The sequence below is a fragment of the Paraburkholderia sediminicola genome (assembly GCF_046026895.1).
Taxonomy (GTDB): Bacteria; Pseudomonadota; Gammaproteobacteria; order Burkholderiales; family Burkholderiaceae; genus Paraburkholderia; species Paraburkholderia sediminicola_C.
The window spans coordinates 1-57671 of the sequence record NZ_JAQQEU010000037.1; the positions used below are offsets into that span (position 1 = coordinate 1).

The following is a 57671-nucleotide window of genomic DNA, read 5'->3' on the forward strand; positions in this document are numbered from 1 at the left end:
TTTCCTCGCCTGATCTCCTGGGATTGAAACGCGCAGATGGCTCTTTCGCTCGTCGACAAACTGGTGGTGGCAATCTCGTCGCGCGCGCTGTTCGACTTCGAGGAAGAGAACCGCGTGTACGAGGAAGGCGACCTGCACGCCTATGAAGCCTTGCAGCGCGACCGGCTGAACGTGCCGGCCAAACCGGGCGTCGCGTTTCCGCTGATCCGCAAGCTGCTGGCATTGAACGCCGGCGGCCATCGCGTCGAAGTGGTGATCCTGTCGCGCAGCGATCCGATCAGCGGATTGCGCGCGTTTCATTCGTGCCGTGAACATGGGCTGGCGATCGAGCGCGGTGTCTTCACACGGGGACGCGCGCCATTCGGTTATCTGAAGCCGTTGAACGCATCGCTGTTTCTGTCCGCGAATCAGCAGGACGTGCGCGACGCGCTGGCCGCCGGATTTCCCGCCGCGCGCGTGTTGCCCGAATCGGCGAAAATGGCGAGCAAGTATCCGGACGAAATCCGCATTGCCTTCGACGGCGACGCCGTGCTGTTTTCCGACGAAGCCGAGCGCGTGTTCCAGAAGGACGGTCTGCGCGCCTTCGTCGGCCACGAGACTCATAACAAGGACCTGCCGCTCGCGGACGGTCCGTTGAAGCCGCTGCTCGAAGCGCTGCACCGGCTGCAAAAACTCGCGGACCAAGCCGCGCCGATGCATATTCGTACGGCATTGGTGACGGCGCGCTCGGCGCCCGCGCACGAGCGCGCGATCCGCACCCTGATGGCGTGGAACATCGAAATCGACGAAGCGATGTTCCTCGGCGGCCTCGACAAGAGCGCATTCCTGCGAGAGTTCGAGCCGGACTTTTTCTTCGACGACCAAATTGGCCATTGCGAATCGGCCCGCGTCGTGACGGCGACCGGGCACGTGCTGAGTGGCATCGTGAATGCATCATGACACCCGAACAATCTCCGCTGGGTAAAGCCTCCACTTACACCGAACAGTACGACGCGTCGCTGCTGTTTCCGATTGCGCGCAAAAGCGCGCGCGAGGCGATCGGGATCGGCGCGCAATTGCCGTTTTTCGGCACGGACATCTGGAATGCGTATGAGTTGTCGTGGCTGAACAAGCGCGGCAAGCCGCAGATCGCGGTGGCGACTTTCTTCGTGTCGGCCGACTCGCCGAACATCGTCGAGTCGAAGTCGTTCAAGCTCTATCTGGGCTCGTTCGCGCAGACGGCCTTTGAATCGATCGAGGTGGTGCGCGACACGCTCAAACGCGCTGTGTCCGCGGCTTGCGGCTCAACTGTGTCGGTTCATCTGGCGACGCCGCACGAGTTCGGCAAGCTGCAAATGGAAGAGTTCGAAGGCCTGTCGCTGGATCGGCTGGATCTGGACGCCGAGGTTTATCAGCCGGACGCTTCACTGCTGAGCGCGGCGCACGATGAAGCGCCGGTAGAGGAAACGCTGTTCTCCAACCTGCTGAAGTCGAACTGCCCGGTGACCGGACAGCCCGATTGGGGCAGCGTGCAGATTCATTACGTCGGGCCGCAGATCAATCAGGCGGGACTGCTGCGCTACATCATCTCTTACCGCAATCACACCGGCTTTCACGAGCAGTGTGTCGAGCGGATTTTTATCGACGTGATGAAAGCCTGCAAGCCGGTCAAGCTGGCGGTGTACGCGCGCTATACGCGGCGCGGCGGGCTGGACATCAACCCGTTCCGCACCAACTACAATTTGCCGATGCCCGACAACATGCGTCTGGCCCGGCAATAAAAAACCATCGGGAAGTCGCTAAGGGCCTTCCCCCTCGGCGACTGAAACCCATCAAGCCGTCGGCTTCTTATAAGCGACGCAATCCACTTCCACCCTGCAGTCGATCACCATCGACGAAACCACACAGGCGCGCGCCGGCGGATTGTCACCGAAGTACTCGCGGAACACCTTGTTGAACGACGCGAAGTCACGCGGATCGTCGAGCCACACGCCGCAGCGCACGACATGCTCCGCGCCATAGCCTGCTTCCTTCAGAATGGCGAACACGTTCTGAATCGCCTTATGCGATTGCTCGACGATCCCGCCATTGATCACTTCGCCGTTTTCCATCGGCGTCTGACCCGACACGAACAGCCAGCCGTCCGCTTCGACTGCTCGTGCAAACGGCATATGCTGACCGCCCGTTCCCTTTCCGCCTTCAACGCCATAACGCTTCATCATCACACTCCTCATAAAGTCCGGCGCGGGCTCGGCACCAGCGCCGCGCCCGCCACGATCAATCGATTAAAAAATCAGAACGCGCCGTGCGCGTCGCTCTTCGACGCCGCGCCGCGCGCGACGAAGTGACCGGCCCGCTCGCCCGTGACCGCGCCATCGCGATACGTCAGCACGCCGTTCACCCACACCGCGTCGATGCCGTCCGCTGCCTGCTGCGGGTTCTCGAATGTCGCGGCGTCGCGCACTTTGTCCGGGCTGAACAGCACCAGGTCGGCGTGATAGCCGATGTGCACCTCGCCGCGCTGCGTGAGGCCGAAGCGACGCGCCGACAGGCTGGTCATCTTGCGCACGGCCTCTTCGAGCGGCAGCAGACCGGCGTCGCGCGCGTAATGGCCGAGCACGCGCGGAAACGCACCCCACAAGCGTGGATGCGGCAGCGGATCGTTCGGCAAACCGTCCGAGCCGACCATCGTCGCGGGATGCGACAGGATGCGTCGCACGTCCTCTTCCGACATGTTGTGATACACCGCGCCCGCCGGTAGCAGGCGCTTGCCCGCTTCCTGCTGCGTGACGCCCCACTGCGCGGCGATCTCCGTCAGGAGCTTGCCGGCCATCTCCGGATGCGGCTCGGACCACGTGATCGTGATGTCGATATCGCCCGTGATCTGCTTCAGAGCCAGCGTCGACGAACTGCGGTTGTACGGATAGCAATCGCAGCCGATCGGCTGCATGCTCCGCGCGCCTTCGAGCGACTGCAGCACTTCTTCGCTGCGTCCCCAGTTCGACGGGCCCGCGCACTTCAGATGCGAGATCACGACCGGCACATGCGCATGACGGCCGATGCGGTACGCCTCGTCCATCGCGTCGAGAATCGCGTCGAACTCGGTGCGCATGTGCGTCGTGTACAGCGCACCGGCGGCGGCGAGCGGCTCGGCCAACGCCATCACTTCTTCGGTCGGCGCGGCGAACGCCGAACCGTACGCGAGCCCCGAGCTCAGACCCAGCGCGCCGTTGGCCAGCGCCTCTTCGAGCTGCGCGCGCATGCCGTCGATTTCCTGCGGCGTCGCCGCGCGATCGAGCCGGTCCATCTGATTGCTGCGCAACGCCGTGTGCCCGATCAAGGCGCCGACATTCACCGCCGGACGCGCGGCGTTGACCGCCTTCACGTACTCGGCGAAGGTCGGGTACTGGAACGCGCCGCGCTCACCGAGCAGGTTCATCGGATCGGGCGGATCGCCCTTCAGCGTAACTGGCGACGCGCTGATCCCGCAATTGCCGACGATCACCGTCGTCACGCCCTGCGTGATCTTCGGCAGCATTTGCGGCGAGCGGATCACGTGCGTGTCGTCGTGCGTGTGCACGTCGATGAAGCCCGGCGCCAGCGCGCGGCCCTCGGCCTCGATCACTTCTTCGGCGAGCCAGTTCGACAGATTGCCGATCGCGACGATACGGCCGTCGCGGACCGCCACGTCGCGCTCGACGGGCGGCGCGCCGGTGCCGTCATAGAGTTGCCCGCCGACGATCAGCGTATCGGCGGCTTCGGGATGCGAATGCATGAATCAGTCTCCTAACGGTTGTCGATCGCCGCCGCCGCGGTGCGCGTCGAGCGCGTGCTTCATGCGGCGCAGCAATTCACGGCTCTCGTCACCCTGGCTGACGGCAAGTTCGGTGACGAGCACATCGAGCGCCATCATCATCGCGTAGCGCGACGACGACGGCTTGTAAATGAAATCCGTCTCGAACGCGACGATCGGGATCACCCAATCAGCGAGTTGCGCCAGCGGCGAGGTGGGCGCGGTCAGCGCGATCACCGTCGCGCCGTAGCTGCGCGCGATCTTGCAGTTCTCGACCATCTCGGGCACCCGCCCGGTAGTGGACAACGCGATCACCACGCACTCGCGCGACACGGTGCTCGCCACCATGCGCTGCAACAAGCCGTCCTGATAGGTCGCGACCGGCCGGCCGAGACGCACGAGCCGAAACCGCATCTCGTCGGCGAGCGCGGTCGAGCCGCCGCCCATGCCGAACACGTAGATCATGCGCGCCGCGCGCAGCGCGGCCGCCGCGTCGCTCAAAGGCGCCTGGCGCAGCAGCCGATGGTTGTGCGCCAGCGCAGTTTGCAGTTCATCGAACACGCGGGTCGCGATCGGCTCGGGCGCGTCGCCGGGGCGGCCCGGCTGCAGGAAGCGCTGACCGACCGCGGCCGCTTGCGCGAGTCGCAGCTTCAGCTCGCGCACGTCACGGCAACCCACCGCCTTTGCAAAGCGCGTGACGGTCGCGACGCTCACCTCGGCCTGCTGCGCGAGCGCGCCGATGCTGGCACGCGAAGCGCCCGTCAGATCGTCGAGGATCAGCGCGGCGACCTTGCGCTCGGCCGAACGCAGTTCGGGCGCGCATTCGGCGATGCGCGCGACGATGTCGAAGGTCAGCGGTTCGGCGGTCAGGTTCATTGCGGACTGTGGGGGAATCGCGCGGAGGCCTGCGCCGACTTGCAACGCGCCTTCGGCCAACTTGGTACTAAATAACATTTCTCCGACCATCGTACTTTCGGTAACATGGTAAAGTCAAATCCGATTCAATTTAACTGGTCGATGGAGCAAGGAGACATGAAAGTTACAAACTATCAAGGCGCAACGATTGATCCTTATAGCAAGGGCTTGGGCATGGTTCCGGGCGCCAGCATCCAGCTCACGGACACCGCGCGTCTCGAATGGAATCTGCTCAATGAAGACGTGAGCCTGCCCGCCGCCGTGCTGTACGCGGATCGCGTGGAGCACAACCTGAAGTGGATGCAGGCATTCGTCGCGGAATATGGCGTGAAGCTCGCGCCGCACGGTAAGACCACCATGGCGCCGCAACTGTTCCGCCGTCAGCTCGAAACCGGCGCGTGGGGCATCACGCTCGCCACCGCGCATCAGGTGCGCGCGGCGTATCACGGCGGGGTCTCGCGAATCCTGATGGCCAACCAGTTAGTCGGCCGCCGCAACATGATGATGATCGCCGAATTACTGAGCGATCCGGACTTCGAATTCTTCTGCCTCGTCGATTCGGTCGAAGGCGTCGAGCAGTTGGGCGAGTTCTTCACTTCGGTGAAAAAGCCGCTGCAAGTGCTGCTCGAACTCGGCGTGGCGGGTGGCCGCACGGGTGTGCGCGATGCAGCGCAGCGCAACGCCGTGCTCGACTCGATCGCTCGCTATCCCGACGTGCTGAAGCTCGCGGGCGTCGAGTTGTACGAGGGCGTGCTGAAGGAAGAGCACGAAGTGCGCGAGTTCCTGCAAAGCGCGGTTGCGGTCACGCGTGCGCTCGTCGAAGAGGGGCGTTTCGCGCGCACGCCGGCGGTGCTGTCGGGCGCGGGTTCGGCGTGGTACGACGTGGTCGCGGAAGAATTCGTGAAGGCGTCGGAGACCGGCAAGGTCGAGATCGTGCTGCGCCCCGGCTGCTATCTGACCCATGACGTCGGTATCTATCGGAAGGCGCAGACGGATATCTTCGCCCGCAATCCGGTGGCGAAGAAGATGGGCGAGGGTTTGCTGCCGGCGCTGCAATTGTGGGCCTATGTGCAGTCGATTCCCGAGCCGGATCGCGCGATCATCGGTCTGGGCAAGCGCGACTCCGCTTTCGACGCGGGCCTGCCGGAACCGGCGCGCCATTATCGTCCGGGGAGCGTTGCGCCGCGCGATATCGCGGCAAGCGAAGGCTGGGAGGTTTTCGGCTTGATGGATCAGCACGCGTATTTGCGGATTCCCGCCGGCGCCGATCTGAAAGTGGGCGACATGATCGCGTTCGACATCTCGCACCCGTGCCTGACGTTCGACAAGTGGCGTCAGGTGCTGGTGCTCGATCCGGCGTATCGCGTCACCGAGGTGATCGAAACTTTCTTTTGATGGTTCCGCGAACGGCGCGCTGGGCGGTGATGCGGCGCGCCGTTTGCGGCAGGGCTTGCCGTGTCAGACAAATGAGCTTTGACGGGGCCGGCGATTCAGCGAGCGTTCCGCCCACGCTCAGGCGCCTTGAACGCGGCGCGCCCGATGTGTCATCGGGCGCGTGAATCACGACTGACGCGGCGCGCCATTACCCGCAGCGTCAGCCGCCTGCCCGACAACCGCAACCGCCTCAGCAGCGGCGTTCGCCGCAGCCGCCACTTCGCCGATCCTCGCCTCGAGCATTTTTAACGCACCCGACAGCGCGCTCAACGCTTCATCCGGCAGCGCGGCCATAGTGTCGTGCAAGAACGCATTGCGACGCGGCAAGCTCGCCTCAGTCGCGGACTGCCCGGCTTCCGTCAGGCGCACATTGGTCACGCGGTTATCGCGCGTATCCATGCTACGTGCGATCCAGCCCAGTCCTTCCAGCGTCTTCAACTGCCGCGTGAGCGCGCCCGGATCGACTCGCAGGCGCTCGACCAGGCGCTTCTGCGACGACTCGCCCGCCTGATCGTGCAAGGCGAGCAGAATGCGCCAGCGCGGCAACGGGTGGCCCACTTGCGTCTCGAATGCCGACATGAACGCCCGATAAGTACGGCCAAATTGCTGCATGACGGCGACGCGGTCCTGTTCTTCCATGATGTGCTCAGTAAAACGATGAATCTGACAATCAGTCCGCGTGAATCACGGGCTCGAGCTTGCGCTGCAGTTTGATCAGCGGCACACGGCGGCTTTGCCATACCGACACCACCGCGATGATCGCCGCCATCGCGAGACCCAGATGAATCGCCCCGACGAGTGCTTCGCGCGCGCTTTCCAGCAGCATGGCGCCGTTGTGGCCCGCATGCGTCAACTGTTCGACCAGGGTGGTTTGCGCGTCCCGGTTGATCAGGATTTGTGGATCGGCGAGCTCGGCGAACCAGTGCGATGCGTTCGCGCTCTCGAGCGCGCTGCGCACACCGCTCGCGTACATATGGCTGATCAGCGTGCCGGTCAGCGCCGTGCCGATCATCCCGCCGATCATCCGCAACGATTGCAGAAGCGCCGTCGCGATGCCCAGGTGTTCGCGGCCGGCGGTCTGCTGCGCGAAGATCGTCAGGTTCGGCATCACGAAGCCGAGCCCGAGGCCGCCCACCACCATGAACGCCATCAGCACCCACTGCTGCATGGAACGCGTCGCGACGACCACGCCGAGACACGACAGTGCAACCAGCGCAAAGCCGATGTACAGCATCAGATTCGGATTGCTCACGCGCGACACGATGCGCCCGTTGGCGATACTGCCGATCGTGATGAACACGACCAGCGGCGTGATGACGAGCCCCGCATCTTTCGGCGACATACCGAAGCCGCCCTGGAACAGCAGCGGCGCGTAGAACAGCAGCGAGAACATGGTGAAGCCGCCCAGCACGGCCAGCGTGAAGAGCGCGGCCAGGCTGCGGTTGCGGAACATGTCGACCGGCAGGATCGCCGTCGGGCAGCGCTTTTCCCACTGCCACAGCGCGTAAGCCGACGCGATGCTCAACGCGAGCAGCGCGAGCGCGCTCAAGGTCACGCCATGTTTCGGCAGCAACTCGACGAACAATTGCAGCGAGCCTAGCGCCACAGCGATCAGCGCGGCGCCGGGCCAGTCGAGCCGCATCTTGCCCGTATGCTCGACGTGCCGCAGATGCGGCAGGAAACGCCAGACGAAAAACAGCGACAGCAGGCCGACCGGCAGATTCACATAGAACACCGAGCGCCAGCCGTAGTACTGCGTGAGAAAGCCGCCCAGCGACGGCCCAACGGCATTCGCAATGCCGAACGCCGAACTCATCAGCACCTGCCAGCGCAAACGCACGACCGAGTCGGGGAACAGATCGGGAATGCAAGCGAACGCGGTGCCGACCAGCATGCCGCCGCCGATGCCCTGCAAGCCGCGCGCGAGCACCAGAAACAGCATGTTGTTGGCCGCACCGCACAGCACCGACGCCGCGGTGAATACGACGATCGACGCGATCACGAACGGCTTGCGTCCGTAGTAATCGCCGAGGCGGCCGAAGATCGGCACGGTGATGACCGAGGTCAGCAGATACGACGTGGCAACCCACGCGTACAACTCGAAGCCTCTGAGTTCCGACACGATGGTGGGCAATGCGGTGCCGACCACGGTCTGGTCGAGCGCGACCAGCATCGTGACGAACGAAATGCCGAGCATCGCCAGCAAGGATTCACGGAAGGGTAAAACTTGCCCACTCGAGTGGTGAGCCGCGGTATGAACAGCCATTTTTGATGGAGCAACAGTTGACTCGTCAAAAGATTGGGAATCATACCACGGTGCGACGCTCTAAGCGGAACGTGCCGTCGCGAGTCATCGTGCCGGCAATTAACCGAAGAATGCCCACGATATGACGCCAGGGAGGCACATGCAGCCGAGTTCGCTCGCATTAACGTTATCGGAACAGGACCTGAATGCACTGCGGCGCGCGAAACACCAACTGGAGAGCCCCGCGCTGGCGATGAAGCTGGCGAGCATCGTCGGCGCGCCGCTGGAGAAGCTGTTGGGGCGGCTGCCGGCGTACGCCAACGCAAAAGTCACGGACGCGACCGAGCTGGCGTTGCGCAAGTGCCTGTCGATCGCGCTGCGCACGCTGGGCCGGCGCGACGCCGGCCCGTTGATCGCGCCCGACAAACCGAGCAACCTGCTGCACAAGTTCGCGGTGGCGACCACCGGTGCGGCCGGCGGCGCCTTCGGCGTGTTCGCGCTGCCGGTCGAATTGCCGGTCACGACCACGCTGATGTTCCGCTCGATCTGCGACATCGGGCGCAGCGAGGGCGAGGATTTGTCGTCGATCGAAACGCAACTGCAATGTTTGACGGTGCTCGGCATGGGCGGCACGTCGAGCGAGGACGACGACGCCGAGCTCGGCTACTTCTTCATGCGCGGCGCGCTCGCGCAGGCGGTGTCGAAGGCGTCGTCCGAAATCGCGACCAAAGGGTTCAGCTCGCATGGCTCGGCGGCGCTGCTGCGGCTGCTCAACGCGATCGCCGCGCGCTTTTCGGTGCAGGTGAGCGAACAGATCGCCGCCAAATCCATTCCGGCGATCGGCGCGGTGCTGGGGGCGATGGTCAATACGGTGTTCATCGACCACTTCCAGCAGGTCGCGCACGGGCACTTCACGGTGCGGCGGCTGGAGCGGCAGTACGGCAACGAAACGATCGAGGCCGTGTATCAGACTCTCGATATCACGCTCGACGTCTGAGCGGCCGCTTGCGCGGTGTTCGCGGGGCGGCTCGTCGTGCGTCGCACGAAGGCCGCCGCGTGCGCGAGCGCACGGCTTGCTTCCGGGATGAACGGCGCGAGAATCGGCCATACGTGCGGCATCTCCTTCCACACTTCGAATTCGCAGTCGACCCCCGCCGCGCGCGCGTTGTCGGCGACACGTTGCGAATCGTCGAGCAACACTTCCGTGCTGCCGGCCATCATGAATAGCGGCGGCAAGCCGTGCAGGTCGGCGTAGACCGGCGACGCGTAAGGAGCGGTGGCCGGGCTGCCGCCGAGATAGACCTGCGCAGCCCGCGCGATCGCGGCGCCGCAGAACATCGGATCGACGCCGTCGTTGCCGCGGATGCTCGCGCCGGTCGCGGCCAGATCGGTCCATGGCGAGAACAGCAGGCCGCCTGCCGGCAGTGGATCGCCGGCGTCGCGCAGCGCCACCAGCGTGGCGAGTGCAAGACCGCCGCCGGCTGAATCGCCGGCTATCACGATCGACTCGGGCGCGGTATCCACCGCGATCAAGCGTCGATACGTCGCGAGCGCGTCATCGAGCGCCGCCGGGTAGCGATGTTCGGGCGCGAGACGGTAATCAAGCGAAAAGACCCGCGCACCAGCGCGTGTCGCCAGTCCGAACACGATCGAGCGATGGGTGCGCGGTGAGCAGAAGTAGTAGCCGCCGCCGTGGCAATACAGCACGGTGGCTGCCGGCGCATGAGCAGCCGGCGCGCCTTCGCGCTCCAGCCATTCGCCGCGCAGAGGCGCGTCGTGCGCGCCGTACGTTTCACGCAAACGCCAGCCGTGCGGCACACGCGGCGACCAGACGCGCTTCGCGGTCAGTGCACGCGCTCTCTCGACATCGAAACGCGGCTTGAGTGTCTCCGGTCGAAACTGCCTGCGCAGATACCAGCATGCGAGTGCACTTTGCCAACTCATCGGGACGCGCTCCTTCGTAACACTGTCCCGTCATGGTACGTGCGTTAAGCGCTGCGCTTGTGGACAGTGGCTTCTAATGCCGGGCGAAGGCCTCGCCACCCGGGCGTCGCGAGCGTGCCGCCTAGTTCGCCGGCAAAACCTGTCCGCGAATCTCGCCCATCGGGTTCTGCGCGGTGTGCACGTTGAAGTACCACTGCCCGGCCATCAGATCCGTGACCTGCTGCTCGGTGAGCTTGGCCGCTCCTTTGACCGGGCTCTCGAGCGCGCCCTTGTCGATCGGCACCTGGATCTTCGCGTTCTGACCGACCGGCGCGGGCCCGTGGAAATGCGCTGCGGTGGCCGGGCCGCTCAGACCTTCGTAAGTGATGGTCCATTGCAGCGATTGGGTCGACGTATCGAAGGTGGCGTTCAACATGCCATGTCCGTGGCTCACCCGGGGCGGCACTTCGCTCGAAGGTTCGAGGTCCGCCTTCAGATCGACCGTGTCCGCGAACGCGACACCCGATGCCAGCGCCCACAACACCACAGCCAGATTCAGTTTTCGTAGCGTAATCATGGTCTTCTCCGGACGTTGATGCACCGCCGCACCGATCGGTCGGTCACGCGCGGCGCTACGCCATACTAGTGCAAATCGTTGGTGCATGTTGGTGTGCGGGAACTGGCTTGACCGGCGCCAGTGTTGAGGCGTGTTCGCGGCGGCCGCTGGCTGGGTGCGGGTTGGGTAGTTGTCCGTAGTGGTTCGCGCAGGTGATCGTGGGACAAGGCGCTCGGGAACGTGTGTGCGAAGCGGGCGGTTTGAGCGCGCCTGTGCGTTAAATTCACGATCACCCGAGCGGCCTCGCCAGACGATTTCATCGCCTTATTCGAACAGTTAATTGCAAATTTTGAACTGAATCAATCGCGGCATCTCGGCTATGCTTTCGCTTGCGAGAAGTGACTCCTTCATCGAAGGATGTCTCCAAATCTTTTAACGCGGCTTCGGCCGCGTTTTTTTTGCCTTCCCGCTATTCGGCCTGATTTTCACGCGTCCGCCGCAAGCTCTCCAACAGCAACGCTCTACGCGAGCAAAGCAGCCTGCTGCTCGATGCCGTCGAGCATGGCGCTGCATTTGCCGATCAATGCGAGCCCTTCGCTACGCAAACGCTCCGGTGTTTTCTCGGCGATATCGCGGCGATATTCGCCGAGCGCTTGGGCCAGCGGCGGATATTGCAGCACGCTTGCGGCTCCTTCCAGTCGATGCAGCCACTCGCGTAGGGGCGCAATTTCGAAGCGTTCGAGCAACGGCGACAACGCCTGGACATCTTCGCGCACGGACGCGACGAACGCGTCGAGCAAGGCCTTGACGGTCGATTCGCTGCCCCACAGCTGCGTCATATGGGTCAGGTCGATCGGGACGAACGGCTGCTCCGCGTCGCGCACAACGGGCCCGACGATCGCCGGCACGCTCTGCGGTTCCACGGGCGCGGCCTGCGACGCGCCCTGCGACGCGGCATCGGAGCCGAACCAGCGGCTCAGGTAGTCGCGCAAGGTCGCGAGCCGGGTCGGCTTCACGAGGCTGTCGTCCATCCCCGCGTCCCGGCATTGCCGCAGATCGTCAGGCGCGGTGTTCGCCGTGATGCCGAGGATCGGCAACCGGGACGCGCCGCCCTGTTCGCTCTCGCGCACGCGCCGCGTGAGTTCGTAGCCGGACACGTTCGGCATATGGCAATCCGTGATCAGGCAGCCATAACTCGTGCGCTCCAGCGCGCTCAGCGCCTCCGCGCCGTCGTTCACCACGTCGCACGCGAAACCGAGCAAAGCCAGTTGATGACGAATCAGCTCCAGATTGACCGGATGATCTTCCGCGACAAGAATCAGCCGGCCGCTGGTGATGGCCCGTTCGCGATCCGGCGCCGTCGCGACGCCTTCGGCCGCACGCGGCATACCGGCCGCGGGCCGCGCGACCGACGGCAGCCCCGTCATCGCCGCGGCGCACGCCGCGCCAAGGCCGCGCCACGAGATTGGATTGACGCTCAAGCGCACCTCGTTGTCGAGAATGCGGTAGCCCGTCGGCTTCGGCTTCTCGGTCAGGCTGATGATGCGGGTGGCCGGACCGATGTTCGCGGCCAACTGTACCAGCAGGTCTTCGCTGACGAACAGCAGATCCGTTCCGGTCAGCGCGGTGCGATCGCGTAGTTCGGCGGCGTCCGCTTCGAGGCTGCGCAAGTGGAGCCCAAGCGCCTCGCCGAAGTGAATCAGCGCGCGGCCAACCCGCCTGTCAGCGGTCATCACGATGGCGCGCTTGCCGCGCAAGCCGCTGACATGCGAGCGCTGCGCCACGACCGGCATGGTGAGCCGCAAGATCATGCACGTGCCGCGGCCAGGTTCGCTGCGCAACGCGAGCGTGCCGTCCATCAGATCAATCAGCTTGCGGCAGATCGTCAGCCCGAGGCCCGTACCGCCGAAACGCCGCGTGGTCGACGACTCCGCCTGCACGAACGGCTCGAACAGACTTGCCTGCACGTCGGGCGCGATGCCGATGCCGGTGTCCTCCACGGTCATTTCGAGCGTTTGGCCGGCGTCGCTCTGCTCGACGATCACCACGCCCACGTCGACCTCGCCCTTCGGCGTGAACTTGATTGCATTGCCGACCAGGTTGAACAGGATCTGCCGCAATCGCACGCTGTCGCCGCGCAGCGTGGCCGCGACTTCCGCCGCGATATCCACGCGCACCTTCAGCCCCTTTTCGTGCGCGCGGCCCGCCAGCAGGCCCACGGCGTTGTCGACCAGTTCGCGTATGTCGATGGGCTCGGCTTCGAGCGTCAGCCGCCCCGCTTCGATCTTCGAGTAGTCGAGCAGATCGTCGAGGATCTGCAGCAGCGCGCCCGCGGACTCGTGAATCAGGCTCAGCATCTCGCCTTGATCCGTATTGAGCGGCGTGCGCTCCAGTACCTCGACGAGACCCAGCACGCCGTTCATCGGTGTGCGGATTTCGTGGCTCATCATCGCGAAGAAGTTGTCTTTCGCACGCGACGCGGCTTCGGCCATGTCGCGCGCACGCGCGAGTTCCTCGGAGCGGGCGCGCTCCACGCTGGCGTCCACCCAGAAGCCGCTCCACACGACGCTGCCATCCGCCTCGCGGCGCGGCACCAGTTCGGCGCGCACCCACGTGATCTGCTGCTCGCTCCTGAGGCGAAACTCCATATGCACCGGCGTTGCGCAGCGCGCGGAGCGCTCCAGTTCAGCCACCACGAACTCGCGGTCCTCGTGCGCTACCCGGTTGAAGTCGACCAGGGCGTGATGATTCGGCGACCCGTCGTAATCGCCCAGCAAATGCCGCGCGCCGCCGCCGATATACGGAAATGAATACGCGCCGCTCGCGCTGCGGCGCAGCTGAAATACCACCGCCGGCAACGAGCGCGTCACGTCGAACAGAAGCCGTTCGGTTTCGCGCGCGAGCATTTCGGCGCGCCGGATATTGGTGATGTCGACCATCGTGCCGACGAGGCACACGGGTTGTGCGTCGCTGCCGTAGCACACGCTGCTCCAGAACAGACCGTGGCGCGCGTCGCCGGCGCTGTTTTCGAACTGCAATTCCACCTCGGCGGTGCCGCCTTTGAGCACTTCGTGCGTCATGTCGTCGAGGATCCGGCTGTTCACTTCGCCCCATGTGCGCACGTCCATCGTCGTGCGTCCGAGGACGGCCTCGCGACGCTTGCCGCACGCTTCTTCATAGGCCCGGTTGACCGCCAGATACCGGCCCTTCAGGTCCTTGGCGACGAACGCGTAGGGCACCGTCTCCATCATGGCTTCCTGGAAATTGACCTGCAGCGCGAGTTGGCATTCGGTTTCCTTGCGCAGTCTGACCTCGCGTTGCAGCAGCAGATAGGCGCGCAACGTGACCAGCAACACCACGCCGATGCCGATCAACACCGGCAGCAGACGCACTGCGGTCACACTCCATACGCCTTTGTCCGGTCCGGCGCCGGTCACCCATTTCTGGCGGATACGCTGCTTCTCCGCCGTCGGCATGGCCTGCAACGCGCGGTCGATCATCCCGGCGAGCGGCCGCAGGTCCGAACGGACCGCGAAGTTGAGCGAGTCGGATTCGCCTAGCGTGCCGAGAATCTTCAGAACGCCGGCATAGCGGCGCTTCATCTGGAAATCGACGGCTGCCGCGTTGTCCACCGTTACGTCCGCCTCGCCGTGCGCGACCATGCGCAGCGCGTCGTCCAGACTGGGCGCGACGACGATATGGTCGGGCGCGATGGCGTCGAACGCATCCGGATTCGAACCCGCCACGTGCGCCGAAATCACGGCGCGCCGCCACACGACATCGTCGAGCGGGCGCGCGCGCGGATCGCCCGCGCGCCCGACGATCACCAGCGGGTCGCTTTCGTAAGCGCGGCTATAGCTTGCATCGTTCAATGGCGGCCCATGACTGGACGCCGTGGCGAGCATCGCCAGTTCGCCGCGCTGGAAAGCTTCCACGATGGCGGGCCAGTCGGACAGGCGGGCGCGGTTGAACACGATGCCAAGCGTGCTGCTCAAATAGGCCAGATACTCCGCGGTGATGCCGGCGGGACGGCCGGAGTCGTCGACCAGGCTGAAAGGCGGCCAATTGCTGTCGAAGCCGATCTGCAACGGCGGCAATGAACGAAGCCACGCCTTCTCTTGCGCCGTCAGCACGAGTTGACGCGCCGCGCCGGCCGGTTCCGCGTTGAAGTTGCCGGACAGCCAGCGCACACGAATCGCCGCGCCTTCGGCCGGGTTCATCGACGCGAGCGCGCGATTGAGCTGATCCCGCAGCGCGGTCCTCGCGCGGGGCACGCCAAAGCGTAACTCTGCAATCGCGCCGGCTTCTTCGAACGCGACATGCAGACTGCGAAATTCCTCGGTGGCCAAACCGTACTGGACGACCGGGGTGAAACCGAAATAGGCATCGGCTTCGCCGCGGACAACTGCGGCGAGCGCCGCGCGCGTGGTCGCGTAGGCATTGATCTCGGCGCGCGGAAAGCTGTCGCGGACGGGTCGCTCGAGCGCAAAGCCCCGCTCGATTGCAACGCGCGCGCCGGCGAGTTCGCGGCGGCTCGAATAGCGGTCGCCGTCGCGGCGAACCACGGCCGAGATGGAAGAGCGGAAGTACGGCGCCGTGAAAATGATGCACTGTTCGCGCTCGGGCGTGCGCGCGACGCTCATCAGCAAGTCGATGTTGCCCGCGCAGGCGGCGGCGAGCAGTTGCGGCATGTCGGGAAACACCTGCGCTTCGATCGCGACGTTCGGACCCACCAGCGCGCGCAGATAGTCGCCGCTGACGCCAGTCAGCCTGCCGTCCTGCAACATGTCGAACGGCGCCCAGCCACCCGCGAGCACGCCGACGATCAATTTAGCGGGAAACGCGCGCGCGGCGGGGATACGTGCGCCACCCCCGGACGGTTCGGCGACGGACGAGATCACGGCCGCCGATAAAAACAAGGCGAGCAGAAACCACGACCCGCGCCGCAGCATGCGCTTCACGGCGATGCGCTGGAGAGGACGCACGATGAACAGGATGAACGGTGCGCGGGCGTGTTCACGCCGCGTCGCGCTGGCCGCCCGTTAGCGCCGCTGCGGACGGATCGGCGTTGCCGTGCAGAAACGAAAACAGAACGCCGGCCGCGATGCCACCCGACAACGGCGCGGCCCAGAACACCCACAGCTGATCCAACGCCCAATTGCCGACGAACAGCGCCTGAGCAGTGGAACGGGCGGGATTGACCGAGCCGTTGGTGATCGGAATGGACACCAGATAGACGAGCGTCAGACAGGCGCCGATCACCAATGGCGCGATCGACACCATGTTTTTCCGAGCGGCGATCAACAGGCACACCATCACGAACGCGAAGGACAGGATGAATTCGATCGTCAGCGCCGAATGCAGTTGATAGTCGGCCGGCGAGTGGGCGCCGAAACCATTCGCGGCGAATTCGCTCGCGCTCAGCGTGAAGCCCGGACGGCCGCTCGCCACATAGGAGAGGAGCGCCGCAGCAGTGATGGCGCCGAGCGTTTGCGCGGCGATGTACGGCAACAGGTCGCGTACCGGAAAGCGCTGCGCGACCGCGAAGCCGACAGTGACCGCGGGATTGAAATGCCCGCCGGAATCGGCCCCGAGCGCATAGCTTGCCGTGGCGAACGCAAGACCGAACGCCAACGACACTTCAAGCCCGCCATACCCGTGCAACGCCATACCGGACTCCAGCACGGTACTGCCACATCCCGCGAACACCAGCCACGCTGTTCCCACGCCCTCGACCCACAACCGTTTACCTAGCGCGATCATTCCCTCTCCTGTTTTTCTACGTACGAGGCAGACGGCACCGCGCGATTGCAACCAGATCGCTGCCCTGAAAGTTTTCGGCCGGTCCCTCTGAGGATGACGGAATTGCCCGACGCCTTCGGGCAAACATCTGGCACACAGGTAATACGGCCTATTAATTTGCAATTATTGAACGGCGCCCTCTTCAGACGAATCAGAAAAGTCTTAAATCATTGATTTTCTGAGAAATTAAATAACCACCATGACTCAACCCCAAGTTAAACATTGTTAAACCAATCCGATTTTCCTTGCGTAATTGATTAAATCAATTTCTGTTTCAAGTCCGAGTTTGCGCATTGCGCTGCGCTTTTGCGTGCTAATCGTCTTGCCGCTGCGTTGAAGGCGTTGCGCAATCTCATGCACCGCCACGCCCTGCACGGAAAGCTGGAAAACTTCCCATTCACGCGGACTCAGCGCGCCGGTGTGAAGCTGCGGCGCGAGTTCCGCTGCGTCCAAAGCGGCGCGCACCTGCGGGGATAGATGAACACCGCCGACGACGACCGCGGTAATTGCCTGGATCAAGGTTTCGGCTGTGTCGCGTTTGTCGACGATTCCGGTCACGCCGATCTTGCACAGGCCCGCCAGCAAGTGGCCGTGGCAGATCATCGTGAGCACCACGACGTACGGATGCGGCTCGCGACGCAACAGACGGCGCAGAAACGGCACCGCGTTGCTGCCGCCGTCGAGCCCCGGCATGTCGATATCCGAAATGACGACGTCGCACGCGTGGGCGTCGAGCAGCACGGCCAGGCCATGGGTGTCGGCCGCCTCGCCGACCAGTTCGAGGTACGGTCTGGACTGCAGCAGGTATCGGATGCCGGCGCGCACGCATTCATGATCGTCGGCCACGATGACGCGGATCTTGTGTGTCATGTGTTGTTGTGTAGTCGACCGGCACGCTCCGCACGCAGGGTGCTTCCCCGGAGTCACGCCGATACTTCTGCGGGTTCGTCGCGCGGCGGCGCGACAGGCGGCGGGCTTGTCAGCGGCTTTGAACGCATCCTTCAGTCAGCACGCCGTGTTCGGCGGCGAAGCGAAACAGCTCCGCGTCGGTTTGCAGCGAGAGCTTGCGCATTGCCGTGCATTTCTGAGCGCTGACTGTCTTGACGCTGCGCCCGAGGCGCGTGGCGATCTCGCTGACGCCGAAGCCGGACGCGTACTGCGTGAACACTTCGAGTTCGCGGCGCGACAGTGTGCCGCGAACGAAATCGAGGCGCTGAGCCAAGGTTGCGTCGGCAATCAGCGCGCGCACCGCCGGCCCGACATAGCACTCGCGCGCGAGCGCCATGACGACCGCCACGTGAATCAGATCGATCCGGTCGCGCTTGCTCACCAGCCCGTCCACACCGAGCGAAATGACCTGCTGCAGCGCGGCCACTTCGGTTTCCATGGTCAGCACGATGAGCGCGACGTGCGGATAGCGCGACTTGAATTGCTTGACGACCTCCAGCCCGCAGCCGTCGACACCGACCGGCATGTTGAGATCCATCAGCACCAGATCGCAGGGACTGCGATCGACTTCCACGAAGAGTTCGGTGGCATCAGCGGCGCACCCGACAATCTGCATGTTCGTATAGCTTCTCATCAGATTTTCGATCGCCAGCAGAACCAGTGGATGGTCGTCCGCGATGATGGCTCGAACAGGTGTCCTTATCCCAGCGGTGTCGTTCATCGTCTCCAGCTCCTTGATGGCCTGATTTTCCGTCGCCCTTTTCGGCGCAAACGGCTCTGCAAAGATAGTTGAATATCCCTTCGCAGATAAAAATCAGATCGCTCTGAAATAACTGAAAGCAATTGCATCCATCAAATAACTTAGACATCCGATTCAAATTCAGGAATGCCGGGGCGTGCGTGTTGCTGGCATCGCGCGCAAGCCGGGCAGAATGAATGCGGGCAGTTCGCCGGGATAATTCGAAGCTGAGTTGCGATTTATCGCATTCGTTGTAGGAATGACTGCGCATGCGCTGGAATAAGCGAAGCCATGCGGTACGCTTTAACGTGCCGCGTGACAACGTACCAAGCTGCCAGAGCGGCGATAAAATCACCCTCCGGCGATAACCTGATAGCTGATTTCAGCAATAAAAGAGACAAAATTATTATCCCGACGAGTTATGTTCGACTTTCTCACGTCGCCCATTTCCGGTTAAGAGACCCCGACTCCGCGCGACTAGCGCCGCGGCTGCGCCCGCGTCAGGTGGCGTCGCAGGCTCCTGCCGTTTGCGCGGCGCCCTTGGGCCCCGCGCGCGGAAACACCGGCAACGCGATCAGCGCGCACGCGCTGGCCACCGCCCACACGATCGGCCACGAACCGACGGACAGCAGCGGCGGAATCGCAAGCGGCGTCAGGAACAGCATAAGAAACACACAGGTATTGCCGATTGCGAGCGCCGTGCCCGCGCGACTCGTCCCCGCCAACGTGGCGAGTTCCGTGAAGGCGACGCCGTGCCATGCCGACGCGCTCACGCCGCCCAGCACGATCATCAGCGCGGACATCATGGTCATCGCCGCGTGTTGCAAACCGGCCAGTCCGGTCAGCAGCGCCAGCAACGCGAACAACCCGGCGGTCATCAGACTGCAGGTGCGCATGCACCCCCGGCGATTGCCCCGCCGATCGGTCCAGCTGCCGCTCCAGACCCGCGCGATCGCGGCGCCCGTCTGCACCGCGGCCATCGTCACGTTGATCGCCAGCACGCCGGCTCGGCTGAAGTCATGCAGGAACACCGTGCCGAACGTGACGACGGCGATTTGCGGCACGCACAGCGCCCCAGCGCCGAGCGCCACGCGCCAGATCCGCGTGTCGCGCAACGGAGATATCCTGGCGGGCGCGGTGGCTGGCACGCTGGCGACACGCAGCGCCGTGCTGGCTGCAGCGTTTGAGCCGTGCAGCGCCGCGCCGGTGGCCGCGTTCGACCCATGCGCGTGCCGGACTGTCCGCGCGGCGCCCTCCCCATCGGCGCCAACGTGCGACGGTTCATGCAACCACCGCCACGCGAACAGCGCCGTGATCGCGCACGCGAGCGCCAGTACCGCATAAGCGCTCGCAAATCCGCAACCTGATGCGAGCGCCGGCAATATCAACGCGCCGAGCCCGCCGCCCGCGGGCACCGCAGTCTGCCGGATGCTCATCGCCAGCCCGCGCTCGCCGTCACGAAACCACGCCATCACCGCACGGCCGCTCGATCCGTTGACGCTGCCGCCGAGCAGCCCGACCAGCAGCAGGCCGAGCGCAAGCGTCGTCACGCTGGGCACACGAGCGCCGCTCGGCGCAACGAACAACGCGAGGCCGGCAAGCGCGGCGGCAGTCGAAAGCAGGCCGAGCAGCAACACCCGGCGATCGCCCCAGCGGTCGGTCAGCAAGCCCCACGGCAACTCGCTGACCGCAATGCCGAGCCCGAGCATGCCGAGCACCAGCCCCAAGCCGTGATTGTTCAGGTGATAGCCCGAACGCAAAAACACCGCCGTGGTCGGAATACCGGAAAAAGCGGCGGAAAAACTGGCGTTCGCCGCGAATCCCAACCCCCAGCACCTTCCAACGATGGCTCGCATGGCCAGAACCGATCTGTTACCCATGACACCCCCTTGCAAAGAATTCTGGGGGTATCCTACGGGTGGGCTTTCCATCGGAAAAGCCGGAAATTCAGATGACTTCCATCGAATATACCGAATCATGCGCCAGCGTGGATTCGACCTCGCGCAGTTGCGCACCTTCGTCGCGGTCGCCGAATCGGGCAGCGTGTCTGCGGGCGCGCAGCGCGTGTTCCTCTCGCAGTCGTCGGTGAGCGAGCAGTTGAAGAAACGCGAGGAGCGCGCCGGCCAGCCGCTCTTCGTGCGCAGCAAGCAGGGTGTGAACGCCACGGCCGCCGGCAGCCGTCTGCTCGACCACGCGCGGCGCATCATCGCAATGAGCGACGCGGCGTTCGAAGACCTGCAAGGCCGTTCGCTCGATGGCGAACTGCGCATCGCGATCACCGACTATTACCGCCCGCACGACATCGCGCGCATTCTCAAAGCGTTCTCCGAACAGCACCCGCGCCTGAAGCTGCATGTCACCGTGCTGCCGAGCGCCGTGATCGACAGCAACGCCGATGACGATGCGTCGTTCGACCTCGGCCTCTCGTTGCGGCTCGTCACCGGCAAGCCGCACTCGAGCGGCCGGCGCGGCGGCGCGGCGAGCACCGTGGTGCGGCGCGAAAAGCTGCTGTGGGTGAGCGCCGCCGACGCCGCGCCGCGACCGGCCATGCCGTATCAACTGGTGTTGCTACCGTCGAGCTGTCAGTTGCAGCGGTTCGTGGTCAAGCTGCTCGACGAGCACGACGTGCCATATCTGGTCTCGCATTCCGCGTCGGGCGTGGCGGGGTTGCAACTGGCGTTGAAGGCCGGGCTCGGCATTTCCTGCCTGAACGAATCGTCGATCGGCGGCGGGGTGGTGGCCTGTGCGGCGAACATCGGGTTGCCCGCATTGCCCGCGGTGGAATTTCATCTGCTGCCGGCACGTCCCGGCGAAAGCGAACGCGTGAGCAACGCGCGGATGGCCTTGATGCGCCTCTTCGCGTGACGGGTATTTGATCAACATCAAACAATCACGTTCGCGCGATAGCAGTTGCGCAGACGGAGGCCGCAAAATAGGACGTTGAAAGCGCTCTGACTGCCGCCTATGATGAACAGACGCACGATTTGCCGATCTTTGTCTGCTATTGACGCTGCGGATAGATTGCTGCAACCTGCAACACACTGCCGCACGTTTCAGGTGCCATTCCCGCAGCCCGAAAGTCGCCATCCACCGGCGCATTCAGGCGGATCATTGTTTGAGTCAAGCAATTGCATCGCGCATCGAATATTGTTTCGCCATCCAAATTAAATCCGTTCCGATTTGCAGTAACGCAGTCGTCATAAGAAAAAAACTGGCAGACCCGCGATGCGTCGTCCGTCGGATTCGCGAATGGATCCGCGAGCGCACGCATGAGAACCAAATCGAGAAAAGAGAACGTTCCCCAACGAGGCTTGGCGTGCATCGTAGAACTATCGGATCTTCGGTACTGTTCGCGTTTTACGTGCTGTGGAGCGGCGCGGCGCTGGCGGCCGGCGACGCGCCCGGCGCGATGCCCTCGGGCATGGACGAGCGCGTGCGCGCCTGCACCTCCTGTCACGGCGTGCAGGGCCAGGGCCGCAATAACGATTACTTTCCGCGCATCGCCGGCAAGCCAGCGGACTATCTGTTCAATCAACTGACCGCCTTCCGCGACGGCGGCCGCACCTATCCGCCGATGGGCTACCTGCTCGCGTTTCTGCCCGACGACTATCTGCGTCAGATCAGCGAGTACTTCGCCGCTCTGCAACCGCCCTATCCTGACGCCGATCACACCGAGGTCTCGCCCAAGGTGCTCGCCGCCGGCCAGCAGCTAGTGATGCACGGCGACCCGGCGCGCAAGATACCCGCGTGCATCGCGTGCCACGGCGCGCGCATGACCGGCACGCAGCCTGGGATTCCCGGCCTGCTCGGGCTGCATGCGAGCTACATCGCCGGACAGATGGGCACATGGCGCTCGGGCACGCGTCGCGCGCTCGAACCGGACTGCATGCATACGATCGCGGTCAAGCTGAGCGACCGCGACATCACCGCGGTATCGAGCTGGCTCGCGCGCCAACCGCGTCCGGCCGATCCACGGCCCGCACCGGCGGCCGCTGAGCGGCTGCCTCTTGCATGCGGGAGCCAACCACAATGAAGCCGATACTTTGCTTGCTGGGGTTGGGTCGGGCCACGATCGGCGGTGGCGGCGCCTGGATGCGCTCTGGCTCGCGGTTTGTTTCGTGGTGCTTCCTGAGCGTCGTCTCGTGCTGCTTCGCAGGTGGCTTGTCGAAGCGTTGCACGTGGTTCATGTCGAATCGTTTTGCGCGTCGTTTTACGAGCCGTTTTTCGCGCGCCTCGTCGTTGCGCGCTTCGCGCTGCGTTGCACGCGCTACGGCGGCACCACGCCGTCGCGTGGCGGCATCGCTCGTTTCCGGCTCGCTGAGCGCGTGCCTCATCGCAACCGGTGGCGCTGCGCTGCTTCGTGCGCTGCATACGCCACTGATCGCCGAAGCCCGCGCCGCCGACACCGCGACGCCAGCCACATCACAAGCCCCGCCCAGCCCCTTCACTACCATCACCCCCGCCCATAGCGACCCCAACGACACGCGACCCGACATCGTCAAACGCGGCGAATATCTGGCGCGCGCCGGCGACTGCATCGCCTGCCACACCGCGCCGCGCGGCAAGCTGTTTGCCGGCGGCCTCGCGATGGAAACGCCGTTCGGCACGCTGTATTCGCCGAACATCACACCGGATGCGCAATACGGCATCGGCACGTGGAGCGAGCAAGCGTTCTTCAAGATGATGCGCACCGGCCGCAAACCGGACGGCACGCTGATCTATCCCGCGATGCCGATCGCCCAGTACACCAAGGTCACCCGCGAGGATTCGAATGCGATCTTCGCTTTTCTGCGCACCGTCGAGCCGGTGCGCCAGCCCAATCGCAAGCACACGCTGCGCTTCCCGTTCAACCAGCGCGATCTGCTATACGGATGGCGCACGCTGTATTTCCGCGAAGGCGAGTTCCAGCCCGACCCGACCAAGTCGGTCGAATGGAATCGCGGCGCGTATCTGGTCGAAGGGCTCGGACACTGCGCGATGTGCCACACCAGGATCAACATGCTCGGCGGCTCGTCGCCACGCGAGCAGTTCGCCGGCGGTCTGATCCCGGTGCAGAACTGGTACGCGCCGTCGCTGACATCCGACAAGGACGGCGGCCTCGGCGACTGGAGCATCCAGGACATCGTGGACCTGTTGCAGACGGGCATCTCCGCGCGCGGCGCCGTGTATGGCCCGATGGCCGAAGTCACCTATCACAGCCTGCAGCACATGAGCGACGACGACATCCGCGCGATGGCCGTCTATCTGAAGTCGCTGCCGGACAATCAAGGCCGCAAGACCGGACCGTCCGCGAAAGTCGATCCCAAGACTTTCGCGCTCGGCAAACAGATCTATGCCGACAAATGCGCGCTGTGCCACGGCGCCAACGGCGAAGGCCAGTTGCCGCATTACCCGCCGCTCGCGGGCAATCAGTCGATCGAAATGGACTCGGCGGTGAATCCGATCCGCATCGTGCTCAACGGCGGCTTCCCGCCTGGCACGAAACGCAACCCGCAGCCGTATGGGATGCCGCCGTTCGCGCAGGAACTGAACGACGCCGAGGCGGCTGCCGTGGTCACCTATATCCGCACGGCCTGGGGCAACCACGGCCAGCCGGTGATGGCCCGCGAGGTCAGCGAGTTGCGCAAGGCGCCGCTACATTGAACCGCCGCACTGGAGAACTCCCGAGATGGATGCGAACGACACCCGCAACGCGCCACCGCCCACCGACGACGAAGTGGAACGCGTCGTCGCGGCCGGTCCGCATGGCGCCATCGCGCTGGCCGGCATCGCCACCGTGATCGTCATGGCGATCTGGTTCGGCTTCTACTTTTTCGCGTTCCTGCCGCGCGGCGTCGTTCACTGACCATGTCGACCAATCCCAATCATCAACCGGATAGCGGCCACGCGGTCGCGATGCGCGCCGAGCGCCGCTGGGCGATCTTCGCGGTCGGGCTGATCGTGCTGATGCTGGCCGTGATCGTCTTCTCCGGCCTGCATTGGGCGATGATGCCGCCGTCGCGCGTCGAAACGATCGACCCGGCGCGCCTGCAACTGTCGGGCGAATTCGTCGAGGACAATCTCGGCAGCGCGGTGCAGCCGGACGGCTCGGTGATCGTGCGCTTCATCGCGCAGCAGTATTCGTTCACGCCGCAATGCCTGCTGGTGCCCGCCGGCACGCCGATCACGATCCGCACCACCAGTGCCGACGTGGTGCACGGCCTGCTCGTCACCGACACCAACATCAACACGATGGTCGTGCCCGGCTACGTCGCCACGCTGAACACGCAGTTCGACCACCCCGCCGATCACACCATGCCGTGCCACGAATTCTGCGGCTTCGGCCATCAGACCATGTGGGCGCATGTGAAAGTGATCGACAAAGCCACCTTCTTCGAGCAGACCCGACAATCACGGAGGCTGAGCTGTGTTTCACGCTAAGCGACTCGTTCTCGCGCATTTCTGGCTTGCCTTCATCACGTTTCTGATCGCGCTCTTTCTCGGCGCCTGGCAGATGCTGGTGCGCAGTCCGCTGGTGCCGTGGATCGGCGACCCCGAGCTGTACTATCGCTCGGTGACCGCGCACGGTTCGGTGATGGCCTACGTGATGCCGACGCTGGTGTCGATGGGCTTCGGCTACGCGATCGTCGAACTCGCGCTCGCGCAGCGCCTCGCCGGCCTCAAGTGGGCATGGGCCGCGTTCATCGTGCTAGCGGTCGGCGCGGTGATGGCGATGGTGCCGGTCGCGCTCGGCTCGGCCTCGGTGCTCTACACCTTCTATCCGCCGATGATCGGCAGCCCGTTCTATTACCTCGGCGTGGTGCTGGTGGTAGTCGGCTCGTGGATCTGGGTCGCGCTGATGCACGTGAACCTGCGCATCTGGAAGCGCGCGAACCCGGGCAAGGCGGTGCCGCTCGCGATGTTCGCCAATGTGGCGGGCGCGTATCTGTGGGCGTGGACCGCCGTCGGCGCGGCGCTCGAAATCCTGTTCCAGATCCTGCCGGTCGCCTTCGGCCTGACCCGCACGATCGACGCCGGCCTCTCGCGCATCCTGTTCTCGTGGACGCTGCATGCAATCGTCTACTTCTGGCTGATCCCGGCGTACATCGCTTACTACACGCTGGTGCCGCGCGCGATCGGCGGACGGCTCTACAGCGATGCGATGGCGCGCGTGTCGTTCGTCCTGTTCCTCGTGTTCGCGATGCCGATCGGCATCCACCATCTGTTCGTCGATCCGCAGGTCGGCTCCGGCTTCAAGTTTTTGCACGCGGTGTTCACCGGCATGGTGTCGGTGCCGACGCTGCTGACCGTGTTCACGATTTGCGCGTCGGTGGAAATCGCCGGCCGGCTGCGCGGCGGCACGGGCGCGTTCGGCTGGCTCACCGCGCTTCCGTGGCAAAACCCGATGATGCTGGTGATCGCCTTCTCGTTCGTGATGCTCGGGCTCGGCGGCGCGGGCGGCCTGATCAACATGAGCTATCAGCTGAACGCGACGGTGCATAACACGCAGTGGGTGACCGGCCACTTCCATCTGATTTTCGCCGGCGCGATCGTCATCATGTACTTTGCGATCGCGTATGAACTGTGGCCGCAATTGACCGGCCGCGCGATCTGCTCCGAAAGACTGGTGCGCACGCAATTGTGGCTGTGGTTCATCGGCATGATGACGGTAACGCTGCCGTGGCATTACGTTGGCCTGCTCGGCGCGCCGCGCCGCATGGCCTTTTACGACTACTCCATGTCGGGGATGCAGGACCAGGCGTTCTGGGTCGGCATGTCGGCGGTGGGCGGCCTGGTTCTGGTGGTGTCGGGCGTGCTGTTCGTCTACATCCTCGCGAAGTCTCAATTCGGGCCGGCGGTGCAGCCGCAGGCGTTCCGTTTCGCGAGCGCGGTGCATCCGGCCGAACGGGTGCCCGCCGCGCTCAATAGCTTCGGCCTATGGGTGGCGCTGATGATCGGGCTCACCGTCGTCAACTACAGCGTGCCGATCGTGCAGTTGCTCAGACTGCCGCAGACCTCGGTGCCGGCGGTCGTCATCGGAGCGCAGCGATGAGTGAGGAACGCGTCTTCAGCTTGCGCAACCCGTGGTTCACCTGGAGCGTGGGCGGCACGCTTGCGATTGCGGTCGTGGGGATTCTGATCGGCTTCATCTGGCTGCCCTCGGCGAGCAGCGCATTCGGCGACCGCGGCTTATGGGCGACGATCTGCGGCGCCGCCGGCGCGCCGTCGAACTGGTATAGCGGCGCCAGCGCAGGCGGCCCGGTGCCGAGCGAGGTGGTCGTGCTGCCGCCCGGGCACCCGACGCGCTCCAGCGCGGATTCGATCGGCCGCGGCGCGACGATCGCGACGCAAAACTGCTCGATGTGCCACGGCGTGGTCGGCACGCCGCCGGTCACGGCGCCGGCGCTGGCCGGACAGTACCCCGACGCGGTCTACAAGGAATTGCGCGACTATCAGAGCGGAATGCGGCAGAGCGCGGTGATGCAGGCGATCATCGCGGCGCGCAGCGATCAGGATCTGCAGGATCTCGCGGCTTACTATACGTCGCTGGCGCGAGGCCCCGCGGCCGAGACGCCGCGCGTCGGCGAAGAACCCGACTCGAACGCGGTGCGGCTGGCGATGCAGGGCGATCCGCAGCGCAATATCGCGCCTTGTGCGGCTTGTCATGGCGAGCTGGATCGCAAAGGCGCGGCGCCGTGGCTGGGCGGACAGTCGTCGACTTATCTCGCGGGGCAGATGCGCGCGTTTGCTTCCGGCGCAAGGCACAACGACATCAATGAACAGATGCGCAACGTGGCGCGGCAGTTGACGTCGGCGGAAATAGATAGTTTGGCTAAGTATTACGCGGCCATGCCGTAACGGCGCGCCCACGTGCGCGGCGCCTGTCGTCCCCGCAGACGTCAAGCGCCGCCGTGCGAAACGGGCATTCACGTCAAGCCGTGGCGAACTCGCTTGCGTCGTTCGACTTCGGCGCAACGGCGGCAGTTGCATGCCGCCCCGCGAAAGAAGCAGCGGAATCGCTGCCCGTCTGGAACACCGCCACCGCCGCGGACAAACGCCGCGCTTGGTCTTCCAGCGAACTCGCCGCCGCGGCAGCCTGCTCGACCAGCGCGGCATTCTGCTGCGTCACCTCGTCCATCTGCGCGACCGCGAGATTGACCTGATCGATGCCGGTGCTCTGCTCGGTCGCGGCCGCCGCGATCTCGCTCATGATCGAACTGACACGCGCGATCGCGTCGACGATCTCGCTCATCGTCGAGCCCGAGCGTTCGACCAGTTGCGAGCCGGCCTGCACCCGGGCGGTCGACGCATCGATCAAGCCCTTGATCTCCTTGGCCGCCGCCGCGCTGCGCTGCGCGAGCGAGCGCACCTCGCTCGCGACCACCGCGAAGCCGCGCCCCTGCTCGCCCGCGCGCGCCGCTTCGACCGCCGCGTTCAGCGCGAGGATATTGGTCTGAAACGCGATCCCCTCGATCACGCCGACGATATCGGCAATGCGCCGCGAGTCGTCGACGATGCCATGCATCGTCCCCACCACCTGCTCGGTGAGGTCGCCGCCCTGTGCGGCGAGGCTCGACGCGCCCTGTGCGAGCGAACTCGCCTGCTTCGCGTTGTCGGCCGTCTGTTTGACCGTCGACGTGAGTTGTTCGATGCTCGCCGCCGTTTCTTCGAGCGAGGCGGCCTGCTCTTCGGTGCGTTGCGACAGATCGGTGTTGCCCGCGGCAATCTCGCTCACGCCGGTGTCGATCGATTCGGTGCCTTGACGCACGGCATTCACCGTCGTGATCAGCGACTCCTGCATCTTGCGCAACGCGGCCGCGAGACGGCCCATTTCGTTGCTGCTGGTCACGTCGATGCGGCTCGTCAGGTCGCCGTTGGCGATCCGCTGGAACTGCGCGATGGTCGCGTCGACCGGACTGACGATTGCGCGCACCAGCACGAAGCGGCCAAGCCACGCTCCCAGCAGCGACAGCACCATGCCGGCCGCCACCGCAATGGAGATCGCGTAGAACAGGTCCTGCGCGTCCTGATAGCGCTGTGCGCCGTGATCGATCTGCAACTGTTCGAGCGCGAGCATCGCCTTCTCGTACGCGCCATAGAGCGACGGCAGCTTGTGCGCCTGCAATTGCTGGAATGCGTTGCGGTCGCCCGACTTGAGCGCGGCGAGCGCCGGCTCGAGGCCCTCGTGCAGGAAGGTGTCGCGCTTGGTCTGCATGTCCTTGATCAAGCGCTGTTCGTCGGCATCCGCGCTCGCGCGGCTCACATAGTGGGCCAGCCGATCGTTGGAGGCTTTCTGGTACTGGTCGAAACGCTTGAGCACGGCATCCGCGCCATCCTGATCGTTCAGCTCGACCAGCGATGCGTAGGTGGCCAGTGCCAGACGCAGGCGCAGCAGCTGTCCGGCGCTGCCTTCGAGGTCGGCGACGGCTGGGGTGTCCACGGTGTACATCTGCTGCAGCGACGCATTGCTTGCTCGCAGCGACAGCAGCCCCGCTGCGGCGCCGAGCATCAGCACGACGCCGAAGAACGCGATCATCAGGGTGAGGCTGGTGCGAATCGACAGATTTTTCAACATCGGACTTGTCTCCATGGGGTTGCCTGGCCGATGGTTCAGAAGCGGCCTCGGCCACGCGTGCTGCGCCCAAACCCCATTCGGCCAGGCCCGCAACTTTTGTCTAAAATTTAAGCGAACACCACATAAAGGGACTACGGCGGGATCACGGAAAACTTTATGGTTGATGGCGCAAACCGTTTCGCTCCATCAATATTCGGACGAGCGGGCGCGAGACCATTCGCGCAATACCTCCTTTTGCGGGACTGTCCGGGTTTGCGGCGCGTTGCAGTTGAGGGAAAGTGGCGAGGCGCGTGTCTTCGGAGCATTGACATGTCAGAAGTCGGTTCGGCTCTACTGGTGTTCGCGTTGTTGCTGATGGCGACCGGTATCGGCGTATGGGTGCGGCCCCTTCTGCCCGAGGAACACAAGGCGCACGAGACCGTGCAGCTCATCCAGCTGGTGATCGGCATGCTGGTGACGTTTGCCGCGCTGGTGCTCGGCCTGCTGACCGCGTCTGCGAAGTCGAGCTTCGACACCGCGTCCAACGATTTGCGCACCTTTGCGGCCGATCTGATCGAATTCGACACGACCATGCGGGAATTGGGCGGCAATACCGACCAGTCGCGGCATCTGCTGCGGCAGTACACGGCGGCGGCGATCGCGTCGACGTGGCCACAGGAGCCGGCGCCGAGCGGCGAGTATCCGAAGGACATCGGCACGCAGGGCAATACGCAGAAGCTCGAGAACGTGCGGCTCGGCGACATGCTGACCTCGGTGGGCCGCGAGTTGCGGCAAGTGCAAACGCAAGATTCGTTGCAGCAGCGCGCACTCGAAGATGCGCTGACCCAATACCGGCGCGTGGTGGACGCGCGGTGGAAGATCATCGAAGAAGCGCACAGTTCGATTTCGCAGCCTTTCTTCAAGACGCTGACGTTCTGGCTAGGCGTGATCTTTCTGAGCTTCGGCTTGATCGCGCCGCGTAACACGCTGGCGCTCGTCACTATTTCACTGGGGGCAGTGTCGATTGCTTCGGCGATCTATGTAATCGTCGATCTGGATACGCCGTTTTCGGGGCCCATCGTGATTTCGAGTTCGCCGATGAGAGATGCGCTCACGCATTTGAGGCAGTGATGACGGGCACGGTACGTCCGCCGCGTTTGTTGATTGGCCTGCCGCGTGAAGTACGGGCGTCGCCTGTGTTCGTCACCGATGCAGCACCGTTCGCCAGCAGAAGAATGGCCCCGGATCTCCCTCTTCCGAGAGAGACCGGGGCCACCTTTACATTTCGATACCGCTTCTCTAGAACGGTTATGGTTACCTAAAAATGTAAATAGCGCTGGATGTGAGTGAGTGAAAGGCTTTCAGCGGTCCACTACGTTTGAGCTGTCAATAAAGTAGCATTTTCACCGCCTTTATTGACACTTTCAAGGCTTTGCAGGGGGCTCACGTGAAGGTATGTTAGCAGTTGAGCCGTAAGTCCAACCTGTCGGAAGTGCGCCTTGGGCAGAGCCTCCACGGCTACTCTTGCGGCCTCAGCATCGCCAACCAAGATGACCTGCTGACGCGCGCGCGTGATGGCAGTGTAAAGAAGAGTGCGGTCCAGCAACCGGTTGCCCGTAACGGGCACTATCACCCGGGGCCACTGCGACCCCTGCGCCTTGTGGACGGTAATCGCGTATCCCAGTTCGAGGTCATCGAGCATGTATTCGAAGACCGGTCGGCGCTCTCCGTCGTCCCAAAGAATCCAGCCAATCGCGAGCCCGATATCATTGCCGGCATCGTCGCTGAGCATTCGCGGCGTTTCTTCAATCTGCACGAGCCGACCAAGCGAACCATTCTGCAAACCCATTGACCACAGATTTCGCGTGCAGAGCATCAGGTCACCTACATGGAAGCCGGTGCGAACCGCCGACTCGTGCTCGTCACTCCAAACGACCAGCGGTCGCGAGCTGACAGTCAGGGCGCTCTGACATGTCAGGTTCAAGGTTCGAGTGCCATCGGGACCGCTTCGACGGGCACTGAGAATCTGGGTATTTTCAGGGTCCAACTGATACAACCGCAGAACCATGTCAGCGATGCTGCCCGGCCCATCAGGGCGTTGGTTCGGGCAGGACAACATCGAAATCGGTGCTGTCCGGTCTGCGGGAAGAGATGGCCATATTCCGTTTCGAATCGCCTGCGCCGCCTGGGCGATTGCGTCGCCGTAGCGTTTGACCACTTTCAGTTCCGCTGACGCAATTTGCGGCAGACCGACGAGCGCGTGCAGGACGAGTCCGGGACCCACCGGCATCAATTGCGCCTTATCACCGACCAGAAGCAAGCGGGCATGCGGCGGCAACGAGCTGCACAGCCGATGCATGGTAACGATGTCGACCATGCTGGCTTCGTCGACTACAACGACGAGTGGGCCGTCGAGGGCGTCACGACCCACGTTCTTCAGGAAGCTCGCAATGGTCGACGCTGGGCGCCCCGTCGCCTCCTGCATGCGCTTGGCCGCGCGTCCCGCCAAAGCCATCTGGTAAATGCGAACACCGGCTTTCTCGTAAGCGGTGTACACGGCCTTCAGGACCGTCGTTTTCCCGACACCAGCGCCCCCGGTCACAAGCGCGAAGGCGTTGCCCGCTGCAACGTAGACCGCGTCACGCTGTTCATCGTTCAGGGACAAACCTTCAACCGTTTCGTACCGCTGGATGAGTCGCTCAAGCTCGATGTCGGTCAGCAGGGACTGGACTTCCGGGTCCATGACCCGCTGCGCGATGGCTTGCGCCACAGCAGTCTCCATGACCAACGGACCGGTAGGATGAATCGTGTCGTCGCCACCAATTACATAGCTGCCATTCCAGTGGCCCTGGTCGAGCGCGGCGTCGATTAACGTTCTCCATCGAAACTGCGGCGTCTGCGGGCCGAGCACGCCGACAAGACGGTCCACAAGCATCGCCCGAGTTGCGCATGTATGACCCGAATCAAACAGCCGGTATAACGCTTCCTCGACAGCGCCACGAAGCCTTCGGTGGTCGTCCAATCGTAATCCGAACTTCGACCGGGCAAGGCCGTCGACCGACTTCCAGGAGGCACAGAACGAGATGAGGCGGTACGGGTCTTCTTCTATCTTTGCCGACGCTTCAGCGCCGAAGAATTTAAGGATTTTTCGGCCAATAGATGTTTCAAAGCCGCGCCGCTGGAGCCACTGCAGCGTTCGGGTGTTTCCCTGCAAGGCCCAGGCCGCGACCGCCTGTTGGGCCGTCTCCTCGGTGAGCACAGTTGCCAGCGTTGCGACATCGCCGTCGTCGAGCAAAGAGTACAGCCTGCTGCCGAACCTCTCCCATAGCTTTCGGGCTTTGCCATACCCGATACCCCGAAAGTCGTCGCTTTCGGCCATCATCGTCACAACGTACTCGCCAGAAGGAAGCAGCAGCTCCAGCGCAGTGGACTCAATTTGTCGCTCAGAAACCTCGAAGCCGTTGACGAGGTTCGAGCGCTGTCGGCATGGCCCTTCGACATGCCACCATTGGCCAACCTGCACTCGGTTTTCGCCGAGCAACATTCCCGAAGCACGCACAACGTAGTAGGCGCGGGCGTCGAGCACATTGCCCTGCGGGTCGATGGATGTGCCTGCAAAGATACACCCACCCATGCCGCGAGGATTCTGGCTTCGGATAGACGTGACGCGCAGCATCAACGCGGTATTCACCGGAGGAGTCTCCCGGTTGTCGCGAGGGCTTCGTCCAGCAGCGCATATTTTTCCAGCTGACGCTTCAGTTCACTGTTCTCGGCGCGCAGCGCGGCGTTGTCAAGCTCAAGCCGGCTCAGGCGTTCCGCGTCTATCGAAGCGCGCTGCCTGCCGGTTTCACGCAGTGGCAGCTCGCCCCCTGCGTCGGGCAATTTTTGTGCGCGGGGTGGCAACACGCCTGTATGCCGCAGCTCGTCCTCTTTTGCTTCCAGAGCCTCCTTGATGTCTGGGTTCTGGCTCAACGCGGATTGTCCGAACCCGCACTCCTTCGCAATCTCCCTCCGGGACAACACGCCCCGGTTGACCATCGCACGGAATTCTGGCTCGGTCTTGCTCGCAAGCCATGTCTGGAAGATGGCGAGGTTCTCTCTACCGACCTGTCGCCCGCTAGGCATTTCTTCCTCCTTTGCCGGCGCGAGTCCGTTTGGCCTCTGCCATCGCATTGCTTCGCTCGCGGTCAACTGAAGGTAGAGGTTGGTTCAGATAATCCTCTGTCAGGTTCTTTTTGGAGGCGTTGTGAACCCACCGCACGAACTGTTCAAGGAGCGCCTGATTTTCAGCCTGAAGTCGCTGATTCTCCCCTTCGAGACGGGCTACTTCATCAAGGGCAACCTTCAGTTCCGGCGGTCCGTCAAACGCTGTTGCCTTCTCCGGGGCTGAGGACAACGCGCGTTTTCGCACTTCGAAGGCAAGGCGGATTCGCTCGTGACCATGCAACGCCTGTCGTGTGTAGCGTAGTCTGTAATGCCGCTCAATGGCATCAATGTACAGGTCCCACGTGAGCTTTCCGCTCCAGCCGTCAAGCAGTGACGCGATGTTTCCGACAGTCTCGTCGTCAAGGTTCCTTGTCCTCACACGCTTCATTCCGTCACCTCCTCGCTTTCGGTCGTGGTCTCCGATAGACGAGGTGCCGGGGATTCGGTGAGGGCGGCACGGGCCTCATCGGCGAAGTCCAGCCGCGAAGCCTGTTCCGCACGCACAGGCAGGATGACCGAACCCACCGGGACCGCCGGATTGTCGATGATGGCCAGAAGTGCTTCAATCGTGGCGAGCGTATTGCGGTGTGTCTTGAGCCACTCCTCGGCGCCATAGTCACCGTCCGCCACCGCCTGTTCTGCATCGGACGCCAGTTTGATTGCTTCTGCGTGCGCCTGGCGCAGGCGCTTTTCCTTCTCCGCCTCGCCTTTGACGCAGAACTGCTCATTGCAGTTCAGGCAGTCGCGATGTATCTGGCAGGGCGACATGACATAGTCATGGACGCAATAGCCGTAATCCGTCGTATGCGCGGTCGGAATCTTTAGCCGGCCAAACTCGTCGCGCGGAATCAGAATGCTCTGTGAAGTCGTGGTAACAGGTCCGAACATCCTTGCGTCGTCACCGACGATGCTACGAACCCGCGCCAGAAGCGATTGGGTGGATTCATGGTCGTAGGCCTCGTTCTGGCGAATGTCTTTGCGGCCCGACCACTTCGCAATGTCCAGCTGACTCATGCCCCCCATCTGGGCAAGGGTGTTCAGGTAGTTCCGAAACTGATGCGAATGGACGCGGATGGGACTGCCATCCTCTTCGAAGAGACCGCACTTGTCGAAGATTGACTGAATGCCAGTAGTCGAACGGGCTCCGAGCCGATTGTGTATGTGAGGGTGACCAATTGGCTCTATCACGCAGCGGAACACTGCCTTTTTAGCGTCAAGAGTGTTACGCAACATGACGCAGAGCGCCTCGCTGTACTTCAAACCGGTCGCCTCGTTCACGACAGGGAAACCAGGGGGAAGCATCTTCAGAACGGCTGACTCGAGGTCCGCGAATCGAACGAACAACCGCTTTGGCCCCTGCCGGTGAAGAGGGACGTCATTGGCCTCGCACCATTCGCGAGGCGAGTTCATCGACACCGCATCAGCAAACAGAATATCGGCTACTTCGCGCGTTGTGAGCCACTCCTTGTTGCGCAGCGCCTCGAGTTCCTTGTTGGCAAGATAGATTTTCGATGGATTCGCTTCATACCACTTCGCTACCTGGCGCGCTTCATTGGTCAGTGTCCGAATCCGACCCAACGCTTCCTTGGCTACGTCGACCATCGACGGCACAATCCACTTAATCATGGGCTCGGCGCCTTTGGCCGGGTACCATTCCAGACCGTAACGTTCCTTGTTGTGCTTTTGGTCGAGCTCGGTGCGTTCGCAATTTTCGCGCAACAGTAGCGACTCGTTTATCCGGTCGGGTGCGCAAACCAGAAGCGCGGTCAACGATGTAACGAGCACATCCGCAGGGTCGATTGCGAGCCGAAACGCCTTCGGCAAAGCGTCAAGCGCAGCGGGAGTGGGAAGCTTGCTGAGGCGAATGTCGTCAGCCTCCTTCCCGACCTTTTTCCCACTTTCGGCCGGTCGATTGATGGGGTTTTTCCAGCTGACGAGGGTCGCCGTCAGCCTGTTATCGCGTGAGAAGTCTGCAACCATCTCAATCTGTTGCCCGGCGCGATAAGCAGTGTCAGGGGAATCGAAGCGAGCCTGTGCCATCTGAGCCGCGCGGTTCAGGATGTCGGTATCGATGGCGACCGGATTCACCGTATCGGTTTCGCAGAGGGCGGCTTCAATCAGGCGTAGCGCGGCCACGCGTCCCGATACAGCCTTGGTCGGGCGCATCGCATGCTGATAACGCATATAGGCCTTTGCGAACGAGCGAAACGGCTCACGCATCATTGCTGGTCGGCGCGAATCGCACGTTTCCAGGTTACTGAAGACAAGCCGAAGTTCGCTGTATTTCCCTTTAATCTCTATGTTGGTTTCCCACGTGTCGCTCTCGAAGTCGAGCGTTGCACCGAATATCGTCAGGTGATTCCGGCAAACGTCAATGAAACCATCAAGATTCTGCTGAGCATCCAGGTCGGCGCGCGGAACGAAGGTCACCACCTTATCCATTGGAGGCCTCCCGTGCGGCTTTGGACTCTTCGCACAAAGCCACCACCTCGGCTACAGCGAAGATAGTTCTGTCGTTGATTGAGGCAATGCGCGGGTCTGCATCTTTCATCAACCGGTCACGGTCCGACAGCAGATAGTCGAGGACCATTTCGTGCGGACCGTCGAGCCACGGTTCGAAGCTGCCACACGTGTAACAGGCTATCGGTTTAAGGAAACCGCAAGGGCCGTTCTTGCCGCAACTGGACATGCACTTCAGGGACTTCGTGATTTGGGGCGCACGAATCTCACTCGCCGGGTCGAAGGCTCGTGTCGCTTCAGCAGGGCCAGCAATCAGTTTGCCAGCGAACGCCTGTGCGAGTGGCGCCATATACATAGCCATTGCACGGTCGATACGTTCAACGATTTCTGCCGTCGACTTTACATAGACACCCACGTTTTGCGTATCGGAATGGTCTAGCAGTTCGGCGATAACGAGCTCAGAGTGTCCCTCCTGCGCGGCCCTCGTGCCAACTGTGGTCCTGAATCGTTTGGCCCCGACCTTGATGAAATCTCCCGTCCGCTCGGACACCACATTCAGGCGGCTTAACGCGTCTGCCAGCATGATGCCGATTTCAGCTGACGTCTGGTGATATGCATAGCCATCCGGGGCCTCGCCAATATCGGCGGATGGAAACAACGGTGCGGCATTGGGGTCCTTCAATTTCCCCTCAAACTGTGCTTTCAGCTTCTGCGCATACCGGAAGACGTGCTTCCCTATCTGAGGGGTAAGCGCGCGCACCTTGAACTCTTTTCGAGGCTTACTATCCCGCCGCTTTCCGCGCGGCACGCTGATGTAATACGTTTTGATTCCGTCGTTATCAACTGACTGTGCCACGTCGCTCACTTTGAGGACGGCGTACTGGACCGGCCGTTGCCCGAGCGCCATGAAGAGCCAGCACAACACGTACTCAGCATCGGATACGTCACCATTCCCGTATGCACGATTCAGGTTGTGCTGAAGCGCTTCCAGCTCCAGGTCAGTGAAGGGGCCCTTGGTCGGATGACGCGTTGTCACGTCGACCCCTTTCGGATTTCCCTTCAGTCGAAGCTGCTTGAGCTGATGGGCCGCATCGGCAGTGACTCCTGCATAGCCCATCGCGTGCCATTGCTCGAGGAACCCTGAAACCGCCCCCAACTTGTACTCATGCGCCTCGCCAAGCGAACCTCGAAAGTTAAGAATGTCGACGGCGTTGATTTCGCCTATGACGGTCCGCGTGACGTCGAACTTGGCCTCGAACAAGTTGCTTGCACGCTGAAACATGTTACGAAAGTGCCACAGTGACGCATTTCTCGCGTACCAGATAAGCGTCGCCTGGAACGCAGTGAGAAACGAAATCGACAGGGGCGGCAGCTTGTCGAAATGCAGTCTCACCCTCGCTGCCGCTTCACGAACTTCCCACATTGTTCCGGTCGTGGAGAACACGGCGCCGCCGCGCGTCGTGACAAACTCCGGAACGACACCAAAGTAAGGCTGAACGGCATGGCTGGGATTATCAGTCTTCGTCGACATCGGCGGGCAGCTCCATGTTTTCCTGCATTTGGAGAGACGCCTTGCGAGCCTTGCGCTCGGTGTGACGTCCGTTGTAAATGTCACCTGTCTTCGACGTCGGGTTCCATCCCATCAGCCGAGAACGCATCTTCTTCTCATATTCGGGGCTCTCGCCTTTTTCATCTATCAATACAGAGAAGTTAAAGTTCCAGGTGTGCCGCAGCAAATGAGGGAAGATGGACCCCAGTTCGGGGTGCCGGTCACACAGTTCTTCGAATACCGCGTAGAGCCCGGACTTCGACAGCGGTGCTCCGCCGCTGGCGACAAAGAGAAACGGATGTGTGCGCGCTTTCACATAGGTACGCCGAATCTCCATGATGTAATAGCTGGTCGCTTTGGCCAGCTTCGGGGCCATCACCAGCAAACGGTCATTGGTCTTCGTGTTGGGCTCGTCAACGCGCGGGTCTTCGTCATCGTCTGGCCGCCGCGCGATGAACACCTGGTTTTGCCGCAAATCGACATCGGCAACTCTGGCGCCAAGCAGCTCGCCTCGGCGCAAACCGAGACCGAGAAACCAGCGAATGATAAGTTCGTTGCGGACCTGCATCCGATACGTCTTCCAAGGGTTATCCGGGTTCGGATTTTTCGGAGTTGCGGGTCTGATGACCTCCCACAGCCGCTCCTGCAGCGCTTCCTCAAGCGCCATGCGTTGCTGCGTGCTGTTCCTTCCACTTGTATGGGGCACCCGTGCCCGCAAGGCAGCAACCACCGTGTCTTTCGCTGAAACTAGCGAGGCTCGGGTGGGGGAATTTGTCGAGAGGTTGGGAAGATATCGGTCAGCCTTCCAGCCGAGGAAATTGGCTATGTGGCGTAGCCGTAATGCTGCGGTGTCCCGGTCAACCGCTTTTGCGGACTTCTTTGCTCGAGCCCGCCGCGACTCAAGCGAGTGCACGTTAGTCTTTCTCGATGGTCGAGGCTCTTGCTCTGCTTCGACGATGGCCTCCATATCAGCCAGAGGGCGCCCGCACCATTCGACCAGCGCGTCGAGTTCCCCCATTTCCAAGAAACGGCCTTCTCGCATTCGCGCGTCGAGGTCTAGCGTCTCCTTATCGCAAAACAACGCGAAGACCTTTATTGAGCGGACAACCTGCTCGAGGGTCGCGCTCGCCGCATTGACCTGTCGGAATTCGCTGAGGGTGAACGCAGTGACGTCAAACGAAGGCACGCGCAAAGGACCTTCCCGCAACAACGGGAAGCGCTCACCCGAAGCAAAAACCACACGTTCGATGGTGTACGGAGCAGTCATTATTTACCTTTTAAAAGGTAACGCCTTCGCCGCACAGTACCAGGAGCAAGAAAAACTGTAAATAAGAAAAAAGCCTGTAGCGGATTGGGCTACAGGCCTGTTGTTTACGCACTACAAAAGGTAACCTTCAGAACGGAATATCGTCATCCATTTCATCAAACCCGCCGCCGGCCGGCGCGCTCGGGCGGCTCGCGCCACCACCGCCGCCAGCGCTACCGCCGCGCGAACCGCCACCCGACATCGCGCGACCACCACCACCGCCGCTACGCTCGGACGGCTCACCGCGGCTATAGCCGCCTTCATCGCCGCCGCCCATCGACGAACCGCCGCGACCGCCCAGCATTTGCATCTGCTCGGCGACGATTTCGGTCGAGTAACGATCGGTGCCGTCCTGCGCCTGCCACTTACGGGTGCGGATGCGTCCTTCGAGGTACACCGACGAGCCTTTCTTCAGATATTCCGAAACAATTTCCGCGAGGCGGCCGAAGAACGACACGCGGTGCCACTCGGTGGCTTCCTTCATCTCGCCGGACGCCTTGTCCTTGTACCTATCCGTCGTCGCCAGGCGAATGTTCGCCACTGCGTCGCCGCTCGGAAGATATCGGACTTCCGGATCGGCTCCGAGATTGCCGACGAGAATGACCTTGTTCACGGATGCCATGAGTTTCTCCTGTTGATTCCGTTACGGGCGGCGCGGCAATGCGGTTCGCGTCTCATGGCTCACGGGCCCGAGACCGGAATCACGCCTTTGCCCGCCGCCGGGTGAGTTCTGGGTGAATTCGGGATGTGCCCCCGAGTGCGCTGTATTACGCTTTGCGCGGCGGCTGTTTCATCTTTGCGGCGATTATAAGCCAGCAAAAGACGAGCCCCGAACAGGCGAAGAACACCGCGCTTTGTCCGTCCACTTTCAGCAGCCAGCCGCCGATCATGCCGCCCAGCGCAAGACCGATCGACTGCGTGGTGTTATACACGCCGGCCGCCGCGCCTTTGCGGGTTCCGGGCGCCAGTTTCGACACCAGCGAAGGCTGCGACGCCTCGAGAATATTGAAGCCGAGAAAGTACACGAAGAGGATCGCCGCCACACTGAGAATCGTATGCGGAGCGACGCCCAATAACAACTGTCCGATCAGGATAAGACCGATCGCGGACAGCAGCACGATCTTCATCTTGCCGCGCTTCTCGGCGGCGATGATCGCCGGCACCATCATCACGAAAGACAGGCCCATCACCGGCAAATAGACCTTCCAGTGCGAAGCGACCGGCAAGCCGCCCGCTTCTAAAATGCGCGGCACCACGAGGAACAGCGCGGTCTGCGTCGCGTGCAGCACGAGCACGCCGAAGTTCAGGCGCAGCAATTCGACGTTGTGCAGCACTTCGGCGAACGGCGCGCGCACGTGCACCGGCTTCGGCGCATCGGGCACGACCCACAGCACAAGGCCGATCGCGAGGATCGAGAAGATGCCGACCAGCGTGAACAGCCCGCTCATGCCGAGCCAATGGAACACGATCGGCGCGCCGACGATCGCCACCGCGAACGACACGCCGATGCTGGCGCCGACCATCGCCATCGCCTTGGTGCGGTGCTCTTCGGACGTGAGGTCGGCGATAAACGCGATCACCGCCGACGACACCGCGCCCATCCCCTGGATCACGCGGCCGACGATGATCCACGTCATGTCGTGCGCGCCCGCCGCGACGAAGCTGCCGAGTGCGAAGATCAGCAGGCCGGTCGCGATGACCGGCTTGCGGCCGACCTTGTCGGAGATCCACCCATAGAAGATGTAGAGCATCGACTGCGTGACGCCGTAAGCGCCGAGCGCGATGCCGACCAGCAGCACGTTGTCGCCGCCCGGGATGGTCTTCGCGTAGATCGAGAACACCGGCATGATCATGAACAGACCCAGCATGCGCAGCGCGAAGATGGCGGCAAGCGACACGGTCGCGCGCAGTTCAGGCGCGCTCATGCGTGTGGAAGTGGCGGACGGATTGGACATCGGGAGCGTTGTTTGGATGAGCTGGGCGGCACACTGCGGGCGACTGGCGGCGGTCAACCGGCAACCGGTCCGTTGGGACGCCCGCGAGCCGGCGGCTTGACACGTGATGGGCGCAATGCCCTTGGCACGGCTTTCGAGCCGTCAGCCTCGCAGCACTGCGCTGACGCTTCGCTGTGCCTTGTACTCGCGGAAAACGGCCCCAGTTAAACCCCTTCCCCGCGGCGCTAAACCGCTGCCTTACAGCCTGCCTCGCGCGTTGTTTCCGCTGTCAGGAAGCCGTAACGGCGGCCTTGAAAAGTCGTTATAGTAGCAGGTTTAGCCTCTTCCTCTTTCCGCCAGTTCATGGAATAAATCCGTGGAACAAATCCGTATTCGTGGGGCTCGCACCCACAACCTGAAGAACGTCAATCTGGACCTACCGCGTCACAAGCTCGTCGTCATTACGGGCCTTTCCGGCTCGGGCAAATCGTCGCTGGCGTTCGACACGCTCTATGCGGAAGGACAGCGGCGCTACGTCGAAAGCCTCTCCGCCTACGCGCGCCAGTTCCTGCAGTTGATGGAGAAACCGGACGTCGATCTGATCGAAGGCCTGTCGCCGGCCATCTCGATCGAACAGAAAGCGACCTCGCACAATCCGCGCTCCACGGTCGGCACGGTCACCGAAATTCACGACTATCTGCGCTTGCTGTTCGCGCGGGTCGGCACGCCCTATTGTCCCGATCACGAGATTCCGCTCGAAGCGCAAAGCGTGTCGCAAATGGTCGACGCGGCGCTCGCGTTGCCGGAAGAGACCAGGCTGATGATCCTCGCGCCCGTGGTGGCGAACCGCAAAGGCGAACACGTCGAACTGTTCGAGGAAATGCAGGCGCAGGGCTTCATCCGTTTTCGCGTGCGTTCGGGCGGCGGCACAGCCAATGAAGGCGTCGCGAAGATCTATGAAGTCGACTCGCTGCCGAAGCTGAAAAAGAACGACAAGCACACGATCGACGTCGTCGTCGACCGGCTGAAGGTGCGCCCGGACATGAAGCAGCGCCTCGCTGAATCCTTCGAAACGGCGCTGCGTCTGGCCGACGGCCGCGCCATCGCGCTTGAAATGGACACGGACAAGGAGCATCTGTTCAGCTCGAAGTTCGCCTGCCCGATCTGCTCGTATTCGCTGCAGGAACTGGAGCCGCGGCTCTTCTCGTTCAATAACCCGATGGGCGCGTGCCCGGAATGCGACGGCCTCGGCCAGATCACCTTCTTCGATCCGAAGCGGGTGGTCGCGCATCCGTCGCTGTCGCTCGCGGCGGGCGCGGTGAAGGGCTGGGACCGGCGCAACCAGTTCTACTTCCAGATGCTGCAAAGTCTCGCGGCGTTCTACGAGTTCGACATCGACACGGCCGTCGAAGACCTGCCGGAGAAAGTCCGCAAGATCCTGCTGTTCGGTTCGGGCAAGCAGGAGATTCCGTTCTCGTATATCAACGAACGCGGCCGCACCTCGGTGCGCGAGCATGTGTTCGAAGGGATCATCCCGAATCTGGAGCGGCGCTATCGCGAGACCGACTCGGTCGCGGTGCGCGAAGAACTCGCCAAGTATCAGAACAACCAGCCGTGCCCGGCCTGCGCCGGCACGCGCTTGCGTCGCGAAGCGCGCTTCGTGCGGATCGGCGCGGACGGCGACGCGCGCGGCATCTTCGAAATCAGCGGCTGGCCGTTGCGCGATGCGCTCGGCTATTTCCAGACGCTGCGGCTGGAAGGCTCGAAGCGCGAGATAGCCGACAAGGTCGTGAAGGAAATCGTCGCGCGGCTGATGTTCCTGAATAACGTCGGGCTGGACTACCTGTCGCTCGAACGCAGCGCGGAAACGTTGTCGGGAGGCGAAGCGCAACGGATTCGCCTCGCGTCGCAGATCGGCTCCGGCCTGACCGGCGTGATGTACGTGCTGGACGAGCCGTCGATCGGCCTGCATCAACGCGACAACGACCGGCTCATCGCCACGCTCAAACATCTGCGCGATCTGGGCAACTCGGTGATCGTCGTCGAGCACGACGAAGACATGATCCGCATGGCCGACTACGTGGTCGACATGGGCCCCGGCGCGGGCGAGCACGGCGGCATGGTGATCGCCGAGGGCACGCCCAAACAGGTGCAGGCGAACGCGGCGTCGATGACCGGCCAGTACATGTCCGGCGCGCGCAACATCGAATTCCCCGACGAGCGCAAGGAGCCGGACGAGCGGCGCCTGCGCATCGTCGAGGCGCACGGCAACAATCTGCAACGGGTCTCGCTGGACCTGCCGGTCGGCCTGCTCACCTGCGTGACCGGCGTGTCCGGCTCGGGCAAGTCGACGCTGATCAACGACACGCTCTATCACGCGGTCGCGCATCACCTGTACGGCTCGGCCACCGAGCCGGCACCATATGAGTCGATCGAGGGCCTCGAACATTTCGACAAGGTCATCAACGTCGACCAGTCGCCGATCGGCCGCACGCCGCGCTCGAACCCGGCCACCTACACCGGCCTCTTCACGCCGATCCGCGAGCTGTTCGCGGGCGTGCCCGCAGCCAAGGAACGCGGCTACGACCCGGGCCGCTTCTCGTTCAACGTGAAGGGCGGCCGCTGCGAAGCCTGTCAGGGCGACGGCGTCCTGAAGGTGGAAATGCACTTCCTGCCGGACGTGTACGTGCCTTGCGACGTCTGCCATGGCAAGCGCTACAACCGCGAGACGCTGGACGTTCAGTACAAAGGCAGGAACATCAGCGAAGTGCTCGACATGACGGTGGAAACCGCTTATGAGTTCTTCAAGCCGGTGCCGGTCGTCGCGCGCAAGCTGAAAACCTTGCTGGACGTGGGTCTGGGCTATATCCGGCTGGGCCAGTCGGCTACCACGCTGTCGGGCGGCGAGGCGCAGCGCGTCAAACTATCTTTGGAACTGAGCAAGCGCGACACGGGTCGCACCCTGTACATTCTTGACGAGCCGACCACCGGTTTGCACTTTCACGATATCGCGCTGTTGCTGGAAGTCATCCATCGTTTACGCGACCAGGGTAATACCGTCGTGATCATCGAGCATAATCTCGATGTAATCAAAACCGCCGACTGGGTCATCGACCTCGGTCCTGAAGGCGGCGCGGGCGGCGGGCAGATCATCGCTCAAGGCCCGCCTGAGCAGGTCGCGAAGTCGAAGGCAAGTTTTACCGGCAAGTATCTGGCGCCCCTGCTGAAACGGGCTGCCAGCAAAAAGTAACGCTGCACAACACGGGTTGGAGACGGAATAAGTCATGGCCAAGCGGAATCAGGCGCGCGACGACGGGCAAGTCCAGGACCTACGCCCACGCCCGGTCAGGCTGACTAGCGACATGAGCCTGCCGAAGCTGTCGGCAGTCGAAATCGGCAGTTATGTTGTGATGCTGGTCGGCATGTGGGCGGTCATCGAACTGAAGCTGCTCGGCGCGCTGCTCGCCGGACTGCTGGTGTTCCAGCTCGTGCATACGATCGCGCCGCGCATCGAGCGCCACATGTCGAGCATGCGCGCGCGCTGGCTCGCGGTGGTGATTCTGTCGACGTTGATCGTGGGGGCGCTCACGGGGCTTACGCTCGGCATCATCGAGCATTTCGAGAACGACGTGCCGAGCGTGCAGAATCTGCTCGATCAGGCCATGCAACTGATCCACGAGGCGCGCGGCCGGATTCCGCAATTCGTCGCCAACTCTCTGCCGGTCGACACCGAGCAGATGAAGGCCAAGGCGGAAGAGCTGATGCACACGCACGCCAACATGCTGCAGCAAAGCGGCACGACGGCGGCGCGCGGCTTCACGCACATCCTGATCGGCATGATCATCGGCGCGATCATCGCGGTCGGCGCGCAGAAGCATATGCACCGGCTGCCGCTGTCCACGGCGTTCATCACGCGCGTCACGCGGTTCGCCGACGCGTTTCGCCGCATCGTGTTCGCACAGGTGAAGATTTCCGCGATCAACGCGGTCTTCACCGCCATCTTCCTGCTGGTGATCCTGCCGATCTTTCACGACCGGCTGCCGCTGTCCAAAACGCTGGTGCTGGTGACGTTCATCGTCGGCTTGCTGCCGGTGATCGGCAACCTGATCTCGAACACGATCATCGTCGCGGTGGCGCTGTCGGTGAGCTTTCCGGCGGCGGTCATGTCGCTCGTGTTCCTGATCCTGATTCACAAGCTCGAATACTTCCTGAACGCGCGCATCGTCGGCGGGCAGATCGAGGCGCGCGCGTGGGAACTGCTGATCGCGATGCTCGTGATGGAAGCGGCGTTCGGCATGCCCGGGGTCATCGCGGCGCCGATCTTCTATGCGTATATCAAGCGGGAACTGATCTATCTGCGGCTGGTGTGACCCGCCGCGCGGCAGAGCGTGCAACGGAAGCGGCACTTCGGTGCCGCTTTTTTTTCGCGTTTTGCGTTTGGACCCCGTAACGCATTGATAGGCGCCGTGCTGACGGGAAGCTTGCGGTAGTTCGTAGAAGTCCCTACGATGCGAACAATTCCCATTCGCAAAAAGCCCGACTTCGTGACGCCCCCTCAGCATTTCCGCTCCGCCCTCGCGGCCCGCGCATGAGACGCCAGCTCGTCCGCCTGCATCGCTGGTTCGGCGTCGCCACCGCATTGTTCCTCTTCGTCGCCGGACTGACTGGCGCGATCATCGCGTGGGACCATGAGCTCGACGCGGCGCTGAACCCGTCGTTCTTCAAAGCCCGCACGCACGCGCCGGCGCTGTCCGGGCTGGAGCTGGCGCGGCGCGTGGAAGCCGCCGATCCGCGGCTACAGGTGACTTTTCTGCCGCTCACCGCCGAACCGGGCCATACGCTGCAGATGATGGTGCTGCCGGGCACCAACCCCGCCACGAAGCAGCCCTACCCGCTCGACTTCAACCAGATCGCCGTCGATCCCGCGACCGGCGAAATTCAGGGACGCCGCGAATGGGGCGTCGCGTCGCTCGCGCGGATCCATCTGATTCCGTTCATCTACAAGCTGCACTACACGCTGCAATTGCCGTTTACCGGCAACGTCGATACGGGCACGTGGCTGATGGGCATCGTCGGCACCGTGTGGCTGTTCGACAGCGTCATCGCGCTCGTGCTGTCGTTCCCGAGCTTCAAGGCCTGGCGCAAGTCGTTCGCGTTTCGTCTGAAGCGCGGCGGCTATGCGCTCACCTTCGACCTGCACCGCTCCGGCGGCGTGTGGATCTGGGGCCTGCTGACGATCATCGCGCTGACATCGATATCGATGAATCTGTCCGCGCCGGTGGTCCGGCCCGTCGTATCGCTGTTCTCGAAGCTCACGCCGGACCCGATCAACAACCCGGAGCTTCTGCGCGCGCCGCAACCCGGCGATCAGGTGCTGAGCCGCGAGCGGATCGTGGAACTAGCGGAGCAGGCCGGCAAGGCGATGAACCTTTCCGTGCCGGCGGGCGGCGTCTACTACGCGCAATTCCTGCATGCATACGGTGTGGGCTTTTATGCGCCCGGCAACGATCACGGTGACATCGGCCTCGGCAACCCGTGGATGTATTGGGACGCGGCCACCGGCAAGCCGCTCGGCAAAACGATTCCCGGCAAGGGCACGGCTGGCGACATCTTCATGCAGGTGCAATTCCCGCTGCACTCGGGACGCATCCTCGGACTCGGCGGACGGATTCTGATCAGCGCAATGGGCGTGGCAGTCGCCATGCTGAGCGCAACGGGCTTGTTGATCTGGCTGAAGAAGCTGAATGCGCGCCGCCGCTCGGCGCAAAACGCCGGACTTGCGCGGAGCCCGGGCGGCCCGGCGGCACAATCTTAGGTAAAGGTCGCGCCGGCATCGGTCGGCGCGCTTTTGCGGGGAATAGCAGGTAGTGCCGCGACGACCGCCGGTGGCTATCGCGTGAGGCGTCCGTGCGGTGGTTGCGCAGCGGTTGAGCGGGGCAACCCGCCGCATCGCGAAGACACGGATATAGGCCTAGCCCCCGCCCGCTGCAAGCGTGAGGAGCGCCTAACGCGCCCCCCCGCTCCTACCGAAATACCACCGTCTTACTCCCGTTCAACACCACGCGATGCTCCACGTGCCACTTCACCGCACGCGCGAGCGTCACGCATTCGACGTCACGCCCGATCGCCGTCAACTGCTCCGGCGTCATGCTGTGGTCGACGCGTTCCACTTCCTGCTCGATGATCGGACCTTCGTCGAGATCCGTCGTCACGTAATGCGCGGTTGCGCCGATCAGCTTCACGCCGCGGTCGAACGCCTGGTAATACGGTTTCGCGCCCTTGAAGCTCGGCAGGAACGAGTGGTGAATGTTGATCGCGCGCCCGGCCAGCGCTTCACACAGCTTCGGCGACAGAATCTGCATGTAGCGCGCGAGCACCACCAGATCCGCCTGATGTTCGTCGATCACTTCGAGCACGCGCGCTTCCTGTGCGGCCTTCGCGTCGGGCGTGCCACCCGTCAGCGGGAAGTGATGGAACGGAATGTCGTAGCTGGCGGCGAGCTGATAGAACTCCTTGTGATTCGAGATGATCGCCGGAATCTCGATGGCCAGTTGCCCGGTGCGGTAGCGGAACAGCAGATCGTTCAGGCAATGGCCGATCTTCGACACCATGATGACCACGCGCGGCTTCACCGACGCGTCGTGCAACTCCCAGCGCATGCCGAACTGTGCGGCGAGCGCCGCGAACGACGCGCGCAACGCGTCCAGCCCCGGGTCGCCGCCCACCTGCTGAAAATGCACGCGCATGAAGAACTCGCCGGTGCGGCTGTCGCCGAACTGCGCGGAGTCGAGAATATTGCTGCCACGCTCGAACAGAAAGCCCGACACGGCGTGAACGATGCCGGGCCGGTCGGCGCACGACAGTTTGAGAATAAAGCTGTGATCGGTCGACATGACCTGGGTGACTCCCTTCTTCAATGCGTAGTTTGTTCAGTCCGTACGGCTGGGTTTAGCGTGCTGTTCGTTGCGCGAGTGCCGGGTGCCGTCGATGCACTCACCTAAGCGAGCGCCGGCGGTGCAAACAACGCTTCGATGCCTTCACACGCGTCTTCATCGATCCAACGGCGGCGCAGCAGACAATCCAGCGTGGCAAGACTCGCGTCCACCGTCAGCGCGCCCTCTTCGATCCAGCGCGCCACTTCATCGATGCGCGCGAGCCGGTGCTCGCCCACTTCGCCGTCCTGATTGCGCGGCGCGAAATCGGCCGGCAGCGCGAGGTCGTAGATGAAAATCTGTTCTGCCTGCGTGCCTTCCGGCAATGACTGCAGCACGTGCGCGGTGCGTCCCGCCACGGCGCGCGCGGCGATCTCCTCGGGGATGCCGGCCTCTTCCCAGCACTCCTTGATGATCGTCGCCTCGATGCCGAAGCCCCAACCAATCCCGCCCGCGACGACATTGTCGAGCATGCCGGGGTCGGTCGCCTTGGTGTCGCTGCGGCGCGCGATCCACAGTTGCGGGGCACCATCGACGTATTCTACGACGCCGTTCAGATGCACCGCGTAGGTCATCGTGCCGAAAAAGCGCGACGCCGCGCGTTCGATATACGCGAGCGGCGCTGCATCGAACGCATTGCGGATCGCGTAGGTCTCGTTGCGCCAGCCTGGAATGCGGCCTTCGGCGGCGAGCGCGCCGATCACCGAGCCGAGCGCCGCGCTGCGCAGATCGACGGTATTGAACGCGGCCGAGAGCGTCACGCGGGCGTTGTCGTCACTACCGTCCATGTCGAACACATCGGGCCAGCGTTCGAGCAACGGCACATCGCTCGCGCGGATCCAGCCGACCTGTTCGGCGCCGATCCAGAACGGCCGATGCGCGGCGGGGTCGAACCGGCGCGCGGCGGTGAGGCAAGGCAAGGTCATCTCAAGCTCCAGCTAAACTTTTCACACTGCGCGGCGGACGCCGCGCGCTGCATCAATCACGTCAGTCGCGCAACGCGACACGAATCCCGATCGCGATGAACGTAGCGCCGGCCAGGCGATCGAGCCATAGGCCCACGCGCGGCCGACGCTTGAGCCAGCCGCCGATGATCCCCGCGCACACGCCGAACAGCGAAAACACCACCACCGTCTGCAACATGAACAGCACGCCGAGTTCGAGCATTTGCACCGTGACGCTTTGCGCGCCGTGCGGCTGCACGAACTGCGGCAGGAACACGACGAAGAACAGCGTCACTTTCGGGTTCAGCAGGTTGCCGAGCACGCTCTGGCGAAACACCGTGATGAGCGGCTGCGGCGCGCGCTGATGCGCGGTCGCGAGCCCCTGGCTGCGCAGCGCCTTGATGCCGATCCAGACCAGATACGCCGCGCCGGCCAGCTTGATCGCCTCGAACGCGAATGGCGACGAACGCAGCAACGCGGCGACGCCGAGCGCGGCCAGCGTCGTGTGAAACGTGATGCCGGCCGCGAAGCCGAGCGCGGCGACGAGACCCGCCGCGCGGCCCTGCGAGATGCCGCGCGCGAGCACTTGCAGATTGTCCGGGCCGGGCGCCACGGTGATGGCGATCGACGTAGCGAGAAACAGCAGGAAGTTGGGCATCGTTGTTACCTTCTTCGTGGGCGGCCGAATGCGCGGAGAAACGCGCGGACAAGCGCGCATGGAAAAACGCGCCAATCAGCGCGCGCTCAATGACCGTCGAAGCTCGTCGCCGTGTAGAGCGCGAGGCCGCTGTCGCGCAACAGCTTCGAGCCGCCCAGTTCGGGCAGATCGACAATCGCCGCGCCTTCCACGACGACCGCGCCGAGCCGTTCGAGCAGAATCTTGCCGGCCATCATCGTGCCGCCGGTGGCGATCAGATCGTCGATGATGACAATCCGGTCGCCGGGCTCGCACGCGTCTTCGTGAATCTCGACGGTCGCCGTGCCGTATTCGAGCTCATACGATTGCGCGAGCCGCTTATAAGGCAGCTTGCCCGACTTGCGGATCGGGATGAAGCCGAGGTTCAACTCGTACGCGAGGATTGGCCCGATGATGAAACCGCGCGCATCCAGCCCGGCGATGTAGTCGAGCTTCGCGTCGATATAACGCTGCACGAACAGGTCGATCAGCACGCGCAGCGATCTGGGCTCCTGCAGCAGCGGCGTGATGTCGCGGAACTGCACGCCAGGCTGCGGCCAGTCGGGCACCGTGCGGATATGGCTTTTGATGTAGTTGGCCGCATCGAGCGGCGCGCTCACGAGCGCGTTGGACATGATGTCTCCGGGTGGACCTCGACAGGTCCGACGAAAAGCGAATCAGGGTGGCTCGCGCCGCGCGGCCTGCAAGCGCGGCGCAACAACAGCAGCAGCGGCGACGGGCCAGCCGCCTCAGCGACCATCGCCTAGGCCGCGGCGGCGCCCGCGCGGCGATGCTTCGAAAGCAGTTCCTCGGCCTGCGTCAGTTGTTCAGGCAGACCGCGCAGCACCACGATGTCGCTCGCGCGCAGCTTGGTGGACGGGTCCGGCTCGACGCCGCGAATGCCGTGCCGGCGAATCGCCGTCACTTCCACCCCCAGCTCGAACAAGCCCAACTCCGCCAGCGTGCGGCCCACCGCGTCCGCGTTGGCGTCGACCGGCACCGATTGTAGCCGCACCTGTTCGTGGCCGTCGTCGTCTTCCATGTCGTCGGCGCCGTGGAAATAGCCGCGCAACAGCGCATAGCGCTCGTCGCGCATCTCCTCGACGCGCCGCACCACGCGCCGCATCGGCACGCCCATCACCACCAGCGTATGCGAGGCCAGCATCAGACTGCCTTCGACGATTTCCGGAATCACCTCGGTCGCGCCAGCGGCCAGCAGCTTTTCCAGATCGGCGTCGTCGACGGTGCGCACGATCACCGGCAGCGTCGGCTCCAGTTCGTGAATGTTGTGCAGCACGCGCAATGCCGATGGCGTGTTCGCGTAAGTGATCGCGATCGTCGCCGCGCGATGGATACCGGCGGCGAGCAGCGACTCGCGCCGCCCGGCATCGCCGAACACGACCGATTCGCCCGCCGCGGCCGCCGCCGAGACGCGATCAGGGTCGAGATCCAGCGCGACATACGACAAGCCTTCATGCTCCAGCATGCGCGCCAGATTCTGGCCGGAGCGGCCGTAGCCGCAAATGATCACGTGGCCGCTTTGCTTCAGGCTTTGCGTGGCGATGCGCGTCATCTGCAACGACTGCATCATCCATTCGGTCGACGACAGCCGCAGCACGATGCGGTCCGCGTTTTGAATCAGGAACGGCGCGGCCAGCATCGACAGCAGCATCGCCGCGAGAATCGCCTGCAGCAGCGTGGCGTCGACCAGATGCCGGTCGAGAATCAGATTCAGCAGCACGAAGCCGAACTCGCCGGCTTGCGCGAGGCCGATACCGGTGCGCATCGCGACACCCGGCGACGCGCCGAACAGCCGCGACAAGCCGGTGATCATCACCGCCTTCAGCAGCAGCGGACCGACCAGGAAGGCGAGCACGACGAGCGGATGCTCCCAGATGACGACCGGATTCAGCAGCATGCCGGTGGTCACGAAGAACAGACCGAGCAGCACGTCGCGAAACGGCTTGATGTCCTCTTCCACCTGATGCCGGTACGGCGTCTCGGCAATCAGCATGCCGGCGATGAACGCGCCGAGCGCGAGCGAGAGTCCCAACTTGTCCGTGATGAACGCCGCGCCGAGCGTCACCAGCAACAGATTGAGAATGAACAGTTCCTGCGACCGGCGCCGCGCGACCACGTTGAACCAGCGTGTCATGAAGCGCTGCCCGACGATCAACAGCAGCGCCAGTGCCACCACGATCTTGATTGCCGCGACCCCGAGCGCGCTGACGAGATCTTCCGACTTGCCGCCGAGCGCCGCGATGATAATCAGCAGCGGCACCACCGCCAGATCCTGGAACAGCAGGACCCCGAAGATATTGCGGCCATGCTCCGTTTCGATCTCGAGCCGCTCCGCCAGCATCTTGCTGACGATCGCCGTGGACGACATGGCGAGCGCGCCGCCCAGCGCCACGCTCGCCTGCCACGTGATATGCACCCAGCGCTCCAGCACGAAGCCGAGCGTCACCGCCACGGCGATCGTGCCGATCACCTGCAACAGGCCGAGGCCGAACACCAGCCGGCGCATCGAGCGCAGCTTGGAGAGCGAGAACTCGAGCCCGATCGAAAACATCAGGAACACCACGCCGAATTCGGCGAGGTTTTGCGCACCGGCCGAATCCGGAATCAAACCGAACGCGTGCGGCCCGACGACGATGCCGACCGTCAGATAACCAAGCATCGGCGGAAGATTCAGAAAGCGAAAGATCACCACGCCCGCCACCGATGCCAGCAACAGGAACAGCGTCATCTCGAGCGGGGAAATCATCGGCAAACACGCATCGGTAAAGCGTCCTCGTTCGTCAGCGGAACCGCGCACGAGAAACGCCGTGCGACAAGGTTGAGGGGCCGGTAAAAGGGCTAATCAAGGCAGCGGCTTGGCACAGCAGGCCCGGCGCGGCGAACAGGCGCCTTTGCTATACTCCGCGCATGATAGCGAAAATCAATGGCGACCGGGCACTCATGCTCGCTCGCGACGTGCTCGACATCGAAGCGGACGCCGTGCGCGCCCTTCGTGACCAACTCGACGACGGCTTTGTAGGGGCGGTCGATTTCATCTTGGGCTGCCGTGGGCGGGTGGTCGTCTCAGGCATCGGCAAATCCGGCCATGTGGCGCGCAAGCTCGCGGCCACGCTGGCCAGCACCGGTACACCCGCGTTCTTCGTGCATCCTGCGGAAGCCAGCCATGGCGACCTCGGCATGGTCACTTCTGACGACGTGTTCCTCGCGTTGTCCAATTCCGGCGAAACCGAAGAACTCGTGGCGATCCTGCCGCTGATCAAGCGGCTCGGCGCGAAGCTGATCGCGATGACCGGACGCCCGTCGTCGAGTCTCGCACAACTGGCCGACGTGCACCTGAATTCCGCGGTGGCGAAAGAAGCCTGCCCGATGAATCTCGCGCCGACCGCAAGCACCACCGCCGCGCTCGCGCTCGGCGACGCGCTCGCGGTAGCGGTGCTCGACGCGCGCGGCTTCGGGCGCGACGATTTCGCACGCTCGCATCCGGGCGGCGCGCTCGGCCGCCGTCTGCTCACCTATGTACGCGACGTGATGCGCACCGGCGAGCAGGTGCCGAAGGTCACGCCCGAGGCCACCGTGCGCGACGCGCTGTTCCAGTTGACCGCCAAGCGCATGGGCATGACCGCGATCGTCGACCACGACGGCCGCGTCACCGGCATCTTCACCGACGGCGACTTGCGCCGCGTGCTCGAACGCGACGGCGATTTCCGTCAGCTGTCGATCGCCTCCGTGATGACCGCCGGCCCGCGCACCATCGGCCCGGACCACCTCGCGGTGGAAGCCGTGGAACTGATGGAGCGCTTCCGCATCAATCAGATGCTGGTCGTCGACGAAGCAGGCAAGCTGATCGGCGCACTCAACATGCACGACCTGTTCTCGAAGAAGGTGATCTGATGGCCATTGCCCCTCCTACCGCCACCGAACGCGCAAGCCGCGTGAAACTGATGATTTTCGACGTCGACGGCGTACTGACCGACGGCGGTCTGCTGTTCACGGCGGAAGGCGACACGATGAAGGGCTTCAACTCGATGGACGGCCACGGCATGAAGCTGCTGCGCCAGGCCGGCATCGAAACGGCGATCATCACCGGGCGCAAGTCGGGCATCGTCGCGGCACGCGCGAAGGAAATGAACATCACGCACGTGTATCAGGGGGTGCAGGACAAACCCCAGGCGTTTGCGGACCTTTTGCAGCAAACCGGCATGAGCGCGGAAGAATGCGGCTACATGGGCGACGACTGGGTCGACCTCGCCGTGATGCTGAAGGTCGGCTTCGCCGCAGCGCCGGCCAATTCGCATCCGGAAGTGATCGCGCGGGCTCATTGGGTCAGCGAAGCCCGCGGTGGCTACGGCGCCGCGCGTGAAGTCTGCGATACGCTGCTGCGCGCCCAGCACAAGTATGAAGCGTTGCTCGCGGCCGCCTGCAGCGGCGAACAGCGGGGCCTCGTCGGATGAGCCAGTTCCGGCTGACTTCACTGATTCCGCTGGTCGCGATGGCCTTTCTCGCCGGTATCACGTGGTGGCTCCTGCAAGCCACACTGCCGCGGCAGAACGAAGGCGCGCCGCACCCGAAGGAACACACGCCCGACTACTTCGCCGACAACTTCTCGGTTTCCGAACTCGATCAATCGGGCGCGACGCAATACCGGCTGACCGCCCAATCGCTGATTCACTATGAAGACGACGAGCTGAGCGATCTGGTCAAACCCGCCATGCGCGCGTTCCAGCCCGGCAAGCCGATCGTCACCGCGACCGGCGACACCGGCAAGGTGAACGCCGACGCGTCGATCGTCGACCTCTACGGCAATGCACGCATTCTGCGGGCTCCCGGCTACGGAGATCCGCAGATGCAGGCAGATTCGGAGCATTTTAGGGTGCTGGTCAACGACGATGTGATCGAGACCGAAAAGCCGGTTAAACTTCAGCGCGGCATGTCGGTGATGACTGCCAGCGGCATGAACTACAACAACGTCACCCGGGTGATGCAGCTGTTCGGCAACGTGAGAGGCGCCATCGCGCCGTCCGAAGCAGGCGGCCGCTCGTCCAAGCAACCCGGGTAATCCATTCCAGGCGTGACTGCATGAACGAATCGTTCCCCCGTTTTAATACCGGCCGCTCGCCCACTCTGTCCGCGTGCCGCGCCGGACTCGCTGCGCTGCTCGTCGCGTTGCCGCTGGCCGGCTTCGCGCCGCTCGCGCACGCGGATCGCGCCGACAAGGACAAGCCGCTGAACATCGAAGCGGACAACATGACTTACGACGACCTCAAACAGGTCAACATCTTCACCGGCCACGTGGTCGCCACCAAAGGGACGATCGTGATCAAGGCCGATCGTGTCGAAGTGACGCAGGACCCGCAGGGCTATCAGTACGCCACCGGCACGTCGAGCGGCGGCAATCTGTCGTATTTCCGCCAGAAGCGCGAAGGTCTCGACGAATACATCGAAGGCACGGCCATCCGTATCGACTACGACGGCAAGCAGGATCTGACCACGCTCACCACGAACGCCACGGTCCGCCGCCTGCAGGGTTTGTCGACGGTGATCGACCAGGTGCGCGGCAGCGTCATCACGTATGACGGCCAGAGCGACTTCTATACCGCGAAGGCAGGCAAGGACGTCGCCGGCCCCGGCAACCCGAGCGGCCGCGTGCGTGCGATGCTGTCGCCGCGCAACGGCGGCGCCGCGCCCCTCACCGGCGCGTCGGCCACGCTCGCGCCGTCCACCACCATCCAGGGAGCGCCGAATCAGTGAGCACCTCCGCGTCCCTACCCAATCGCAAGCCGGCCGGCACGAGCAGTTCGCTGGTCGTGCGTAGTCTGAAGAAGCGTTACGGTTCGCGCACGGTCGTCAAAGACGTGTCGCTCGACGTGAAAAGCGGCGAAGTGGTGGGCCTGCTCGGCCCCAACGGCGCCGGCAAGACCACCTCGTTCTATATGATCGTCGGCCTCGTGCCGCTCGACGCGGGTGAGATCGATCTGGACGGAAAGTCGATCAGCCTGCTGCCGATCCATAAGCGCGCGTCGCTCGGGCTGTCGTATCTGCCGCAGGAAGCTTCCGTGTTCCGCAAGCTCTCCGTTGAGGAAAATATTCGCGCGGTGCTGGAATTGCAGCACGAAGACAACGGCAAACGGCTCAGTAAGGACACCATCACGTCCCGCACCGAAGCTTTGCTCGACGAGCTGCAGATCGCGCACTTGCGGGAAAATCCGGCGCTGTCGCTGTCGGGCGGCGAGCGTCGCCGGGTCGAAATTGCCCGGGCGCTGGCCACCAACCCGAGCTTCATTCTGCTCGACGAACCGTTCGCGGGCGTCGACCCGATCGCGGTGCTGGAAATCCAGAAGATCGTCAAGTTTCTGAAGCAGCGCAATATCGGCGTCCTGATCACCGACCACAACGTGCGCGAGACGCTCGGCATCTGCGATCACGCGTACATCATCAGCGACGGCAGCGTGCTGGCCGCCGGCGCGCCGAGCGAAATCATCGAAAACGAAAGCGTGCGGCGCGTCTATCTGGGCGAGCACTTCCGCATGTAAGTGCACAAAGGAATACCGGCGGTGCGAGCGCGCAACCGCCGGTCCTTTTGCGGCAACCGCACATCTGCATTTTTGACCTGGGCCGTCCCGCGCCCAGCGCCGCCGACAAGGCGCACGCGCAATTGCGCATGTCGCGAGGTATCGCGGTCGTGGCAAACTCTCTACAATGAATCTCAACTTGCCATGAAAGCCAGCCTCCAACTCCGCCTATCGCAGCATCTTGCGCTGACGCCACAACTGCAGCAGTCCATCCGGCTGCTTCAGCTGTCTACGCTCGAACTGCAGCAGGAAGTCGCAATGGCGATCTCGCAGAATCCACTCCTCGAAAACGAGGATGACTGGATCGCGAGCCCGTTGCGCGTGGCGGCGGACGGCTCGCTGATCACCCAGTCGCCCAGCTCTTCCGCGCCGCCGGACCAGATGGGCGGCAACGGCTCGTCCACGTCCGCGAGCGGCAGCGAGCGCGCCGAAAATGGCGAGCCGCAGGGGGTCGACGAATACAACGGCCTGTCGGGCGACAGCAACGGCGATACGTCGCAATGGAACCTCGACGACTACGGCCGCTCCGGCAACGCCTCGGACGACGACGATCTGCCGCCGCTGCAAATCCACGAATCGAGCACTTCGCTGCGCGACCACCTGATGGCGCAATTGCGCGTCACCCAGGCGAGCCAGCGCGACCGGGCGCTGATCACGTTCCTCATCGAGTCCCTCGACGACGACGGCTATCTCGCCGCCACACTCGAAGAAGTGCAGGCCGATCTGCCCGAAGAACTCGAAGTCGACCTCGACGAATTGAATGCCGCGCTCGCGCTGTTACATAGCTTCGACCCGGCCGGAGTCGGCGCGCGTTCCGCGTCGGAATGTCTGAAGCTGCAACTGCTGCGGCTCGATCCGACGCCTACGCGAACGCTCGCGCTCGACATCGTCGGACACTACCTGGAACTGCTCGCGGCGCGCGATTTCACGCGTCTGCGCAAACATCTGAAGGCGAACGACGACGACCTGCGCGATGCGCACATGCTGATCCGCTCGCTCGAACCGTTCCCGGGCGCCGCATACGGCAAGGCCGAAGCGGACTACGTGGTGCCGGACATCATGGTTCGTAAAACCGCCCAGGGTTGGCAGGCCGAACTGAATCCGGAGGTGGTGCCGAAGCTGCGCATCAACCACCTGTACGCGAATATTCTGCGCAATAACCGGGGCGATCCGGGCAGCGGATCGTTGCGCCAGCAACTGCAGGAAGCACGCTGGCTGATCAAGAATATCCAGCAACGTTTCGAGACCATCCTTCGCGTAGCGCAAGCCATTGTCGAGCGTCAGAAGAGCTTTTTTGTGCACGGCGAAATTGCCATGCGCCCCTTGGTTTTGCGAGAAATTGCTGATACGCTGGGCCTACACGAGTCGACTGTCTCGCGTGTGACAACCGGTAAATACATGCTGACCCCATTCGGGACGCTGGAATTCAAGTTTTTTTTCGGTTCGCACGTTTCAACCGACACGGGCGGCGCGGCCTCTTCCACGGCGATTCGCGCGCTCATCAAACAACTGATAGGAGCGGAAAACCCGAAATCGCCTCTCTCAGACAGTCGCATAGCCGAACTGCTGGCGGAACAGGGCTTCGTGGTCGCACGGCGTACCGTTGCGAAGTACCGCGAAGCGCTCAAGATCCCCGCAGTCAACCTGCGCAAGTCTCTGTAGCCCGTCGCCTTCCGTGGCGGGCATTTACCGGCCGCTCCGCAGTTGGCGGACAGGCCGGCCGATGCGACCTGCCAGATGTCAGTCACCGGGGGGCGACTCAGGCAAGCCGACAGATCGACCGGACCTCTGTCATCGTGCGGAACAAGCGGCCACTAGCTTGGAGAAGCACTATGAATCTGCAGATCAGTGGACACCACCTCGAAGTAACGCCTGCGTTGCGCGAATACGTGATCACCAAACTGGATAGGGTGCTAAGACATTTCGATCAGGTAATCGACGGCAGTGTGGTCCTCTCGGTCGACAACCACAAGGAAAAGGACAAGCGTCAAAAGGTTGAAATCAACCTGCATCTGAAGGGCAAAGATATCTTTGTCGAGAGCTGTGACAGCGACCTTTACGCTGCGATCGATCTGATGATCGACAAGCTCGACCGGCAAGTGATACGCCACAAGGATCGGCTACAAGGCCATCAGCACGATGCGATCAAGTACCAACCGGCGCCGCAACTGGACGTGCCGCCGCAATAAGGGAAATTAGAGGGTTT

48 protein-coding genes and 1 pseudogene are annotated in these 57671 nt (G+C 63.3%); 22 read left to right on the forward strand and 27 right to left on the reverse strand.

What is annotated here, in order from left to right; all coding sequences use genetic code 11:
* Positions 1 to 36 precede the first annotated feature (36 nt).
* Positions 37 to 939: a 5'-nucleotidase gene (locus PQR02_RS23935; protein ID WP_149668444.1), complete on the forward strand. Its 903-nt coding sequence runs from the start codon at positions 37 to 39 to the stop codon at positions 937 to 939.
* A complete protein-coding gene (gene queF, locus PQR02_RS23940; RefSeq protein WP_408236803.1) occupies positions 936 to 1760 on the forward strand; it encodes an NADPH-dependent 7-cyano-7-deazaguanine reductase QueF in 825 nt (274 codons plus the stop codon). Before PQR02_RS23935 ends, queF begins: the two co-directional genes overlap by 4 nt.
* A gap of 51 nt (positions 1761 to 1811) precedes the next feature.
* On the opposite strand, the gene PQR02_RS23945 is transcribed toward queF, so the two are convergent.
* The 3 genes from PQR02_RS23945 to PQR02_RS23955 form a co-directional block, all read right to left on the reverse strand.
* Positions 1812 to 2198 (reverse strand): RidA family protein, encoded by a 387-nt coding sequence (locus PQR02_RS23945; protein ID WP_128586072.1) that lies wholly within the window; start codon positions 2196 to 2198, stop codon positions 1812 to 1814.
* A gap of 74 nt (positions 2199 to 2272) precedes the next feature.
* Complete coding sequence (locus PQR02_RS23950; RefSeq protein ID WP_408236806.1) at positions 2273 to 3754, reverse strand: N-acyl-D-amino-acid deacylase family protein; 1482 nt, start codon at positions 3752 to 3754, stop codon at positions 2273 to 2275.
* A gap of 3 nt (positions 3755 to 3757) precedes the next feature.
* A complete protein-coding gene (locus PQR02_RS23955; protein WP_408236809.1) occupies positions 3758 to 4648 on the reverse strand; it encodes a MurR/RpiR family transcriptional regulator in 891 nt (296 codons plus the stop codon).
* 156 nt (positions 4649 to 4804) lie between these two features.
* Here PQR02_RS23955 and PQR02_RS23960 point away from each other — a divergent pair, with 156 nt between their 5' ends.
* Positions 4805 to 6082 carry an amino acid deaminase gene (locus PQR02_RS23960; protein ID WP_408236813.1) on the forward strand — a complete coding sequence of 426 codons (1278 nt, stop codon included), beginning with the start codon at positions 4805 to 4807 and terminating at the stop codon, positions 6080 to 6082.
* A 165-nt stretch (positions 6083 to 6247) separates the two neighbouring features.
* On the opposite strand, the gene PQR02_RS23965 is transcribed toward PQR02_RS23960, so the two are convergent.
* Both PQR02_RS23965 and PQR02_RS23970 read right to left on the reverse strand, forming a co-directional pair.
* Positions 6248 to 6760, reverse strand: a complete 513-nt coding sequence (locus PQR02_RS23965; protein ID WP_408236816.1) for a MarR family winged helix-turn-helix transcriptional regulator — start codon at positions 6758 to 6760, stop codon at positions 6248 to 6250.
* 31 nt (positions 6761 to 6791) lie between these two features.
* Complete coding sequence (locus PQR02_RS23970; RefSeq protein ID WP_408236819.1) at positions 6792 to 8387, reverse strand: MDR family MFS transporter; 1596 nt, start codon at positions 8385 to 8387, stop codon at positions 6792 to 6794.
* A 139-nt stretch (positions 8388 to 8526) separates the two neighbouring features.
* Between PQR02_RS23970 and PQR02_RS23975 the strand changes: the two genes are divergently transcribed.
* Positions 8527 to 9363, forward strand: a complete 837-nt coding sequence (locus PQR02_RS23975; RefSeq protein WP_408236822.1) for an EcsC family protein — start codon at positions 8527 to 8529, stop codon at positions 9361 to 9363.
* Here the strand turns inward: PQR02_RS23975 and PQR02_RS23980 are convergent.
* The 7 genes and pseudogenes from PQR02_RS23980 to PQR02_RS24010 all read right to left on the reverse strand — a co-directional run bounded on the left by PQR02_RS23980 (position 9333) and on the right by PQR02_RS24010 (position 20203).
* Positions 9333 to 10310, reverse strand: a complete 978-nt coding sequence (locus tag PQR02_RS23980; RefSeq protein WP_408236825.1) for an alpha/beta hydrolase — start codon at positions 10308 to 10310, stop codon at positions 9333 to 9335. The genes PQR02_RS23975 and PQR02_RS23980 overlap by 31 nt on opposite strands.
* Positions 10311 to 10431: 121 nt before the next feature.
* Complete coding sequence (locus tag PQR02_RS23985) at positions 10432 to 10866, reverse strand: CHRD domain-containing protein (protein ID WP_408236828.1); 435 nt, start codon at positions 10864 to 10866, stop codon at positions 10432 to 10434.
* 500 nt (positions 10867 to 11366) lie between these two features.
* Positions 11367 to 15797 carry an ATP-binding protein gene (locus tag PQR02_RS23990; RefSeq protein ID WP_408236973.1) on the reverse strand — a complete coding sequence of 1477 codons (4431 nt, stop codon included), beginning with the start codon at positions 15795 to 15797 and terminating at the stop codon, positions 11367 to 11369.
* A gap of 64 nt (positions 15798 to 15861) precedes the next feature.
* A complete protein-coding gene (aqpZ, locus tag PQR02_RS23995) occupies positions 15862 to 16608 on the reverse strand; it encodes an aquaporin Z (RefSeq protein ID WP_408236831.1) in 747 nt (248 codons plus the stop codon).
* A 264-nt stretch (positions 16609 to 16872) separates the two neighbouring features.
* Positions 16873 to 17517 (reverse strand): response regulator, encoded by a 645-nt coding sequence (locus tag PQR02_RS24000; RefSeq protein ID WP_408236834.1) that lies wholly within the window; start codon positions 17515 to 17517, stop codon positions 16873 to 16875.
* A gap of 109 nt (positions 17518 to 17626) precedes the next feature.
* Positions 17627 to 18316 carry a response regulator gene (locus PQR02_RS24005; RefSeq protein ID WP_408236837.1) on the reverse strand — a complete coding sequence of 230 codons (690 nt, stop codon included), beginning with the start codon at positions 18314 to 18316 and terminating at the stop codon, positions 17627 to 17629.
* A 518-nt stretch (positions 18317 to 18834) separates the two neighbouring features.
* Positions 18835 to 20203, reverse strand: a pseudogene (locus PQR02_RS24010) (MFS transporter).
* A 108-nt stretch (positions 20204 to 20311) separates the two neighbouring features.
* Here PQR02_RS24010 and PQR02_RS24015 point away from each other — a divergent pair.
* On the forward strand, positions 20312 to 21199 hold the full coding sequence (locus tag PQR02_RS24015) for a LysR family transcriptional regulator (protein ID WP_408236840.1): 888 nt from the start codon (positions 20312 to 20314) through the stop codon (positions 21197 to 21199).
* A 136-nt stretch (positions 21200 to 21335) separates the two neighbouring features.
* On the opposite strand, the gene PQR02_RS24020 is transcribed toward PQR02_RS24015, so the two are convergent.
* Positions 21336 to 21656, reverse strand: coding sequence for a hypothetical protein (locus tag PQR02_RS24020; RefSeq protein WP_408236843.1), 321 nt, complete (start codon positions 21654 to 21656; stop codon positions 21336 to 21338).
* On the opposite strand from PQR02_RS24020, the gene PQR02_RS24025 reads away from it, so the two are divergent.
* The 6 genes from PQR02_RS24025 (at position 21651) to PQR02_RS24050 (ending at position 27172) form a co-directional block, all read left to right on the forward strand.
* Positions 21651 to 22367 carry a c-type cytochrome gene (locus PQR02_RS24025; protein WP_408236846.1) on the forward strand — a complete coding sequence of 239 codons (717 nt, stop codon included), beginning with the start codon at positions 21651 to 21653 and terminating at the stop codon, positions 22365 to 22367. The two genes, PQR02_RS24020 and PQR02_RS24025, sit on opposite strands and share 6 nt — an antisense overlap.
* A gap of 152 nt (positions 22368 to 22519) precedes the next feature.
* Positions 22520 to 23977, forward strand: coding sequence for a c-type cytochrome (locus PQR02_RS24030; RefSeq protein ID WP_408236849.1), 1458 nt, complete (start codon positions 22520 to 22522; stop codon positions 23975 to 23977).
* 25 nt (positions 23978 to 24002) lie between these two features.
* Complete coding sequence (locus tag PQR02_RS24035) at positions 24003 to 24179, forward strand: hypothetical protein (RefSeq protein WP_408236852.1); 177 nt, start codon at positions 24003 to 24005, stop codon at positions 24177 to 24179.
* Positions 24180 to 24181: 2 nt separating this feature from the next.
* Positions 24182 to 24754: a cupredoxin domain-containing protein gene (locus PQR02_RS24040; RefSeq protein ID WP_408236855.1), complete on the forward strand. Its 573-nt coding sequence runs from the start codon at positions 24182 to 24184 to the stop codon at positions 24752 to 24754.
* Complete coding sequence (locus PQR02_RS24045; RefSeq protein ID WP_408236858.1) at positions 24741 to 26366, forward strand: b(o/a)3-type cytochrome-c oxidase subunit 1; 1626 nt, start codon at positions 24741 to 24743, stop codon at positions 26364 to 26366. The genes PQR02_RS24040 and PQR02_RS24045 overlap by 14 nt, the downstream gene beginning before the upstream one ends.
* The gene (locus tag PQR02_RS24050; protein WP_408236861.1) at positions 26363 to 27172 is read left to right on the forward strand and encodes a c-type cytochrome; all 810 of its coding nucleotides are present in this window, start codon (positions 26363 to 26365) and stop codon (positions 27170 to 27172) included. The genes PQR02_RS24045 and PQR02_RS24050 overlap by 4 nt, the downstream gene beginning before the upstream one ends.
* A 73-nt stretch (positions 27173 to 27245) precedes the next feature.
* On the opposite strand, the gene PQR02_RS24055 is transcribed toward PQR02_RS24050, so the two are convergent.
* Positions 27246 to 28889: a methyl-accepting chemotaxis protein gene (locus tag PQR02_RS24055; RefSeq protein WP_408236864.1), complete on the reverse strand. Its 1644-nt coding sequence runs from the start codon at positions 28887 to 28889 to the stop codon at positions 27246 to 27248.
* A 309-nt stretch (positions 28890 to 29198) separates the two neighbouring features.
* On the opposite strand from PQR02_RS24055, the gene PQR02_RS24060 reads away from it, so the two are divergent.
* Entirely contained in the window at positions 29199 to 29999 is an 801-nt protein-coding gene (locus PQR02_RS24060; protein WP_408236867.1) for a bestrophin-like domain, read from the forward strand.
* A gap of 241 nt (positions 30000 to 30240) precedes the next feature.
* Here the strand turns inward: PQR02_RS24060 and PQR02_RS24065 are convergent, their stop codons facing one another.
* The 8 genes from PQR02_RS24065 to PQR02_RS24100 all read right to left on the reverse strand — a co-directional run bounded on the left by PQR02_RS24065 (position 30241) and on the right by PQR02_RS24100 (position 40344).
* Positions 30241 to 32559 (reverse strand): ATP-dependent DNA helicase, encoded by a 2319-nt coding sequence (locus tag PQR02_RS24065; protein ID WP_408236870.1) that lies wholly within the window; start codon positions 32557 to 32559, stop codon positions 30241 to 30243.
* Positions 32556 to 32993: a VPA1267 family protein gene (locus tag PQR02_RS24070; protein WP_408236873.1), complete on the reverse strand. Its 438-nt coding sequence runs from the start codon at positions 32991 to 32993 to the stop codon at positions 32556 to 32558. Before PQR02_RS24070 ends, PQR02_RS24065 begins: the two co-directional genes overlap by 4 nt.
* Complete coding sequence (locus PQR02_RS24075) at positions 32986 to 33462, reverse strand: hypothetical protein (protein ID WP_408236876.1); 477 nt, start codon at positions 33460 to 33462, stop codon at positions 32986 to 32988. Before PQR02_RS24075 ends, PQR02_RS24070 begins: the two co-directional genes overlap by 8 nt.
* Positions 33459 to 35516, reverse strand: a complete 2058-nt coding sequence (locus tag PQR02_RS24080) for an integrase (RefSeq protein ID WP_408236879.1) — start codon at positions 35514 to 35516, stop codon at positions 33459 to 33461. The genes PQR02_RS24075 and PQR02_RS24080 overlap by 4 nt, the downstream gene beginning before the upstream one ends.
* Positions 35509 to 37065 (reverse strand): site-specific integrase, encoded by a 1557-nt coding sequence (locus PQR02_RS24085; protein WP_408236882.1) that lies wholly within the window; start codon positions 37063 to 37065, stop codon positions 35509 to 35511. Before PQR02_RS24085 ends, PQR02_RS24080 begins: the two co-directional genes overlap by 8 nt.
* Complete coding sequence (locus PQR02_RS24090; RefSeq protein WP_408236885.1) at positions 37049 to 38350, reverse strand: tyrosine-type recombinase/integrase; 1302 nt, start codon at positions 38348 to 38350, stop codon at positions 37049 to 37051. Before PQR02_RS24090 ends, PQR02_RS24085 begins: the two co-directional genes overlap by 17 nt.
* Positions 38351 to 38477: 127 nt before the next feature.
* Entirely contained in the window at positions 38478 to 39011 is a 534-nt protein-coding gene (locus PQR02_RS24095) for a single-stranded DNA-binding protein (RefSeq protein WP_408236888.1), read from the reverse strand.
* A gap of 145 nt (positions 39012 to 39156) precedes the next feature.
* Positions 39157 to 40344, reverse strand: a complete 1188-nt coding sequence (locus tag PQR02_RS24100) for an MFS transporter (RefSeq protein ID WP_408236891.1) — start codon at positions 40342 to 40344, stop codon at positions 39157 to 39159.
* A 355-nt stretch (positions 40345 to 40699) separates the two neighbouring features.
* Between PQR02_RS24100 and uvrA the strand changes: the two genes are divergently transcribed.
* The 3 genes from uvrA to PQR02_RS24115 all read left to right on the forward strand — a co-directional run bounded on the left by uvrA (position 40700) and on the right by PQR02_RS24115 (position 46138).
* Positions 40700 to 43573, forward strand: coding sequence for an excinuclease ABC subunit UvrA (uvrA, locus tag PQR02_RS24105; RefSeq protein ID WP_408236894.1), 2874 nt, complete (start codon positions 40700 to 40702; stop codon positions 43571 to 43573).
* Between the two features lie 34 nt (positions 43574 to 43607).
* Positions 43608 to 44693: an AI-2E family transporter gene (locus tag PQR02_RS24110; RefSeq protein WP_408236897.1), complete on the forward strand. Its 1086-nt coding sequence runs from the start codon at positions 43608 to 43610 to the stop codon at positions 44691 to 44693.
* Between the two features lie 218 nt (positions 44694 to 44911).
* The gene (locus PQR02_RS24115; RefSeq protein ID WP_408236900.1) at positions 44912 to 46138 is read left to right on the forward strand and encodes a PepSY-associated TM helix domain-containing protein; all 1227 of its coding nucleotides are present in this window, start codon (positions 44912 to 44914) and stop codon (positions 46136 to 46138) included.
* A 208-nt stretch (positions 46139 to 46346) separates the two neighbouring features.
* Here PQR02_RS24115 and purU read toward each other — a convergent pair whose 3' ends face one another.
* The 5 genes from purU to PQR02_RS24140 all read right to left on the reverse strand — a co-directional run bounded on the left by purU (position 46347) and on the right by PQR02_RS24140 (position 51642).
* On the reverse strand, positions 46347 to 47216 hold the full coding sequence (gene purU, locus PQR02_RS24120; protein WP_408236903.1) for a formyltetrahydrofolate deformylase: 870 nt from the start codon (positions 47214 to 47216) through the stop codon (positions 46347 to 46349).
* A gap of 104 nt (positions 47217 to 47320) precedes the next feature.
* Positions 47321 to 48181, reverse strand: a complete 861-nt coding sequence (locus PQR02_RS24125; RefSeq protein ID WP_408236906.1) for an NUDIX hydrolase — start codon at positions 48179 to 48181, stop codon at positions 47321 to 47323.
* Between the two features lie 61 nt (positions 48182 to 48242).
* Positions 48243 to 48857, reverse strand: coding sequence for a LysE family translocator (locus PQR02_RS24130; RefSeq protein WP_408236909.1), 615 nt, complete (start codon positions 48855 to 48857; stop codon positions 48243 to 48245).
* An 86-nt stretch (positions 48858 to 48943) separates the two neighbouring features.
* The gene (locus PQR02_RS24135; RefSeq protein WP_408236912.1) at positions 48944 to 49510 is read right to left on the reverse strand and encodes an adenine phosphoribosyltransferase; all 567 of its coding nucleotides are present in this window, start codon (positions 49508 to 49510) and stop codon (positions 48944 to 48946) included.
* Positions 49511 to 49638: 128 nt separating this feature from the next.
* The gene (locus tag PQR02_RS24140; protein WP_408236976.1) at positions 49639 to 51642 is read right to left on the reverse strand and encodes a monovalent cation:proton antiporter family protein; all 2004 of its coding nucleotides are present in this window, start codon (positions 51640 to 51642) and stop codon (positions 49639 to 49641) included.
* 161 nt (positions 51643 to 51803) lie between these two features.
* On the opposite strand from PQR02_RS24140, the gene kdsD reads away from it, so the two are divergent.
* The 7 genes from kdsD (at position 51804) to hpf (ending at position 57654) form a co-directional block, all read left to right on the forward strand.
* Complete coding sequence (gene kdsD / locus PQR02_RS24145) at positions 51804 to 52787, forward strand: arabinose 5-phosphate isomerase KdsD (RefSeq protein ID WP_408236915.1); 984 nt, start codon at positions 51804 to 51806, stop codon at positions 52785 to 52787.
* Positions 52787 to 53347, forward strand: a complete 561-nt coding sequence (locus tag PQR02_RS24150; protein WP_408236918.1) for a KdsC family phosphatase — start codon at positions 52787 to 52789, stop codon at positions 53345 to 53347. The genes kdsD and PQR02_RS24150 overlap by 1 nt, the downstream gene beginning before the upstream one ends.
* The gene (gene lptC / locus PQR02_RS24155; protein WP_408236921.1) at positions 53344 to 53952 is read left to right on the forward strand and encodes an LPS export ABC transporter periplasmic protein LptC; all 609 of its coding nucleotides are present in this window, start codon (positions 53344 to 53346) and stop codon (positions 53950 to 53952) included. The genes PQR02_RS24150 and lptC overlap by 4 nt, the downstream gene beginning before the upstream one ends.
* A 20-nt stretch (positions 53953 to 53972) precedes the next feature.
* Positions 53973 to 54644, forward strand: coding sequence for a lipopolysaccharide transport periplasmic protein LptA (lptA, locus tag PQR02_RS24160; protein ID WP_408236924.1), 672 nt, complete (start codon positions 53973 to 53975; stop codon positions 54642 to 54644).
* A complete protein-coding gene (gene lptB, locus PQR02_RS24165) occupies positions 54641 to 55426 on the forward strand; it encodes an LPS export ABC transporter ATP-binding protein (RefSeq protein WP_149668478.1) in 786 nt (261 codons plus the stop codon). Before lptA ends, lptB begins: the two co-directional genes overlap by 4 nt.
* 183 nt (positions 55427 to 55609) lie before the next feature.
* Positions 55610 to 57127, forward strand: coding sequence for an RNA polymerase factor sigma-54 (locus PQR02_RS24170; protein ID WP_408236928.1), 1518 nt, complete (start codon positions 55610 to 55612; stop codon positions 57125 to 57127).
* A 170-nt stretch (positions 57128 to 57297) separates the two neighbouring features.
* Positions 57298 to 57654, forward strand: a complete 357-nt coding sequence (gene hpf / locus PQR02_RS24175; protein ID WP_042328814.1) for a ribosome hibernation-promoting factor, HPF/YfiA family — start codon at positions 57298 to 57300, stop codon at positions 57652 to 57654.
* Positions 57655 to 57671 lie beyond the last annotated feature (17 nt).

Coding starts and splice junctions, on each gene's coding strand:
- PQR02_RS23935 (WP_149668444.1), top strand. CDS start 37: ATGGCTCTTTCGCTCGTCGACAAACTGGTGGTGGCAATCTCGTCGCGC.
- queF (WP_408236803.1), top strand. CDS start 936: ATGACACCCGAACAATCTCCGCTGGGTAAAGCCTCCACTTACACCGAA.
- PQR02_RS23945 (WP_128586072.1), bottom strand. CDS start 2,198: ATGAAGCGTTATGGCGTTGAAGGCGGAAAGGGAACGGGCGGTCAGCAT.
- PQR02_RS23950 (WP_408236806.1), bottom strand. CDS start 3,754: ATGCATTCGCATCCCGAAGCCGCCGATACGCTGATCGTCGGCGGGCAA.
- PQR02_RS23955 (WP_408236809.1), bottom strand. CDS start 4,648: ATGAACCTGACCGCCGAACCGCTGACCTTCGACATCGTCGCGCGCATC.
- PQR02_RS23960 (WP_408236813.1), top strand. CDS start 4,805: ATGAAAGTTACAAACTATCAAGGCGCAACGATTGATCCTTATAGCAAG.
- PQR02_RS23965 (WP_408236816.1), bottom strand. CDS start 6,760: ATGGAAGAACAGGACCGCGTCGCCGTCATGCAGCAATTTGGCCGTACT.
- PQR02_RS23970 (WP_408236819.1), bottom strand. CDS start 8,387: ATGGCTGTTCATACCGCGGCTCACCACTCGAGTGGGCAAGTTTTACCC.
- PQR02_RS23975 (WP_408236822.1), top strand. CDS start 8,527: ATGCAGCCGAGTTCGCTCGCATTAACGTTATCGGAACAGGACCTGAAT.
- PQR02_RS23980 (WP_408236825.1), bottom strand. CDS start 10,310: ATGAGTTGGCAAAGTGCACTCGCATGCTGGTATCTGCGCAGGCAGTTT.
- PQR02_RS23985 (WP_408236828.1), bottom strand. CDS start 10,866: ATGATTACGCTACGAAAACTGAATCTGGCTGTGGTGTTGTGGGCGCTG.
- PQR02_RS23990 (WP_408236973.1), bottom strand. CDS start 15,797: ATGCTGCGGCGCGGGTCGTGGTTTCTGCTCGCCTTGTTTTTATCGGCG.
- aqpZ (WP_408236831.1), bottom strand. CDS start 16,608: ATGATCGCGCTAGGTAAACGGTTGTGGGTCGAGGGCGTGGGAACAGCG.
- PQR02_RS24000 (WP_408236834.1), bottom strand. CDS start 17,517: ATGACACACAAGATCCGCGTCATCGTGGCCGACGATCATGAATGCGTG.
- PQR02_RS24005 (WP_408236837.1), bottom strand. CDS start 18,316: ATGAACGACACCGCTGGGATAAGGACACCTGTTCGAGCCATCATCGCG.
- PQR02_RS24015 (WP_408236840.1), top strand. CDS start 20,312: ATGCGCCAGCGTGGATTCGACCTCGCGCAGTTGCGCACCTTCGTCGCG.
- PQR02_RS24020 (WP_408236843.1), bottom strand. CDS start 21,656: ATGCACGCCAAGCCTCGTTGGGGAACGTTCTCTTTTCTCGATTTGGTT.
- PQR02_RS24030 (WP_408236849.1), top strand. CDS start 22,520: ATGTCGAATCGTTTTGCGCGTCGTTTTACGAGCCGTTTTTCGCGCGCC.
- PQR02_RS24035 (WP_408236852.1), top strand. CDS start 24,003: ATGGATGCGAACGACACCCGCAACGCGCCACCGCCCACCGACGACGAA.
- PQR02_RS24040 (WP_408236855.1), top strand. CDS start 24,182: ATGTCGACCAATCCCAATCATCAACCGGATAGCGGCCACGCGGTCGCG.
- PQR02_RS24050 (WP_408236861.1), top strand. CDS start 26,363: ATGAGTGAGGAACGCGTCTTCAGCTTGCGCAACCCGTGGTTCACCTGG.
- PQR02_RS24055 (WP_408236864.1), bottom strand. CDS start 28,889: ATGTTGAAAAATCTGTCGATTCGCACCAGCCTCACCCTGATGATCGCG.
- PQR02_RS24060 (WP_408236867.1), top strand. CDS start 29,199: ATGTCAGAAGTCGGTTCGGCTCTACTGGTGTTCGCGTTGTTGCTGATG.
- PQR02_RS24070 (WP_408236873.1), bottom strand. CDS start 32,993: ATGCCTAGCGGGCGACAGGTCGGTAGAGAGAACCTCGCCATCTTCCAG.
- PQR02_RS24075 (WP_408236876.1), bottom strand. CDS start 33,462: ATGAAGCGTGTGAGGACAAGGAACCTTGACGACGAGACTGTCGGAAAC.
- PQR02_RS24080 (WP_408236879.1), bottom strand. CDS start 35,516: ATGGATAAGGTGGTGACCTTCGTTCCGCGCGCCGACCTGGATGCTCAG.
- PQR02_RS24085 (WP_408236882.1), bottom strand. CDS start 37,065: ATGTCGACGAAGACTGATAATCCCAGCCATGCCGTTCAGCCTTACTTT.
- PQR02_RS24090 (WP_408236885.1), bottom strand. CDS start 38,350: ATGACTGCTCCGTACACCATCGAACGTGTGGTTTTTGCTTCGGGTGAG.
- PQR02_RS24095 (WP_408236888.1), bottom strand. CDS start 39,011: ATGGCATCCGTGAACAAGGTCATTCTCGTCGGCAATCTCGGAGCCGAT.
- PQR02_RS24100 (WP_408236891.1), bottom strand. CDS start 40,344: ATGTCCAATCCGTCCGCCACTTCCACACGCATGAGCGCGCCTGAACTG.
- PQR02_RS24110 (WP_408236897.1), top strand. CDS start 43,608: ATGGCCAAGCGGAATCAGGCGCGCGACGACGGGCAAGTCCAGGACCTA.
- PQR02_RS24115 (WP_408236900.1), top strand. CDS start 44,912: ATGAGACGCCAGCTCGTCCGCCTGCATCGCTGGTTCGGCGTCGCCACC.
- purU (WP_408236903.1), bottom strand. CDS start 47,216: ATGTCGACCGATCACAGCTTTATTCTCAAACTGTCGTGCGCCGACCGG.
- PQR02_RS24125 (WP_408236906.1), bottom strand. CDS start 48,181: ATGACCTTGCCTTGCCTCACCGCCGCGCGCCGGTTCGACCCCGCCGCG.
- PQR02_RS24130 (WP_408236909.1), bottom strand. CDS start 48,857: ATGCCCAACTTCCTGCTGTTTCTCGCTACGTCGATCGCCATCACCGTG.
- PQR02_RS24135 (WP_408236912.1), bottom strand. CDS start 49,510: ATGTCCAACGCGCTCGTGAGCGCGCCGCTCGATGCGGCCAACTACATC.
- PQR02_RS24140 (WP_408236976.1), bottom strand. CDS start 51,642: ATGATTTCCCCGCTCGAGATGACGCTGTTCCTGTTGCTGGCATCGGTG.
- kdsD (WP_408236915.1), top strand. CDS start 51,804: ATGATAGCGAAAATCAATGGCGACCGGGCACTCATGCTCGCTCGCGAC.
- PQR02_RS24150 (WP_408236918.1), top strand. CDS start 52,787: ATGGCCATTGCCCCTCCTACCGCCACCGAACGCGCAAGCCGCGTGAAA.
- lptC (WP_408236921.1), top strand. CDS start 53,344: ATGAGCCAGTTCCGGCTGACTTCACTGATTCCGCTGGTCGCGATGGCC.
- lptA (WP_408236924.1), top strand. CDS start 53,973: ATGAACGAATCGTTCCCCCGTTTTAATACCGGCCGCTCGCCCACTCTG.
- PQR02_RS24170 (WP_408236928.1), top strand. CDS start 55,610: ATGAAAGCCAGCCTCCAACTCCGCCTATCGCAGCATCTTGCGCTGACG.
- hpf (WP_042328814.1), top strand. CDS start 57,298: ATGAATCTGCAGATCAGTGGACACCACCTCGAAGTAACGCCTGCGTTG.